Source organism: Nonomuraea sp. NPDC049419, assembly GCF_040676995.1.
Taxonomy (GTDB): domain Bacteria; phylum Actinomycetota; class Actinomycetes; order Streptosporangiales; family Streptosporangiaceae; genus Nonomuraea; species Nonomuraea salmonea.
In genome coordinates this window covers 1-54,858 of sequence record NZ_JBFAQB010000024.1, presented here as the reverse complement: position 1 = coordinate 54,858, position 54,858 = coordinate 1, and the positions used below count along the sequence as shown (strand labels likewise).

54 protein-coding genes (1 of these 54 only partly in view) are annotated in these 54,858 nt (G+C 71.5%); 26 read left to right on the top strand and 28 right to left on the bottom strand.

The genetic code is table 11. From position 1 onward, the window contains the following. Window positions 1-493 carry the 5' portion of a class I SAM-dependent methyltransferase gene (locus AB0K12_RS41930; protein ID WP_364573711.1) on the bottom strand. Its footprint begins 269 nt before the window's first position, so only the first 493 of its 762 coding nucleotides appear in the window; its start codon is at window positions 491-493; its stop codon lies beyond the left edge, outside the window. Window positions 494-568: 75 nt separating this feature from the next. Here AB0K12_RS41930 and AB0K12_RS41925 point away from each other — a divergent pair, with 75 nt between their 5' ends. Both AB0K12_RS41925 and AB0K12_RS41920 read left to right on the top strand, forming a co-directional pair. After that, window positions 569-1,411, top strand: coding sequence for a helix-turn-helix domain-containing protein (locus tag AB0K12_RS41925; protein ID WP_364573709.1), 843 nt, complete (start codon window positions 569-571; stop codon window positions 1,409-1,411). A 72-nt stretch (window positions 1,412-1,483) separates the two neighbouring features. Continuing rightward, window positions 1,484-2,641: an erythromycin esterase family protein gene (locus AB0K12_RS41920; RefSeq protein WP_364573707.1), complete on the top strand. Its 1,158-nt coding sequence runs from the start codon at window positions 1,484-1,486 to the stop codon at window positions 2,639-2,641. A gap of 12 nt (window positions 2,642-2,653) precedes the next feature. Here the strand turns inward: AB0K12_RS41920 and AB0K12_RS41915 are convergent, their stop codons facing one another. The 5 genes from AB0K12_RS41915 to AB0K12_RS41895 all read right to left on the bottom strand — a co-directional run bounded on the left by AB0K12_RS41915 (window position 2,654) and on the right by AB0K12_RS41895 (window position 8,483). Beyond that, window positions 2,654-4,384 (bottom strand): cytochrome c oxidase assembly protein, encoded by a 1,731-nt coding sequence (locus tag AB0K12_RS41915; protein ID WP_364573878.1) that lies wholly within the window; start codon window positions 4,382-4,384, stop codon window positions 2,654-2,656. 89 nt (window positions 4,385-4,473) lie between these two features. Beyond that, on the bottom strand, window positions 4,474-5,433 hold the full coding sequence (locus tag AB0K12_RS41910; protein ID WP_364573705.1) for an LLM class flavin-dependent oxidoreductase: 960 nt from the start codon (window positions 5,431-5,433) through the stop codon (window positions 4,474-4,476). Window positions 5,434-5,521: 88 nt separating this feature from the next. Continuing rightward, the gene (locus AB0K12_RS41905; protein ID WP_364573703.1) at window positions 5,522-6,868 is read right to left on the bottom strand and encodes a fumarylacetoacetate hydrolase family protein; all 1,347 of its coding nucleotides are present in this window, start codon (window positions 6,866-6,868) and stop codon (window positions 5,522-5,524) included. Continuing rightward, window positions 6,865-7,335 (bottom strand): hypothetical protein, encoded by a 471-nt coding sequence (locus AB0K12_RS41900; RefSeq protein WP_364573701.1) that lies wholly within the window; start codon window positions 7,333-7,335, stop codon window positions 6,865-6,867. The genes AB0K12_RS41905 and AB0K12_RS41900 overlap by 4 nt, the downstream gene beginning before the upstream one ends. Next, entirely contained in the window at window positions 7,332-8,483 is a 1,152-nt protein-coding gene (locus tag AB0K12_RS41895) for an epoxide hydrolase family protein (RefSeq protein WP_364573699.1), read from the bottom strand. The genes AB0K12_RS41900 and AB0K12_RS41895 overlap by 4 nt, the downstream gene beginning before the upstream one ends. A 197-nt stretch (window positions 8,484-8,680) precedes the next feature. On the opposite strand from AB0K12_RS41895, the gene AB0K12_RS41890 reads away from it, so the two are divergent. The 3 genes from AB0K12_RS41890 (at window position 8,681) to AB0K12_RS41880 (ending at window position 11,100) form a co-directional block, all read left to right on the top strand. Continuing rightward, window positions 8,681-9,628 carry a LysR family transcriptional regulator gene (locus tag AB0K12_RS41890; RefSeq protein WP_364573697.1) on the top strand — a complete coding sequence of 316 codons (948 nt, stop codon included), beginning with the start codon at window positions 8,681-8,683 and terminating at the stop codon, window positions 9,626-9,628. A 402-nt stretch (window positions 9,629-10,030) separates the two neighbouring features. After that, a complete protein-coding gene (locus AB0K12_RS41885) occupies window positions 10,031-10,363 on the top strand; it encodes a YnfA family protein (protein ID WP_364573695.1) in 333 nt (110 codons plus the stop codon). 77 nt (window positions 10,364-10,440) lie between these two features. Continuing rightward, window positions 10,441-11,100, top strand: a complete 660-nt coding sequence (locus tag AB0K12_RS41880) for a maleylpyruvate isomerase family mycothiol-dependent enzyme (protein ID WP_364573693.1) — start codon at window positions 10,441-10,443, stop codon at window positions 11,098-11,100. Window positions 11,101-11,160: 60 nt separating this feature from the next. On the opposite strand, the gene AB0K12_RS41875 is transcribed toward AB0K12_RS41880, so the two are convergent. Both AB0K12_RS41875 and AB0K12_RS41870 read right to left on the bottom strand, forming a co-directional pair. Then, the gene (locus AB0K12_RS41875; RefSeq protein ID WP_364573691.1) at window positions 11,161-11,634 is read right to left on the bottom strand and encodes a hemerythrin domain-containing protein; all 474 of its coding nucleotides are present in this window, start codon (window positions 11,632-11,634) and stop codon (window positions 11,161-11,163) included. Between the two features lie 110 nt (window positions 11,635-11,744). Continuing rightward, the gene (locus tag AB0K12_RS41870) at window positions 11,745-11,894 is read right to left on the bottom strand and encodes a GPGG-motif small membrane protein (protein ID WP_345405630.1); all 150 of its coding nucleotides are present in this window, start codon (window positions 11,892-11,894) and stop codon (window positions 11,745-11,747) included. Window positions 11,895-12,110: 216 nt separating this feature from the next. Between AB0K12_RS41870 and AB0K12_RS41865 the strand changes: the two genes are divergently transcribed. Continuing rightward, window positions 12,111-12,536 carry a peptidase inhibitor family I36 protein gene (locus AB0K12_RS41865; protein WP_364573689.1) on the top strand — a complete coding sequence of 142 codons (426 nt, stop codon included), beginning with the start codon at window positions 12,111-12,113 and terminating at the stop codon, window positions 12,534-12,536. 47 nt (window positions 12,537-12,583) lie between these two features. Here the strand turns inward: AB0K12_RS41865 and AB0K12_RS41860 are convergent, their stop codons facing one another. Both AB0K12_RS41860 and AB0K12_RS41855 read right to left on the bottom strand, forming a co-directional pair. Further along, window positions 12,584-13,129 (bottom strand): dihydrofolate reductase family protein, encoded by a 546-nt coding sequence (locus AB0K12_RS41860; protein ID WP_364573687.1) that lies wholly within the window; start codon window positions 13,127-13,129, stop codon window positions 12,584-12,586. A 38-nt stretch (window positions 13,130-13,167) separates the two neighbouring features. After that, a complete protein-coding gene (locus AB0K12_RS41855) occupies window positions 13,168-14,064 on the bottom strand; it encodes an SDR family NAD(P)-dependent oxidoreductase (RefSeq protein ID WP_364573685.1) in 897 nt (298 codons plus the stop codon). Window positions 14,065-14,120: 56 nt separating this feature from the next. Here AB0K12_RS41855 and AB0K12_RS41850 point away from each other — a divergent pair, with 56 nt between their 5' ends. Next, on the top strand, window positions 14,121-14,687 hold the full coding sequence (locus tag AB0K12_RS41850) for a TetR family transcriptional regulator (protein WP_364573683.1): 567 nt from the start codon (window positions 14,121-14,123) through the stop codon (window positions 14,685-14,687). A 26-nt stretch (window positions 14,688-14,713) separates the two neighbouring features. On the opposite strand, the gene AB0K12_RS41845 is transcribed toward AB0K12_RS41850, so the two are convergent. Next, window positions 14,714-17,005: a polysaccharide lyase 8 family protein gene (locus AB0K12_RS41845; RefSeq protein WP_364573681.1), complete on the bottom strand. Its 2,292-nt coding sequence runs from the start codon at window positions 17,003-17,005 to the stop codon at window positions 14,714-14,716. A 107-nt stretch (window positions 17,006-17,112) separates the two neighbouring features. Between AB0K12_RS41845 and AB0K12_RS41840 the strand changes: the two genes are divergently transcribed. From AB0K12_RS41840 to AB0K12_RS41815, 6 genes are all read left to right on the top strand, one after another. Next, the gene (locus tag AB0K12_RS41840; RefSeq protein WP_364573679.1) at window positions 17,113-17,898 is read left to right on the top strand and encodes a FadR/GntR family transcriptional regulator; all 786 of its coding nucleotides are present in this window, start codon (window positions 17,113-17,115) and stop codon (window positions 17,896-17,898) included. Window positions 17,899-18,012: 114 nt separating this feature from the next. Next, on the top strand, window positions 18,013-19,326 hold the full coding sequence (locus tag AB0K12_RS41835; protein ID WP_364573677.1) for a sugar ABC transporter substrate-binding protein: 1,314 nt from the start codon (window positions 18,013-18,015) through the stop codon (window positions 19,324-19,326). Then, window positions 19,326-20,279 carry a sugar ABC transporter permease gene (locus AB0K12_RS41830; RefSeq protein ID WP_364573675.1) on the top strand — a complete coding sequence of 318 codons (954 nt, stop codon included), beginning with the start codon at window positions 19,326-19,328 and terminating at the stop codon, window positions 20,277-20,279. Before AB0K12_RS41835 ends, AB0K12_RS41830 begins: the two co-directional genes overlap by 1 nt. Next, a complete protein-coding gene (locus AB0K12_RS41825; protein ID WP_364573673.1) occupies window positions 20,276-21,103 on the top strand; it encodes a carbohydrate ABC transporter permease in 828 nt (275 codons plus the stop codon). Before AB0K12_RS41830 ends, AB0K12_RS41825 begins: the two co-directional genes overlap by 4 nt. Before the next feature lie 28 nt (window positions 21,104-21,131). Continuing rightward, window positions 21,132-22,331 (top strand): D-mannonate dehydratase ManD, encoded by a 1,200-nt coding sequence (gene manD / locus AB0K12_RS41820; protein WP_364573671.1) that lies wholly within the window; start codon window positions 21,132-21,134, stop codon window positions 22,329-22,331. 95 nt (window positions 22,332-22,426) lie between these two features. Further along, window positions 22,427-23,185 (top strand): SDR family oxidoreductase, encoded by a 759-nt coding sequence (locus AB0K12_RS41815; RefSeq protein WP_364573669.1) that lies wholly within the window; start codon window positions 22,427-22,429, stop codon window positions 23,183-23,185. A gap of 134 nt (window positions 23,186-23,319) precedes the next feature. Here AB0K12_RS41815 and AB0K12_RS41810 read toward each other — a convergent pair whose 3' ends face one another. Beyond that, window positions 23,320-24,231 (bottom strand): transcriptional regulator, encoded by a 912-nt coding sequence (locus tag AB0K12_RS41810; protein ID WP_364573876.1) that lies wholly within the window; start codon window positions 24,229-24,231, stop codon window positions 23,320-23,322. A 199-nt stretch (window positions 24,232-24,430) separates the two neighbouring features. Between AB0K12_RS41810 and AB0K12_RS41805 the strand changes: the two genes are divergently transcribed. After that, window positions 24,431-25,609, top strand: coding sequence for an MFS transporter (locus AB0K12_RS41805; RefSeq protein ID WP_364573667.1), 1,179 nt, complete (start codon window positions 24,431-24,433; stop codon window positions 25,607-25,609). Here the strand turns inward: AB0K12_RS41805 and AB0K12_RS41800 are convergent. The 5 genes from AB0K12_RS41800 to AB0K12_RS41780 all read right to left on the bottom strand — a co-directional run bounded on the left by AB0K12_RS41800 (window position 25,551) and on the right by AB0K12_RS41780 (window position 30,381). Beyond that, complete coding sequence (locus tag AB0K12_RS41800) at window positions 25,551-27,020, bottom strand: HAMP domain-containing sensor histidine kinase (protein WP_364573665.1); 1,470 nt, start codon at window positions 27,018-27,020, stop codon at window positions 25,551-25,553. The genes AB0K12_RS41805 and AB0K12_RS41800 overlap by 59 nt on opposite strands. After that, a complete protein-coding gene (locus AB0K12_RS41795) occupies window positions 27,017-27,697 on the bottom strand; it encodes a response regulator transcription factor (RefSeq protein ID WP_364573663.1) in 681 nt (226 codons plus the stop codon). Before AB0K12_RS41795 ends, AB0K12_RS41800 begins: the two co-directional genes overlap by 4 nt. A gap of 43 nt (window positions 27,698-27,740) precedes the next feature. Beyond that, window positions 27,741-28,259: a hypothetical protein gene (locus AB0K12_RS41790; RefSeq protein WP_364573661.1), complete on the bottom strand. Its 519-nt coding sequence runs from the start codon at window positions 28,257-28,259 to the stop codon at window positions 27,741-27,743. A gap of 11 nt (window positions 28,260-28,270) precedes the next feature. Next, complete coding sequence (locus tag AB0K12_RS41785; protein ID WP_364573874.1) at window positions 28,271-29,440, bottom strand: acyltransferase; 1,170 nt, start codon at window positions 29,438-29,440, stop codon at window positions 28,271-28,273. A gap of 167 nt (window positions 29,441-29,607) precedes the next feature. Next, window positions 29,608-30,381 carry an SGNH/GDSL hydrolase family protein gene (locus tag AB0K12_RS41780; RefSeq protein WP_364573659.1) on the bottom strand — a complete coding sequence of 258 codons (774 nt, stop codon included), beginning with the start codon at window positions 30,379-30,381 and terminating at the stop codon, window positions 29,608-29,610. A gap of 99 nt (window positions 30,382-30,480) precedes the next feature. On the opposite strand from AB0K12_RS41780, the gene AB0K12_RS41775 reads away from it, so the two are divergent. Continuing rightward, a complete protein-coding gene (locus AB0K12_RS41775; protein WP_364573657.1) occupies window positions 30,481-31,470 on the top strand; it encodes a pyridoxal-phosphate dependent enzyme in 990 nt (329 codons plus the stop codon). A 25-nt stretch (window positions 31,471-31,495) separates the two neighbouring features. On the opposite strand, the gene AB0K12_RS41770 is transcribed toward AB0K12_RS41775, so the two are convergent. After that, window positions 31,496-32,173, bottom strand: a complete 678-nt coding sequence (locus AB0K12_RS41770; RefSeq protein WP_364573655.1) for a TetR/AcrR family transcriptional regulator — start codon at window positions 32,171-32,173, stop codon at window positions 31,496-31,498. Window positions 32,174-32,271: 98 nt separating this feature from the next. Between AB0K12_RS41770 and AB0K12_RS41765 the strand changes: the two genes are divergently transcribed. The 3 genes from AB0K12_RS41765 to AB0K12_RS41755 all read left to right on the top strand — a co-directional run bounded on the left by AB0K12_RS41765 (window position 32,272) and on the right by AB0K12_RS41755 (window position 34,969). Next, on the top strand, window positions 32,272-33,126 hold the full coding sequence (locus tag AB0K12_RS41765; protein ID WP_364573653.1) for an NAD(P)H-binding protein: 855 nt from the start codon (window positions 32,272-32,274) through the stop codon (window positions 33,124-33,126). A 281-nt stretch (window positions 33,127-33,407) separates the two neighbouring features. Then, complete coding sequence (locus AB0K12_RS41760; RefSeq protein WP_364573651.1) at window positions 33,408-34,160, top strand: helix-turn-helix transcriptional regulator; 753 nt, start codon at window positions 33,408-33,410, stop codon at window positions 34,158-34,160. A gap of 251 nt (window positions 34,161-34,411) precedes the next feature. After that, entirely contained in the window at window positions 34,412-34,969 is a 558-nt protein-coding gene (locus AB0K12_RS41755) for a hypothetical protein (protein ID WP_364573649.1), read from the top strand. 45 nt (window positions 34,970-35,014) lie between these two features. Here the strand turns inward: AB0K12_RS41755 and AB0K12_RS41750 are convergent, their stop codons facing one another. Beyond that, window positions 35,015-35,881: a sigma-70 family RNA polymerase sigma factor gene (locus AB0K12_RS41750; RefSeq protein WP_364573647.1), complete on the bottom strand. Its 867-nt coding sequence runs from the start codon at window positions 35,879-35,881 to the stop codon at window positions 35,015-35,017. Window positions 35,882-35,963: 82 nt separating this feature from the next. On the opposite strand from AB0K12_RS41750, the gene AB0K12_RS41745 reads away from it, so the two are divergent. From AB0K12_RS41745 to AB0K12_RS41720, 6 genes are all read left to right on the top strand, one after another. Further along, window positions 35,964-36,413, top strand: coding sequence for a carboxymuconolactone decarboxylase family protein (locus AB0K12_RS41745; RefSeq protein WP_364573645.1), 450 nt, complete (start codon window positions 35,964-35,966; stop codon window positions 36,411-36,413). Between the two features lie 63 nt (window positions 36,414-36,476). After that, window positions 36,477-36,743, top strand: a complete 267-nt coding sequence (locus tag AB0K12_RS41740) for a YciI family protein (protein WP_364573643.1) — start codon at window positions 36,477-36,479, stop codon at window positions 36,741-36,743. A 119-nt stretch (window positions 36,744-36,862) separates the two neighbouring features. After that, window positions 36,863-37,171: a hypothetical protein gene (locus AB0K12_RS41735; protein ID WP_364573641.1), complete on the top strand. Its 309-nt coding sequence runs from the start codon at window positions 36,863-36,865 to the stop codon at window positions 37,169-37,171. Between the two features lie 196 nt (window positions 37,172-37,367). Next, the gene (locus AB0K12_RS41730) at window positions 37,368-38,303 is read left to right on the top strand and encodes an oxidoreductase (protein ID WP_364573639.1); all 936 of its coding nucleotides are present in this window, start codon (window positions 37,368-37,370) and stop codon (window positions 38,301-38,303) included. A 40-nt stretch (window positions 38,304-38,343) separates the two neighbouring features. After that, on the top strand, window positions 38,344-39,174 hold the full coding sequence (locus AB0K12_RS41725) for a toll/interleukin-1 receptor domain-containing protein (protein WP_364573637.1): 831 nt from the start codon (window positions 38,344-38,346) through the stop codon (window positions 39,172-39,174). Window positions 39,175-39,285: 111 nt separating this feature from the next. Beyond that, window positions 39,286-39,744, top strand: a complete 459-nt coding sequence (locus tag AB0K12_RS41720) for a hypothetical protein (RefSeq protein ID WP_364573635.1) — start codon at window positions 39,286-39,288, stop codon at window positions 39,742-39,744. A gap of 33 nt (window positions 39,745-39,777) precedes the next feature. Here the strand turns inward: AB0K12_RS41720 and AB0K12_RS41715 are convergent, their stop codons facing one another. From AB0K12_RS41715 to AB0K12_RS41705, 3 genes are all read right to left on the bottom strand, one after another. Then, complete coding sequence (locus AB0K12_RS41715) at window positions 39,778-41,118, bottom strand: AI-2E family transporter (protein WP_364573633.1); 1,341 nt, start codon at window positions 41,116-41,118, stop codon at window positions 39,778-39,780. 163 nt (window positions 41,119-41,281) lie between these two features. Then, entirely contained in the window at window positions 41,282-43,108 is a 1,827-nt protein-coding gene (locus AB0K12_RS41710) for a sugar-binding domain-containing protein (protein WP_364573631.1), read from the bottom strand. Window positions 43,109-43,131: 23 nt separating this feature from the next. Next, window positions 43,132-44,169: a LacI family DNA-binding transcriptional regulator gene (locus AB0K12_RS41705; RefSeq protein ID WP_364573629.1), complete on the bottom strand. Its 1,038-nt coding sequence runs from the start codon at window positions 44,167-44,169 to the stop codon at window positions 43,132-43,134. Window positions 44,170-44,352: 183 nt separating this feature from the next. Between AB0K12_RS41705 and AB0K12_RS41700 the strand changes: the two genes are divergently transcribed. Next, the gene (locus AB0K12_RS41700; RefSeq protein WP_364573627.1) at window positions 44,353-45,366 is read left to right on the top strand and encodes a DUF4331 family protein; all 1,014 of its coding nucleotides are present in this window, start codon (window positions 44,353-44,355) and stop codon (window positions 45,364-45,366) included. A gap of 6 nt (window positions 45,367-45,372) precedes the next feature. On the opposite strand, the gene AB0K12_RS41695 is transcribed toward AB0K12_RS41700, so the two are convergent. The 6 genes from AB0K12_RS41695 to AB0K12_RS41670 form a co-directional block, all read right to left on the bottom strand. Then, entirely contained in the window at window positions 45,373-46,254 is an 882-nt protein-coding gene (locus AB0K12_RS41695; protein WP_364573625.1) for a carbohydrate ABC transporter permease, read from the bottom strand. Next, window positions 46,254-47,195, bottom strand: coding sequence for a sugar ABC transporter permease (locus AB0K12_RS41690; RefSeq protein ID WP_364573623.1), 942 nt, complete (start codon window positions 47,193-47,195; stop codon window positions 46,254-46,256). The genes AB0K12_RS41695 and AB0K12_RS41690 overlap by 1 nt, the downstream gene beginning before the upstream one ends. A 75-nt stretch (window positions 47,196-47,270) precedes the next feature. Then, window positions 47,271-48,674: an extracellular solute-binding protein gene (locus AB0K12_RS41685; RefSeq protein ID WP_364573621.1), complete on the bottom strand. Its 1,404-nt coding sequence runs from the start codon at window positions 48,672-48,674 to the stop codon at window positions 47,271-47,273. A 154-nt stretch (window positions 48,675-48,828) separates the two neighbouring features. Continuing rightward, window positions 48,829-50,952 carry an alpha/beta hydrolase-fold protein gene (locus tag AB0K12_RS41680; RefSeq protein WP_364573619.1) on the bottom strand — a complete coding sequence of 708 codons (2,124 nt, stop codon included), beginning with the start codon at window positions 50,950-50,952 and terminating at the stop codon, window positions 48,829-48,831. A gap of 184 nt (window positions 50,953-51,136) precedes the next feature. Next, window positions 51,137-52,126: a LacI family DNA-binding transcriptional regulator gene (locus AB0K12_RS41675; protein ID WP_364573617.1), complete on the bottom strand. Its 990-nt coding sequence runs from the start codon at window positions 52,124-52,126 to the stop codon at window positions 51,137-51,139. Window positions 52,127-52,249: 123 nt separating this feature from the next. Further along, entirely contained in the window at window positions 52,250-53,290 is a 1,041-nt protein-coding gene (locus tag AB0K12_RS41670) for a substrate-binding domain-containing protein (RefSeq protein WP_364573615.1), read from the bottom strand. A 169-nt stretch (window positions 53,291-53,459) separates the two neighbouring features. Between AB0K12_RS41670 and AB0K12_RS41665 the strand changes: the two genes are divergently transcribed. Then, window positions 53,460-54,767: a sugar ABC transporter substrate-binding protein gene (locus AB0K12_RS41665; RefSeq protein WP_364573613.1), complete on the top strand. Its 1,308-nt coding sequence runs from the start codon at window positions 53,460-53,462 to the stop codon at window positions 54,765-54,767. The last annotated feature ends 91 nt before the right edge of the window (window positions 54,768-54,858 follow it).

Here is a 54,858-nt window from a genome sequence, read left to right as displayed (position 1 = left end):
CAGGTGCCGGGATGGTGTCGTCGGCCAGGTACGGCTCCCGCGCCGCCGCCACGGCCGCCGCCACCGCGGGGTCGGCGAGCAGCAGCGGCCCGCCGCACGAGGCGAACACGCCGCCCGGCTCCAGCAGCGCGGCGATGCGCGCCCACCGCTCGCGCCGGTCGGTCCAGTGCAGCGCCGCCGCCGCGAACACCAGCGGGTACGTCGCGCCGGGACGCAGCTCCTCGAACGCGGCCCGCACCGGCGTGACGTTCGCCGGGACGTGTTTGCGCAGCTCGGCGAGCATGGCGGGGTCGGGCTCCGTCGCGGTGACGGCGACGCCGTGCCGGGCCAGGACGCGGGTGGCCTTGCCGGTGCCCGCGCCGATCTCCAGCGCCGTCGTGACCGGCCGGCCGGCGTACTCCAGGACCAGGCGGGCCAGCTCGTCGGGATAGCCGGGACGGTACCGTTCGTAGGCTTCTGCGATCGTGCCGAAGCTCAGGGCGCGTTGCGACATGCCCAGCATCCTGGCACGCCGGCCACGTGCGGGGCAGGCCGCGGACCCGAGGACGGCGCGCCATAGCATGGCTGCGTGCGATCAGCGCAGCCGATTCGCGGACCGCGGTGGGACATCACGGTCCCCGCGCGGCCGGGCCGCCTGGCCGGGGTCACGATGGCGGGGTTCAGCGACCAGGCCAACGAGTACCACGAGCTCGCGCTGGTGCCCCACCCCGCGGTGACGGTGCTCGTCGAGCTGGGCGAGCCGTCGTTCGTCATCGAGGACGACCACGGCGCCCGGCAGAGCGAGCGCGTCGTGGCCGGGCTCGCGCCCAAGGGTGTCAGAGGTCGGGGGCTGACCAGGAAGACGGCCTGCCTCCAGGTGCGGCTTTCGCCGCTGCTCGCCCACGAGCTGCTGGGCGCGTCGTCGGAGCTGGGCGGCACGGTGCTCGCGCTCGACGACCTGTGGGGGCGCGCGGCCGTACACCTCCAGGAGCGCCTCACCGCCGCCGCCACCTGGGAGGAGCGCTTCACGATCGCCGAGGACGCGCTGATCAGACGGCGGGACGACGTCCGCAGGACGGTGGATGCCGAGGTGGCCCACTGCTGGCGGCAGATGGTGGCCCGCCGGGGCCGGGTCCGCGTGGAAGGGCTCGTCACCGAGGTCGGCTGGAGCCGTAAACGCCTGTGGTCGCGCTTCCGCGCGCAGGCGGGCCTCACACCCAAACGGGTCGCCCAGCTGATCCGCTTCGACCACGCCGCCCACCGGCTGGCCGCCGGCCACGCCCCCGCCGCGGTGGCCGCCGACAGCGGCTACGCCGACCAGTCGCACCTGCACCGGGACGTGGTGGCCTTCACCGGCATGACCCCGGCGGCGGTGGCGGCGGCGCCGTTCCTGGCGGTGGACGACGTCGCCTGGCCTGACCTGCACGGTTGAGACTTTCCGCAGCCTTTCCCAGGGGATTCTCCGCTAAGTTCACACCGAAAGTTCAACGATACCGTTGAAGGCATGGACATCAAGGACATAGCGCGTCCTCTCGACGGCGCCGCCCTGTCGGCCTTCCTCGGCTCGCTGCCCGCCCGCCCCCGGCTGCTCGGGCTCGGCGAGGCCACCCACCGCGTCAGGGAGCTGCGCGACCTGCGCAACGAGCTCTTCCCCCACCTGGTCGAGCACGACGGCTACCGCGCGATCGTGCTCGAGATCGACTGCCTCAAGGCCCGCATCGTGGACGACTACGTCACCATCGGCAAGGGCAGTCTCGACGAGGTCATGGAGCACGGCTTCAGTCACGGCTTCGGCAGCCTGCCCGGCAACAGGGAACTGGTGCGGTGGATGCGGGCGTACAACGAGGAGCATGACGAGAAGCTGCGCTTCTTCGGCTTCGACGGCCCGCTCGAATACTGGGCGCACAGCCCGCGCGAGGCGCTCACCGGCCTCTACGACCTCCTGCGCGAGCCGTACCCCTGCACCCGCGAGACCCTCGACGCGCTGCTCGGCGCCGACGAGCACTGGTCGGAGGAGGAGTCGGCGATGAACCCCGCCCGCTCGATCGGCCGCTCCCCCGAGGCCGTCCGGCTGCGGGTGATCGCCGACGACCTGGTCGCCCTGCTGGAGACGCAGAAGCCGCAGCTGAGCGACGAGGACAGGGAGCAGGCCGAGCTGTACGCGCGTACCGCCACCGGCCTGCTGCGCTACCACTATTGGCTGGCCGACGACTCCCCCGCCCGCTGGACCCGGCTGTCGGCCCTGCGCGCGGTGATGATGGCGGACAACCTGTGCGCCATCGCCGAGCGCCACGGCCCCGCCCTGGCCTTCTCCCACAACCTGCACCTGCAGCGCAACGAGTCCACCATGCCGTTCGGCGACGACGTGCTGCGCTGGTCGAGCGCGGGCGCGATCGCACAGACCAGGCTCGGCCCCGGCTACGCCTTCCTCGCCTCTGCCCTCGGCACGGTCGCCGGCGAACCCCCTTCCCCTGACACCGTGGAGGGCCGCATGGCCACCCTCCCGTGGGACCGCTCCCTCCTCGACGCCGGCCGCCTCGCCACCGTCCCCGGCATGAGCACCCGCGTCCCGCCCGACTTCGCGTACTTCCCCCTCGACCCCGCCCACCTCGCCACGGCCGACGCCGTCGTCTTCATCAGGGAGACCACCGAAGAGATGTGAGCTCCTACCCCTTTACCATGCAGATTTACTCGATCCCCGGACGGACTGTGCCTTGAGAAACGTGGCCAGCGTGAGCAGGGGGACGACCAGGAGCAGCGCTCCCGCCAGGTACTGGTCGGTGATGAGGTCGGGGGCGTCGTGGGGTCTGGCCAGGGCGAACCAGCGGGCCGCGACAGGGGAGGCCAGCAGCAGGTACGCCCCCACCCCCGCGTACGTCAGGCCCGCCACCGCCGCCAGCCGTCCCCGCCACCCGGGTGGGAGGGCCGGCCGGTCAGGGCCCACCAGCGCCCACGCCGTCACCAGGCCCACGGCGAGGAACAGCAGCTCGGTGCCCAGGTGCTCGGCGTAACCGGTCATCGACCAGGCCAGCCAGCCCGTTCCGTACAGGAGCAGCGCCATGGCGGGCCAGGCGACGGCCAGGCCCATGGCGACGCGCGGGCCGAGCCGCTTCCTGAGGGCGTCGGAGCGCGCCGCCAGCGTGACCGGCGCCCCCCCGGCCAGCAGCAGCGGCACGACCAGCGCCAGCACCACGTGCTGCAGCACCTGCGCCGACAGCATCGCCCGCGCGTACCCGCTCACCCCGCCGAGCAGCACCAGGGCGGCCAGGGCGAGCCCGGCGTACCAGGCGATCGTGCGGGCCCGCGGCCAGTCCAGGACCCGGCGCAGGCCGGCCAGGTACGCGACGGCGGGCACCGCGAGCAGCAGCACGACCAGCGGGTCCAGCCGTACCTCGGTGATCAGCGCGGCCGGGGAGAAGGGCGCGAGCGCGTACTCCAGCGCCGGATGGGCGTGCGCGCCGGCCTCGCCGCCCGCCGGAGGCGGGGTGCGGGCCAGGCCGACCGCCAGCCCCATCGCCACCGCCATCACGACCAGTTCGCCCGCCGCCAGCCGGACGAACGTCCTGCGCACGCTGCGGCCGGCGACGCCCGCGACCGTGCGCCGCCGATGCGCCCACCCGAACCACCCCAGCACCGCCAGCGTGGCGACCTTCGCGAGGAGCAGCATCCCGTACGGGCTCTGCCACAGGTCGGCCGGCGTGCCCAGCCGTACCCAGCCGCTGACCGCGCCCGAGAAGGCGACGGCGGCGAAACAGCACAGCGCGATCGTGCTGAAGCGCCGCAGCACCACCGGCAGGTCGCCGGAGCGGCGGAAGTGCACCAGCACCGCGCCCAGCCCGCCGACCCACACCGCCATCGCCGCCAGGTGCACCATCAGCCCGGACACCGCGAGGTCGTGGTCGCCGGCGGAGGCGGCGTGGCCGACGTACGCGGGAGGCAGCAGCCCCGCCGCCGCGATCACCAGCGGCACCCAGCGCGGCAGGCGCGGCGCCATGGTCGCGGCCGCCACCACGAACGTGACGGCCACGACCAGCAGCAGCGCCCGCGTCTGCGGCAGCCCCGCGCCGAACCCGAGCATTTCTGGCTGGGCCAGCAGCTCGCCGACCGGCATCGCAATGAAGCTGGACAAGGTGAGCAGATAGGTCACCAAAGAGGAGAACGCCCACGCGAGCGCCCACCACCCGGCCGCCCGCAGACACGACTCCCGCTCGGGCGCCGCGGCCGGCGCCAGCACGGACGCCGCCAGCAACGTCCCCGCACAAGCCGCCGCACACGCCTCGTACACCAGCCGGGCCAGCGGCAACCCCCACTCAGTGACCGGCCCGGCGGAGGGCAGCCCGGCGATCTGCGGCACTCCGGCCCCGCCCCCGAACCGCAACGCCCCTACCAGGACCAGCGCCCCCACACCGGCCAAGGCAACGACGTAAACCCTTGGGTACCACCGCTCGTTCAGCCGCGCCCCCGCCCGAGCATCGAACCGCGCATGAACCGTCATCAGGCACCACTCCCAGCCGCGTACACACGGGTACGCACGAGCGGCGCCCCCGGTTCAAGGGCTGGCGGGGGCGAGCGCCGCACAAGACCGCAAGCCCCCGCCCGACCGTTCAGGTGACGATGTCGGCGAGCCGGGTGACCTCGTCGAGGGCGTCTGTGGCGGGAACGAAGATGATCTCGTCGAGACCGAGGTCGGTGGAGTCCGCGATAGCTTTCTTGATCATTTTTGGGGTGGTGCAGAGCACCACGTTTGGTGGCGATGTCTCTGGGGGCCTGCAGGTAGAAGTCCTGGATGTTCGCCCGGCCGGTCTCGGTGTCGCCCAGCGCGAAGTAGGCGAGCACGACGAGCTTCGGGGCGCCCTGGCGGCCCGCTTCCCGCCAGGCCCGTTTCGCCGCCTCGAAGCTGGGCGCCGTCATGGCGGACGGCAGCGAGCCGCCGATGTAGCCCTCGCCCCAGCGCACCATGCGGTCCAGCGCGCGAGCGGAGTATCCGCCGAACAGCATGGGGACCTGCCGGGTTCCCGATGGCACGGCCGGGTACGGTCCGTTGCCGGCCGGCGCGCCGCCCCAGACCTCGCGGTAGATCGCCAGGTCGGCTTCCAACCGCGCGCCGCGACCGTGCAGGTCGTGCCCGGGCACGGTGAATTCGTCCTCGCGCGATCCGACGCCGACCCCGAGGGTGAGACGGCCGCCGGAGACACCGTCGATGCCGGCGATTTCCTTGGCCAGCAGGGCACCAGGCCATGTCGGGGCCAGCAGAACCGCGCTGAGCAGGCCGATCGTGGTGGTCGCCCCCGCCGCGGCCGCGAGCGCGACGGTGTCGCTCACACCCGGGTACGCGTAACGCCCAGTCGTGGCGAGGGTAGAAAACCCGGCTTCCTCAGCCCGGCCCGCCCAGCGCGGAATGGTCGAGGCGGTGACGTCGCGCACCTGATTCGGAAGTCCGATGCCGATCTGCACAGGGGTTCCTCTCTGCGATTGGGTCAATGTGCCAGTCAGGGCCCGCCAGGAAGGGCGAGCCGGGTGGGTTCAACCTGGCTGGTGGGGTTCAGGCGCCGCGCTCGACCAGCGCTTTCAGCCGCGGCAGGCTCTTCTCGATGGCCTCGGCATCCCGCCTGCTCCAGGCGGATCCCGCTACGCGCTCTCCCCACGGCGAGGTGGTGAAGTCGCAGGTCTCGGTGACCAGGGTGCCGCCCTCGACTTCCTCGAGTTCGTAGCGCCAGCGGTGCCGGCCCGGATGGGCCCAGGCGATGCGGCGGTTCTTCTCGTACTCCAGAACCGTGTTCGTCACCTCGTAGGGCACGTCGAACAGCACCATCGAGACGCTGAACTCCGAGCCCAGGGTCAGGCGGTCGGGGGCGGTGATCGTGTCCGCGACCGTGCCGGACCCGTCGAAGTGGGCGTGCCGGCGGGGATCGGCGATCACATCGAACACGGCCGCTGGGGGAGCGGCGATCAGGATACTCCGTGCGATCATCATCTCGGGTACGAGCTTTTCGCCCTTGTCGACGATCCGCGCCTCTACCGTGCCGAGTCGCTCCACCTCGACCCGGACCGTGTCACCGGGCGTGAGGTAGTCACGGTGCTCGGACAACTCGAAGATGCATCCGGTACCGACGGGCCCGCTGGCGATGATGTCACCGGCCCGCAGCGTGGTGTCCCGCGACGCGTGCGCCAGCATCTCGCCGAAGGACCAGTGGATCTCGCCCCAGCTGCCGCCTCCGTACAGTTCGCCGTTGACGTAGCCGTTCATCGTGAGCGTGTAGCCCTTGCCCGACCGGTGGGGTTCCAGTTCGTCGGGTGTGACCAGGTACGGGCCCAGGCTCGTCGCGGCGTCCTTGCTCTTCGAAGGCCCGAAGACGAAACCCATCTCCCGGGCGGACAGGTCGCGCGCGCTCCAGTCGCAGTAGACGAGGTAGCCGGCGATGTGGCTCTCGGCCGTCGCCGCGTCCAGGTCCGAGCAGTCGTCGGCGATCACGGCCGCGACCTCGACCTCGTAGTCCCATGACTTCGTCCCCGCCGGAACGGGGACGTCGTCGCGCGGGCCCCTGATCGCGGCCGGGTTCGAGAAGTGGAAGACCGGCTCCTTGTACCAGATCGGGCTGACCGTGCCGTCGCCGCCCGCGACGACCGCCGCGTTGCTGACATGCCGCTCGAAGGCCGCGAAGTCCCGGACCGACGGAGGCACAGGAATCGGCGCCAGGACATCCGCCCAGGCCAGATCTACGATCTCGGCCGGGCTCGACGTCACCAGGGCGGCAGCGGCCTCCAGCCCTTCACCGGAGCGCAGCAGGTCCAGCAAGGTGACCCCGGCGGCGTGACCGAGGATCTTAGCTCCCTGCACCAGCCCGCAACGCTCCGATCCGTCGGACGATCGGTAACTGACCCACTTCATCGTTCGGGCACCTCGATGTTCTTTTTCGAGCGCGGCCGCTCGGCCAGCACCTTCTGGGTGTACTCGTACAGACGCCGGGCGTCGGCGGGCGAGGAGGCGCGCGGGTCCAGCGGAACGGTGCGCCCCTCGCTGACGGCCACCAGCCGGCCGTGGGCGCCTGCGTCCAGGAAGGGCAGGATCTCCCGGACCGCGACCTCCACGGGCTTGCCTGTGGCCCGCGACCGGGCGATGTGCGCGGCCTCGGCGGCGTCGAATTCGCCGGCGAAGCTGGTGGAGACGGTGCCGGGACGGCGTTCACGTACCTCAGGCTCGTCGAGCGACAGCGCTCGACGAATTCCACGGCGAAGGCGGCGTTCAGTGGCCGGGTCGATGCCGAGCACCACGACGCGGTCGCCCCGATCGACATGGGTCAGGGCCAGGGCACGGCCGATGCCGTCGGTGCCACCGGTGATGACGACCGTCTTCACTCCGTCACCGTCCGCGCGAACTTGCGTACCTCTTCTGCGAACAGTGCGGGCTGCTCGAACGCCGCGAAGTGGCCGCCGGCGGGGACGTCGTCGTTGAAGTAGCGCAGGTCCCGGTAGGCGCGTTCGGCCCAGATCCGCGGTGTGCGGGTGAGTTCGTCGGGGAAGACGCTCACGCCCACCGGCAGGTCCAGTTCGGTCAGCCCGAGGGGCTCCCGGGCGTACTCCCAGTACAGACGGGAGGAGGAGGCGGCTGTCCCGGTCAGCCAGTACAGGGAGATGTGGTCGAGTATCTCGTCCATGGTGAAGGCGTCGGGGGCGGCCCAGTCCAGGAACTTCTCGTAGATCCAGGCGGCCTGCCCGGCGGGAGAGTCGGTCAGGGCGTAGCCGATGGTCTGCGGCCGGGTGCGCTGCAGCAGGTGGTAACCGGAGTGGGCGTCGATGAACACCTTGCCCTGGGCGAGGGCTGCGGCCTCTTCGGGGGTCGGCTCGTCGCTGACCGGCGGCATGGCGAGGAATTCGGGGAAGTTCACGTGGACGGCACGCAGGCCGGGCGGGCGCTGCCTGCCCATGCGGGTGGCCACCACGCCGCCCCAGTCGCCGCCCTGAGCCAGGTAGGAGTCGTACCCCAGGCGCTGCATCAGCACGGCGTAGGCGGCTGCGATCCGGTCCGGGTTCCAGCCCCCGGTGGTGGGCGCGTCCGAGAATCCGTAGCCGGGCATGGACGGGATGACGACGTGGAAGGCGTCCTGTGCGTCCCCGCCGTACGCGAGCGGATCGGTCAGCGGGCCGGTCACCTTCAGGAACTCCAGGAACGATCCGGGCCATCCGTGCAGCAGCAACAGGGGCGTCGCGTTCTCGTGGGCGGAGCGAACGTGCATGAAGTGGATGGCCAGGCCGTCGATCGTGGTACGGAACTGGCCGATGTCGTTCAGGTGCTGCTCAATCTTGCGCCAGTCGTAGCCGGTGGCCCAGTAGTCCAGCAGTTCCCGCAACCGTCCGAGCTGCACGCCCTGGCTGCCGTCCGGCACGGTCTCCGGGTCGGGCAGGCGTACCCGGCTCAGCCGTTCTCTGAGATCGGCCAGCGCACTGTCCGGGATGTCGATGTCAAAGGGCAGGACACTGTCCTGGCGATCTGTGTCTGATTGCATGATCTTCGGCTTCTCCGTGAGCGGGTGTTGTTGCCTGGCCGGGGAATTCCGGCGTCGCGGCAAGCCGGCCGGCGATGCCCGCCAGGCCCGGCTCCAGCAGGTCCACCATGCGGCTGGGCCACCCGTCCCGTCCAATGAAAGATCCGGAAGTGGTAATACGCTTTGCGTATAACCGCAGGCGGGCTACTCTGACCTGTGTGGCTGACGCATTCCCCGACCCCGTCGACCTCGACCTGAGACTGGTGCAGTGCTTCGTCGTCGTCGCCGGGCACCAGCACTTCGGCCGTGCGGCGGAGGCACTGCACACCACCCAGCCGTCGCTGAGCCGTCAGATCCGGCGTCTCGAGCAGCAGCTCGGCGTCCGGTTGCTCGACCGTACGACGCGGGGCACCCGCCTGTCCGAGGCCGGCGAGGTCTTCCTGCCCTTGGCGGCCGGGCTGCTGCGCTCGGCCGGCCAGGCCATGGCCCGCACCCGGGCCGCCGCCCGGCCGCATGAAATCACCATCGGCTACACCCGCGGCCTGCTCATCACCCCGGCCGTACGCGCCTTGCGGAAGGCGGAACCCGCAGCAGAGGTGAAGACCCGCCTTCTGGCCTGGAACGATTCGCGATCAGCGCTCCTGGAGCACCGCGTCGATGCGGTCGTGACCCGGCTGCCGTTCGTCACCGACCAGCTACGCGTCACGGTCCTGTACGACGAGCCCCGCGTCCTGGTGGTGCCGCTCGATCATCCTCTCGTCGGCCGGGAATCGGTCACGCTCGACGACATAGCCGACGAGCCGATTCCTCACGTCCGGCACTCCGATCCACTGCTGAATGCCTACTGGCGCCTGGACCCTCGCCCTGACGGGCGCCCGGCACCGGACGGTCCGCTCGCCGAGGATCTCGAGGACAAGCACGAGCTCATCGCCGCGGGGCAGGCCGTGGCCATCGGCCCGCCCCTCGACTACGCCACCGGCCTGCATCCCGGTCTGACCACGATCCCGCTGCGCGGCATCGAACCGAGCCAGGTCGTCCTCGCCACACGTTCCAGCGACCGGAGCCGCCTGGTCGCGGCGTTCCGCAAACACGCCGAGACCCAGTTGCGCACGCACCGGAGCCACGCCGCGCCGGTATCCGCCGTCACGCAGACTGAGCGTTCGTGACTATCGGCTTGGATCACATCGAGCGGATCAGAACCACACGCACTTGGCCGTTGACACCGACCAGCCCGCCTGTCCATCCCCTTCGACCAGCCCAACCCGTCCAGGTGGTGCACGAAGGGAACGCTGCGGTGCACGTCCAGGACAACGAGTCCGGCCCGAAGAAGAGCGCGTCCAAGGCTGGCAGCGCGTGTGATGCGAGCTCTTCCGCGTCATCCCGACGGCTTTCGGCCACAAGAGGGAGGCAATCTGGGACGTCCCCGCCCCCGGCACCCCGGTCGTCTGCGACATGAGCATCGCTTCCGGCACACCCCGGCAGCGCCTGGACGAATACCGCGAGCTGTTCGGCCGGCCGCGGATCATCCCGCGGACGAGCACCCCCTGATGTGCGGTGTACTACCTGCCATGACCATCCTGCGCTCGCTGCTGCTGTTCGCCCTGGCCGCCCTCGCCGAGATCGGCGGCGCCTGGCTGGTCTGGCAGGGCGTCCGGGAGCAGCGCGGGCTGCTGTGGATCGCCGCCGGCGTCGTCGCCCTCGGCCTGTACGGCTTCGTCGCCACGTTGCAGCCCGACGCGAACTTCGGCCGCATCCTGGCCGCCTACGGCGGGGTGTTCGTGGCGGGCTCGCTGGCCTGGGGCATGGTGGTGGACGGCTTCCGCCCCGACCGCTGGGACGTCATCGGCGCCCTGGTCTGCCTGGCCGGCGTCCTCGTCATCATGTACGCCCCACGCACCTGACCCGGCGAGCGATGATTTCGGGCCGCCGCGCGAGTCCGTACCTGCTGACTGTTACACCACTCATGAAGAAGGACGATATGAGGGACGCACGACGGCAGGCCGCTCCCCCGGACGGCGGCTGGGCGCTGGTGCACGCCGAGCGGGCGGCACTGGCCGACGACCTGGCGGGGCTGACCGAGGAGCAGTGGGCGACGCCGTCCCTGTGCGAGGGGCTGAGCGTGCGCGAGGTGCTCGCCCACCTCACCTCCGGCGCGAGCCTGAACGGCGTGCGGTGGCTGGCGGGCGTGATCCGGTGCCGGTTCGACTTCGACCGGCAGGTCGCGATGCGGCTGGCCGAGCAGCTGGGCGCGGACGCGGGCGAGACGCTCGGCCGGTTCCGCCGGGTCGTCACCAGCACCACGAAGCCGCCGCTGCCGGTGATCGCGATGCTGGGCGAGACGATCGTGCACGGTGAGGACATCCGCCGGCCGCTCGGCATCCGGCGCGCCTACCCGATCGGCACCCTCACCCGCGTGGCCGAGTACTACCAGGGCACCGACATGGTGCTGCCCGGCAAGAGGCGGATCGCCGGGCTGCGGCTCGCGGCCGAGGACGGCCCGTTCGCGACGGGGTCGGGGCCGCTGGTGTCGGGGTCCACGCTGGCGCTGGTGATGGCGATGACCGGGCGGGCGGCGTACTGCGACGAGCTGACCGGCGACGGCGTGGAGGTCCTGCGCGAGCGGCAGGGCATGCGGTGATCAGAACGGGACCGCGCCGGATGCGGCGCGGTCCCGTTGCGAGGGGTCCTGTTCAGGTGGTCATTGGGTGGCGCTGGGGATCTTCAGGGGGTCCCGGGGCGCGTCGCTCTTGGCCTGGGCCATCCGCTCGCCCAGCTCCTGCAGCCGCTTGCGGCCCAGGGCCTCGCGGACCTGGGGGAACCACTCCTGTTCCTCCTCCTCGACGTGGTGACGGACGTTCTCCATGAGAACGGTCATCTTCGCGTCGTAGTGCTCGTCGGCGGGGTCGAGCTTCTTGAGCTCCGACAGCATCCAGACGACGACGTGGTGTTCCTCGACGCTCTCCAGGACGTGGTCGTCGGTATCGGGCACGTCGGCGCGGACGGCCGGGTAGAAGATCGTCTCTTCGATGTACGTGTGCGCGGTCAGCTCTTCGATGACCTGGGCGACGATCTTCTCTTTTTCCTTGTGGGCCTTCGGCCCGGCCTTCTCGAACTGCTTGAACAGCTTCTCCACGGTTTTGTGGTCGTCTTTGAGCAGCACGATGGCGTCCATGGAGCGCTTTCTCCTCAGGGGTGTGCGGGGGACGTGTTCGTACGGGGGCGGGCCGGCCGCACGCTCGGCGGCCGGACGTGGCCCGCGTGGGGGCCCGGTCGTGCCGGGCGTCAGACGTTGAAGATGCTCACCCCGCCGGGGCCGACCAGCAGTCCGACGACGATGAGGACGATGCCCCAGAGGATGTCGCGGCGGGCCAGCAGCACGTAGACACCGGCGACGACGAGGATGACGGCGAGAATCCAAAGAAGAGTAGCCATGGGACCGCGACTGCCCTGAGGCCGGGCCGGGAAACGGGATCCCGCGCCGGGTGCGGTAACGCTTCGATCACGGCCGAATGCCAAGGTGACCGCTCGGCCAGGTCGGCGTACCGCCATGAACTGCGCGATGTCACTGTGCGTAACTGTTCTCCTTCGCATGGTTACGAGATGGTGAGGTCGTCAGATCCGCAGCACTCTCATGGAGGTAACACCCCGATGCGCCGCATCACCACCACCGCCGCCCGCCTGCTGACCGGCCTGGCCGTCGCCGCCGCGGTCACGGCCACCGCGCTCCCCGCCCAGGCCGCGCCCCGCCTGGCGCTGCCGGAGGGCGTCTTCCGGCTCGCCGACGGCCAGCCCTGTCCGTGGGCGACGCTGTGCCTGTACCGGGACTACAACCGCAGCGGCCCCGCGTACGGCGTCCGCGCGGGCTACGACGTCGACCTGTTCGACCTGCCGATGCCCGGCGGCGTCGGCGGCCCGACGGCGGCGAACAACGTCTCCTCCTGGGTCAACCGCACCGGCTCCACCGCCGTCCTGGTCGATCTCCGGCGGCTCAGGATCAGGCTGCTCCTCCCCGGGCGGTCGCTCGAGGAGCCGCCCGGCGACAACGACACGGTGGACTTCCTGCGCTGGCGCTGAGCCGCCCCGCGAGCCGCCGCCCCGGCACCGGCGGGCGGCGGCACCCCTCACCGCACGCGGTAGCGCATGTGGGCGGCGACGCCGCCGACGGGCGCGCCCAGGGGCTCCAGCTCGGCCCGCACGCCGCCGAACAGCGGCGTCCCCTCGCCCAGCAGGAACGGCATGACGTGCAGGTGCACCTCGTCCAGCAGGCCCGCCACGAGCAGGCTCCTGGCCAGGTCCGCGCCCAGCACCAGAACGTCCTTGCCGTCCGCGGCCTCCTTGGCGCGCCGCGCCGCCGCCTCCAGCCCGTCGAAGGAGAACCTGCCTCCGTTGTCGCCGGTGAAGTCCTCCTCGATCCGGTGGGTGACCACGAAGCCCGGCGCGTACGGCCAGGGCGTGCCGCCCCACGGGCGCAGGCCCAGCTCGAACGTGCGGCGGCCGATGAGCGCGGCCCCGACGGAGGCGTCCACCTCCTGGCGGATCGCCGGCTCGGCCGCCATCCACTCGTGCAGCCGCTCGCCGCCGTCGCCCATGGGCTCGTCCATCCGTACGCCGGGGCCGGCCGAGAAACCGTCGAGGGAGATCGACACGTCCAGCACGATCCTGCTCATGGTGCACCTTCTTCCGCTCCGAGTTGCTCCGTCACCTGTCAGTCGGAGCCGTCCCGGCCGTCTCGACACACCGGCGCGCGATTTCCGGTCAGTTCCTCGCACAGCGCCCAGACGGCGTCCTGAGCCCGGCGGTCGAGCGCGGCGGCCGGCCAGGCCGTACGCCGGCACTTCGCGTCGAAGTACGCCCCGTTCACGCCCTCCACCTCGGGACTCGACGCGAGGTGGATGCTGGAGCGGGCCGGTCTCGCCAGGTCGGCGAGGAGCCGGGGCGCGGCCAGGCGCAGGAGCGGGACGAGCGGGCGGTAGGCGTACGGGAAGCCGGCCATGGTCATCGACCGGTTCATCGGGGTGTGGGCGTGGCCAGGGTAGGCGACGTTCACCGTGACGCCGGTGCCGGCCACCTGCTCGGCGAAGCGCAGGCTCATCGCCATCAGCATCGTCTTGGTGTGGTTGTACTGGCTGAACGTCCAGCCCAGGTAGCGGCGCCCGGCCTGCAGGTCGCCCGGGTCGATCGGGGTGCCGGGGATGCCGCCGGTGAGGTTGACGACCCGGCCGGTGAGCAGGGGCAGCAGCAGGCGGGTCAGCGTGTACGGCGCCAGCACGTGGGCGGCGAACGTGAGCTCCACGCCGTCCTCGGTGAGCGTGCGGCGCGGCGGGTGGGCGCCGACGTTGTTGACCAGGACGTCGAGGCGGTCGCAGCGGGCGGCCACGTCGGCGGCGAGCCTGGTCAGGTCGCGCTGGCGGGTGACGTCGGCGGCGATGGCCTCGGTCCTGCCGCCGATCTCGGCGGCGGCCTGCCGTGCCCGCGAGAGGTCGCGGCCGACCAGGATCACCCGGGCGCCCAGTGCGGCGAGGCCGCGGGCGGTCTCCTTGCCGATCCCGCCGGTGCTGCCGGTGATCAGGACGGTCTTGGGGGTTCCATCGCTTGAGAGCATGAGCCCAAATATGACACCGAGTGCCACACATGGCAACAGGTGTAGGATGTGCGGTCATGGAAGGTCTGCGAGATCGCACCAGGCGTGCCGTACGCGCCGAGCTGGCCGGGCGGGCGCTGGAGCTGTTCACCGAGCGCGGGTTCGACGAGACGACCGTCGACGACATCGCCAGGGCGGCCGGGCTGTCGAAGCGCAGCTTCTTCCGCTACTTCCTGGCCAAGGAGGACGTGCTGTTCGGCGGCGTCGAGGCGCTGGCCGGGCAGGTGGCCGCCGAGATCGCCGCGCGGCCCGCCGGCGAGGGGCCGTGGGAGTGCCTGCACGCGGTGCTGCGCGACTGGGAGGCACGGATCAACACCCAGGTCGAGGTGATGCGGCTGATCGAGGACACGCCGGCGCTGCGTACCAGGCTGCTGCAGAAGCGCGACGAGGCGCGCGGCCGGATCATCGAGGCGCTGACGGGGCGCGGGGTGCCCGAGCTGGAGGCCGACCTGGCGGCGGCCGCGGCCGGGGCCGCGCTCGACACGGTGGCCCGCGAATGGCTGCGCACCGGCGGCTCCGCCGACAGGACCGCCCTGACGGACCGCGTCTTCAGGATGCTCCGCCCGGCCTTCCTCGCCTCCTGAGCTCGCGTTCGCCGCCCGTAAGGCGGTCAGACGTTCAGCACGGCTGTGCGGGTGTGGCCGCGGGTGCCGGCGACCTCGACCTTGAGCGCGCCCTTCGACCGGCGCACGCCCCGGTCGGCCTTCCTGATCGACTTGATCCGCCAGGGCAGGGTGAGCTTGAGGTCGTCGGCGGTCCTGGAGGGATCGGCGACGGCGAGGCGCACCTGGAACTGGTCGCGGCGGAGCACCACCGCGCACGGCCCGTCGGCGCTCAACGGACCCTCGTCGGTCTCGACCGTCCCTGCCCGCCAGAAGACGGCGGCCACCAGGTTGTCGCGGTAGATGGCCTGCACGGTGCCGGAGTTGGCGAGGATCTTGACGCGGCCCTGGTAGGCGGCGGTCTGGTTGGCCGAGGCGTCGGGCAGCACGGCGTAGGCGTAGCGGGCCTTGCGCGGGTCCACGCCGTGATCGAGCAGGATCGTCGTGTAGTGCCGGGTGACGGGCGTCGAGTCGCCGCCGGTGGTGGCGCCCTTGTCGATGTCGCGCCAGCGCCCGGTGCGCTTCTCGCGCAGCACCTTCGGCTTGGCGCCGTCGAGCAGCGCGTACCCGCCGACGCCGGCCAGGTGCACCCAGCCGTCGCCCTTGGACAGCGGCGGGTGGGCGCCGTGCGTGTTGCGGTTCTCGACGACGGTCTCGACGCGGCGGCCGTCGGAGGCGGTGATGCCGGTGCCGAGCGCGATCACGGCGTCGTCGAGCAGGAACCACGCCTTCTTGGCCCGCAGCGACGAGCCGTCGCCGATGAGCTTCATGACGGCCAGGCCGTACTCGCCGTCCAGCGCCACCCCGCCCGCCCACGGGGTCGCCGGGCGGCGGCGGGTGCCGTGGCGCAGGTCGCCGCGCTTGCGGCGGTCGACGGTCGTGCCGGGCAGCCGGTACGGGTCGATCGTCGGCCACAGCTCGTCGTTCCAGTGGGTGAGGTCGGCGGTGTAGAGGTAGGTCATGCCGTCACCGGTGTACCAGCCGTGCAGGTTCTCCCTGTTCATGGCCTCGACGGCGCCGATCCGCCTCGAGCTCATGGCGATCGCGTACGCCCATGTGGGCCGGCGGTGCACGACCCGGTCCATGTCGGCGAAGACGTACGTGCCGGTGGTGCGCGGCCCGACCGGCACCGACGGATCCCGCAGCAGGGCGTCCGCCCGCGCGATGCCGGCCAGGGGTGCGACCGCCTGGTACGGCACGGCCTGGTTACGCGTCAGCCAGCCCTTGACCAGGGGACGCCAGCGTTCGGCGTGCTTCTCGGGCGCCGTGTCCAGCAGGGTCAGGATGGCCTCGATCGTCTTCTGGCCCGAGTGGTGGTCGCGGTGGCCCTGCACGGAGATCTGCCGCCCGCGTACGCAGTCCATCATCAGCCCGTCGAAGACGAACGGCACGAAGGAGCGGTCCACGAGGTCGTACACGGCGTCGATGCGGCCGATCTGCCAGGGCGAGCGGGCGAGCATGGCGATCAGCCTGGCCACGCTCTCCAGATAGTCGACGCCGTAGCTGCCGGTGTAGGGGTAGATGTCGTGCTGGATGAACGACCCGTCGCGGTAGAACCCGTCGCCCGGCCCCCGGGTGAGGCGCAGCAGGTCGGAGACGGCGTCCCGGGCCTTCCTGACGAGCCGGGCGTCGTGGGTGAGCAGGCCGCGCATCGCGACGGCCATGGCCTTGCCGGCCCGGTTGGCGCCGGTCTCGACGACGCCGGGGTGGCTGATGCGCCGCTCGGGGTCGGGGCACCAGCGGCGCAGCGGGCGCAGCCACCGGTCGAGCCGGTCCTTGGGCAGGCCGTCGTAGAGCAGGGCACAGGTGTCGGTCAGGGCGCGGGGGACGCCGATCTCCCACCAGTACCAGTTGCTGCCGCGGCGGCCGATGTGCTCGTTGTAGGCGTGCTCGTACAGGAAGTCGAGCGCTTTGACGGCGGTCTCGGCGACCTGGGCGTCGTGGTGCAGGGCGGTGCCGGGGGTGGCCCAGCCGATCGCGAGCGTGCGCATGCGGTTGTAGGAGCGGTTGAAGTTGCCGCTGTTCGGGTCGCCGAGCGGCAGGTCGGGCCAGAGGCTGGGGCGGCGCGCGTCGGGCTTGAGCTTGCGCAGCACGGCCCTGGCCGAGCCCTCGACGGCCCTGGTCTTGTCGGCGTACGCGGGGTCGTACGACGTGGCCGCCAGCAGGCTCACCCATCGGCGGCGGGCTGTGTCGAAAGCCGCCGCGTCCACCGCCCTCGCCCCGGCTCTGCCCTCGAGAGCCAGGCCGGCCACGGCCGCGGCGCCGAGCAGAGCGGAGCGGCGGCTGAGCGGGTGGGTCATAAGGGCCTTTCCGGGCAGCTTTCGAACGTAGCGATCATATGTCGTCATCAGGTCCGGCCGTTCCGGCTCCGTACGGGGTCAGGACGGCCTCCTGTATCCTCGGGTGCATGCCCGCCGACCCGCCAGCAGCGATGGGCCAGGACATCGCACAGTCCTACCGGGGGCTGCTCACCGAGCGCATCGCACGCCAGCTGGAGCACGGCATCCGCTCCGGCGAGATCCAGGTGGGCTCCAAGCTTCCCTCCGAGCGTGAGCTGGCCGCCCAGTTCGGGGCCAGCCGCAACGTCGTACGCGAGGTGCTGCGCCGGCTGGAGGCCCAGCACCTGATCGAGGTGGCGCCGGGGCGTGGCTCGTTCGTCAGGGAGCAGACCTCCCAGCACGCCCGCCACTACGACGCCCTCTACCGCGCGGGCCGGCCTACGGTCCGCCAGCTCATCGAGGCGCGCATCCCGCTGGAGGTCGAGATCGTCGGGCTGGCGGCCGAGCGGGCCGACGAGGCGCAGCTCGCGGTCATCAAGCGGGCCAACGACGCGCAGCTCAAGGCCACCGACGTCGTCGACAAGGCCCATGCCGACCTCGACTTCCACGACGCGATCGCGCAGGCCAGCGGCAATCCGGTGCTGCGCATCATGCTGTCGTCGATCAGCGGCATGATGTTCGAGATGATGCTGCGCTCCCACTCCGACCCCGACATCGGCGAGCCGGGCGTGCCGCACCACCCCGAGATCTACGCCGCGATCGCCGCCCGCGACGTCGAGCGGGCCCGCGACCACATGCGCGAGCACCTCACGCTGGGGCTGCGCACCTACGGCGCCGACCTCGACGTGAGCGTCGACGTGATGGCCAGGCAGCACATCGAGGCGCTGCTGAGCCAGGCCGCCCACCGCCGCTGACCTCCCCTGTCTCCCGTCACCGGGGGTGGCGATCGGTGACGAGGGACTGCTATGGTCCGACTGGTCCTACCAGTTGGACCACGCAGAGGACGTACCGATGCAGAAAGCCGATCCATGAACGACCACCCCCTCAGCCGCCCTTTGAGCCGGCGGGCGTTCGGCAGGCTCGCCGCGGCGGCCGCCGTCTCCCTGGGCGGCACGGCGCTCGCGGGCTGCTCGTCCGGCGGCGGCAAGCCCTCGGCGAACACGCCGCTGCGCGTCATGGCGATCAACCACGTCTGGTCGCAGGCCGTCGCGAAGCTGCTGCCCGAGTTCGAGGAGCGGATCGGGCGGCGGGTGTCGATGACGCTGCTCACCTCCGACCAGCTCGCCAACAGCTACAACGTCAAGCTCAACGCCTCGGCGACCGACATCGACGTGATGATGGTCCGCGCGCTGCAGGAGCAGCTGCTCTTCGCGCACAACGACTGGCTGGCCGACCTCACCGGCCTGGTGACGGGCGACGCCGCCTTCGCCTGGAACGACTTCCTCCCGGCGACCCGCGAGCGCTCCGTCAGCGCCCGCAAGGTGCTGAGCGTCCCGGTGGTGACCGAGCGGCCCGCCCTCTACTACCGCAAGGACCTCACCTCGCCGCCCGGGACGCTGGACGAGCTGATGGAGCAGGCGCTGCGCTTCGCCGGGCGCGGCGACGGGTTCTTCGGCTTCGTCGGACGCGGCCAGCGCGCCGGCGCGGTCAGCATGTGGTCGAGCTTCCTGTACTCCTTCGGCGGCGACTTCACCATCGACGGCCGCTCCGGCATCGCCACCCCCGAGGCCATCGCCGCGTACGAGTACTACGGCCGCCTGCTGGAGCAGGCCGGGCCGCCGGGAGCCACCAACATGAGCCTCGAACAGGCCATGCCGATCTTCGCCCAGGGCAAGGCGGCCTTCTACGTGGACGCCGACGCCATCTACACCAACTTCCTCGACCCCAAGATCTCGACCGTGCAGGACAAGGTCGGCTTCGCCCCCTTCCCCGCCGGGCCCGCCGGGGCGCGGCCGTTCAACATCCCGTCGTGGAGCCTCGGCGTCAGCCGGTTCTCCCTGCTGCGCGACGAGGCCTGGCAGTTCATCCGCTGGGCGGCAGGCCCCGAGATGGTCAGGCGCATGCAGGCCGACGGCATCCCCGGCGCCCGCCAGTCGGCCTGGTCCGACTCGGCCACGCTCGCCGCGTTCCCCGCCGACCTGGCCAAGGCCATGCAGCGGCAGGCGGAGATCGGGCTCGGCATCGACCGGCCCGACGTGCTGCAGGTGGGCAGGGCCCGCGACATCGTCGGCCGCCCGCTGGTGGCCGGCATCCTCGGCGAGCCGGTGGCGCCGGTCGCCCGGGAGGCGGACGCCGAGTTCGCCGACTTCCTCGTCCGCGACAACCGCCACAGGGAGGGCTGATGTCGGTCACCTCCGCCGCGGCACGCCGCCCCGCGAGCCCCCGCGGCGCTCGCGGCGCACGCCCGCAGCGCTCGTTCGAGCAGGCCAACCGGCGCCTGAAGTGGACGATGCTGACGCCGGCGCTCGCCTTCGTCGGCCTGATGATCGTCTTTCCGCTGATCTTCACGCTCAACCTGGCCTTCACCGACGCGTTCGGCGCGGTGAACGCCGGCAAAGGCTACGTCGGGCTGCGCAACTTCACCGACGCGCTCACCGACGTGCGCCGCTTCTGGCCGGCCGTCGGGCGCACCGCCGCCTTCACGGCCGGCGCGGTGATCATCGAGACCGTGCTCGGGCTCGCCCTGGCCATGCTGATGCGCAGGCCGTTCAGGGGCAGCAGGTGGGTGCGGACGATCCTCATCATCCCGCTGCTGACCACGCCGGTCGCGGTCGGCATCCTGTGGCTGCTCATCCTCGACCCCACCAACGGCATCGCCAACCATCTGCTGACCTCGGTCGGGCTGCCACCGCAGGAGTTCCTCGGCTCGGTCGGCCAGTCGCTGCCGGTGCTCATGCTGATCGACGTCTGGCAGTGGACGCCGATGATGACGCTCCTGCTGCTCGCCGGCCTCACCACGCTGCCGGCCGAGCCGGAGGAGGCCGCGCACGTGGACGGCGCGGGCCGCTGGCAGCGCTTCCGCTTCGTGGTGCTGCCGATGCTCTTCCCCACGCTGGCCACCGCCCTGATCCTGCGCGCCATCGACGCGCTGAAGACCTTCGACATCCTGTACGCCACCAAGGGTCCCGGCGGCGGCTCCGACTTCGAGGTCGAAACCCTCAACGTCTACGCCTACGGCCTGACCTTCGACTACCAGGAGTACGGCCTGGCCTCGGCCGTGCTGGTCCTGTTCACCCTCGCCATCGTCGGAGTGGTGGTCCTGCTCCGCCGCCGTCCGGGAAGGAAGTCCGCATGATCGCCGCCGACTCCGGGCGCCGCGCCCTGCCGTGGCTGCGGGGCGCCCTCATCACGATCGTGTGCCTGATCTTCGTGCTGCCGATCGTGTGGTTGTTCGCCGCCGCGTTCAAGACGAACGTGCAGGTCACCGACCCCACGGTGGGCCTGATCTTCTCCCCCACGCTGGACAACTTCCGCAACGTCCTGGCCGACGGCGAGGTGGTGGCGGCGCTGCGCAACTCGCTGATCGTCGGCGTGGTCTCCACCGTGCTGTCGGCGGTCATCGCGGTGCCCGCCGCGTGGGCGGTCGGCCGGTTCAGGATGCACCGCACCGGCTCGCTGGTGCTGGTGGCGCGGATCGTCCCGGCCATCTCGCTGCTGGTGCCCTGGTACTACCTGTTCGCCCAGGCCGGGCTGGTCGGCAGCTACACCGTGCTGGTGCTCAGCCACATGTTCGTCTCCGTGCCGCTGATCCTGTGGATCATGATCGGGTTCTTCGAGGGCCTGCCGATCGAGCTGGAGGAGGCCGCGCGCACCGACGGGCTGAGCGTCTTCGGCGCGTTCTGGCGCATCGCGCTGCCGCTGGCCGCGCCCGGCACCACCACCGCGTCGGTGCTGGCCTTCATCTTCAGCTGGAACAACTTCATGTTCGCGCTGATCTTCTCCGACGAGGACACCCAGACCGCGCCGGTGACCCTGTTCCACTTCATCTCCTACGCCGGCACCGACTGGGGCGGCCTGATGGCCGCCGCGTCCCTCATGACCGTGCCGGTCGTCATCGTCGCCGTGCTCGGGCAGAAGTACCTCGTCGCCGGGCTGACCGCCGGTGCCACCAAGGGCTGAGACCCCCTCATTCACGAAAGGCAGAGCATTGAAGATCGTCGACGCCAAGGTGGTCCTGACCAGCCCGGGCCGCAACTTCGTCACGCTGAGGATCGAGACCGACGAGGGCGTCACCGGCCTCGGCGACGCCACGCTCAACGGGCGCGAGCTCGCCGTCGTCAGCTACCTGACCGACCACGTCGTGCCGCTGCTGCTGGGCACCGACCCGCACCGCATCGAGGACACCTGGCAGTCGCTCTACCGGGGCGCGTACTGGCGGCGCGGTCCCGTCACGATGGCCGCCATCGCCGCGGTGGACGTCGCCCTGTGGGACATCAAGGCCAAGGTCGCCGGGCTGCCGCTCTACCAGTTGCTGGGCGGCGCGAGCAGGGAGCGGGTCCGCACGTACGGGCACGCCTCCGGCCGCGACCTGCCCGAGCTGTTCGACTCGATCAGGGCCCGCCTCGATCAGGGCTACCAGGCGATCCGGGTGCAGACCGGCGTGCCGGGCCTCAAGCGGGTGTACGGCGTCCGGCACACCGTGGACACCGCCGCAGGACCTCGTCCCGTGGTCGAGGACTGGGACACCCCCGCCTACCTGCGCAGCCTGCCCAAGGTCTTCGACGCCGTGCGCCAGGAGTTCGGCCCCGACCTGCCGCTGCTGCACGACGCCCACCACCGCCTCACCCCGATGCAGGCGGCCCGGCTGGGCAAGGACCTGGAGCCGTACGACCTGTTCTGGCTGGAGGACTGCACGCCCGCCGAGAACCAGGAGGGCCTGCGGCTGGTGCGCTCCCACACCACGACGCCGCTGGCCATCGGCGAGGTCTTCAACACCGTCTACGACTACAAGACGCTGATCGGCGAGCAGCTCATCGACTACGTGCGCTCCGCCGTCACCCACTTCGGCGGCGTGTCACCGCTGCGCAAGCTGTTCGACTACGCCGCCCAGTACCAGATCAAGACCGCCGTTCACGGGCCCGAGGACATCTCCCCCGTCGGCATGGCCGCCGCGATCCACCTGGACCTCGCCGTGCACAACTTCGGCATCCAGGAGTACGCCGGCTACACCGAGGCGACCGAGGCCGTCTTCCCGCACGCCTACACCTTCACCGACGGGCACCTGCATCCGGGCGAGGAGCCGGGGCTCGGCGTCGAGCTGGACGAGGAGCGGGCGGCGGCGCATCCGTACGAGCCCGCGTACCTGCCGATCAACCGGCTCCAGGACGGCACCATCCACGACTGGTGAGAGGATCAGGCAAGAACCGGAGAGGATCGATCTAGGGTTTCCCCTGGTCGCACCACTTGAATGGAGTCATCCAAGCAAGCGGTGAAAGGACCATCATGAAAGTCGCGATCGTCACGGGCGCCAGCTCCGGCATCGGCAGGAGCGCCGCGGTCGAGCTCGCCAGGCGCGGCGCCGGCGTCGTCCTCACCTACGGCGGCAACGCCCAGGGCGGGCTCGACACCGTCGCCGCCATCGAGAAGGAGGGCGGCACCGCCGTCGCGCTGCCGCTCGACCTCGGCGACACGAGCACGTTCCCGGCCTTCCGCGAGAGCGTGGCCGCCGCGCTGCGCGACACGTGGGCGCGCGGCACGTTCGACGCCCTGGTGAACAACGCCGGTCAGGCCGAGGCGGCGCTGTTCGAGGACACCACCGAGGAGATGTTCGACCGGCTGACGCGGGTCCTGCTCAAGGGCCCGTACTTCCTGACCCAGCAGCTGCTGCCCCTGCTCGCCGACGGCGGCGCGATCGTCAACACCGGCAGCAGCTCGACGGCGGCGGCCGGTCTCGAGCCCGGCTACTCGGTCTACGGCTCGATGAAGGGCGGCATCGACGTGCTGACCCGCTACATGGCCAAGGAGTTCAGCGCGCGCGGCATCAGGGTCAACTGCGTCTCCCCCGGCCCGACCCGTACCCGGCTCGGCGGCGACGCCTTCAGCCGCTTCCCCGAGCTGGCCGCGCCGCTCGCCGCGCGTACGGCTCTGGGCCGGATCGGCGAGCCCGGCGATGTCGGCGCCATGATCGCCGCCCTGGCCTCCGAGGAGGGGCGCTGGGTCACCGCGCAGGTCCTCGAGGTGTCGGGCGGCTTCAACCTCTAGGAGATGCGCTACTTCTTGCCGCAGTTGTCGAACCTCCCGGCCCGGCAGGTGAGACCTTGCCCCAGGACGTCCCGGTCGAGGCCCGGGAATCCACACAACGCGTGTGATCGGTGCCACATGCCTTTCTCTGCTGGTCAGTGGCCTTGAGCACGGACGAGGACGTCGCCGGCCTCGGTGCGGTAGTACAGCACCGACCGCCCGGCGCGGCGGCGGCGGACCAGGCGGGCGTCGAGGAGCACTTTGAGGTGGCGGCCCACCGACCCCAGGCCCTGCCCGGTCAGCGCGACGAGCTGGCTGGTGCTCTTCGGGGTGGCGAGCAGCACGAGGACGGCGGCGCGCGCGGGTCCGAGCAGCCGCCCGAGCGCCTCGGGCACCGGCTCGCCGTCGGGCTCGGCGAGGACGCCCGAGCACGGGTAGATGACGGCGTACGTGTGCGGCTCGTCCCACGTCACCCAGGCGCCGCCCGGGGTGACGGGGACGAACAGCAGCCGCGCCCCCGACCGGATCGTCCTGGGCGGCCGGTCGTGGGCGTTGATCCGCAACCGTCCGTCGCCCAGCCACCGCATCCCCGGCCGCAGGTCGGCCAGTGCGGCGGCCCAGCCGCCCTGCCCGAGCTGAGCGGTACGGGCCACGATGTCCGCCTCCATGACCCGGCGCCGCCGCGCCCACTCAGGCTCGACGGCCCGCGCCCACACCCACTGCAGCAGGCCGGCCATGCGCTCGGCCAGATCGGCCCGGTCCAGCGCGGCCGGCAGCATGCCGTTCACCGCCACGGCCACGTCCGCCCTGGCGGCATCGGGCGGGGTCCCACGCACGACCGCCAGCTCCTCGGCGAACGTCCGCGCCTCGGTGCTCGGGGGCGGGGCGCAGAAGTCCGCCATCCACGGCTGCTCGAGCGCACACCGTACGAGCAGCGCCGTGACGGGATCGAGCCGCTCGCGATAGGCGGGCAGGTGCTCGGCCAGCCACCGCCGCGCCGCCGGGTGGGTGGCCCGCCCCGAGGAGAGCAGGCACAGGCTCGCCACGGTCTCAGCCAACGGCGACACCACGAACCTGCCACCCACCAACGTGTCAGCGTCAAGCCGCCACCACCCCACCGCTCCACCTCCCCGGCCGAGCACGCGGCCGCCGCTCGTTTCGCTGACTCGCGAAAACCGTGAGCGGGGCGCACAGGCCGGCGGCCGGCGTTTCGCCGCCCCGCGAAACTGTAACGCTCGCGCGGGCGGGGGCCGCAGGCTGCGCGGCATGCGTACATATGGAGAACTGCTGCGCGCGCCCGAGTTCGCGCCGCTGTTCGCGGCGACGTCCGCGCACGTGGCGGCTTCGACGGTGAGCGGGCTGGCGCTGGGCGTGCTGGTCTACGGGGCGACGCGGTCGCCGCTGCTGGCCGCGCTGAGCATGTTCGGCCCGTCGCTGGCGCAGGTGATCGGCGCGGCTGCGCTGCTGTCGGCCGCCGACCGGCTGCCCCCGAGGGCCGCGCTGAGCGGGATCGCCCTGGTGTTCGGCGTGGGCACGGCGGTGCTGGCCGCCCCAGGGCTGCCGGTGGGGGCGGTGTTCGCGGTCGTGCTGGGGCTCGGGCTGGTCGCGTCGCTGAACGGCGGCGTGCGGTGGGGGCTTTTGAACGAGATCCTGCCGCGCGAGGGCTACCTGCTGGGCCGCTCGACGATGAACATGACCGCCGGTCTCCTGCAGATCTGCGGGTACGCGGCCGGCGGCGTGCTGGTGGCCGCCCTGTCGCCCCGCGGCGCGCTGCTGGCCGGGGCCGCGCTGTACCTGGTGGAGGCGGCCGTCGCCCGGTGGGGGCTCAGTGCCAGGCCGCCACGGGACACGGGCCGTCCGTCGGTGACCGCGACCTGGCGGGCGAACGCGCGGCTGTGGTCGTCGGTGCCCCGCCGGTACGTGTTCCTCGCCCTGTGGGTGCCGAACGGGCTGATCGTCGGCTGCGAGTCGCTGTTCGTCCCTTACGCGCCCGAGCACGCCGGGCTGCTGTTCGCGGTCGCGGCGGCGGGCATGCTGGCGGGCGACGTCCTGGCCGGTCGTTTCGTCCCCGCCCGGTGGCGTGCCAGGCTCGGCGCCCCCATGCGCCTTCTGCTGGCCGCCCCTTATCTGGTCTTCGCGTTCCGTCCGGGCCTCACGGTTGCGGCGATCGCGGTGGGTGTGGCGTCGGTGGGGTTCGCCGCGAGTCTCCTGCTCCAGGAACGCCTGATGGCCCTGACCCCGGAGGAGCTGAGCGGCCACGCCCTCGGCCTGCACTCCTCGGGCACCCTCGCCATGCAGGGCGTAGGCGCCGCGCTGGCGGGCGCGATCGCCCAGGTCACCTCGGCGGCGACGGCCATGGCGGCGATGGCGGTGGTGTCGGTGGCGGTCACCCTGGCCCTGGCCGGCGGCCTCCGTCCGGCCCCTGCGAGCATCGCGGCAGAGTGAGGGTCATGGTCGTGCCGCCCGCCGGTGGGGTGGTGGCGGTGAGGGTGCCGCCGTGGAGGCGGGCGTTCTCGGCGGCGATGGCCAGACCGAGTCCGCTGCCCTCGCTGCGGCTGCGCGCCGAGTCGCCCTTGGTGAAGCGGTCGAAGACATGCGGCAGCAGGTCGGCCGGGATGCCGGGGCCGTCGTCGGCGACGATGACGGCCACCCGGCCGGGAGCCGGCTCGACCCGTACGGTCACCGACACGTCGGGACCGCCGTGCCGCAGCGCGTTGCCGACGAGGTTGGCGAGGACGACGTCCACCCGGCGCGGGTCCAGCCGCACCCGCAGACCGGCCGGCAGGTCGGTGCGGACCCGCCCGTCCCAGTGCCGCAGCGCCAGCGTCTTGCCGATCAGCTCGCCGAGATCCACCTCGTCGAGGTGCAGCACGGCCGCGCCCGCGTCGAAGCGGGAGACCTCGATGAGGTCCTCGATGAGGCGGGTGAGCTTGCGGGTCTCGTCGGAGACCAGGTGCAGCGCCTCGGCGGTGACCGGCGGCAGCCGTCCCGAGGCGGCGTCGGCGTCGAGCACGCCGGTCACCGCCGACATGGCGGCGAGCGGCGTGCGCAGCTCGTGCGAGACGTCGGCGGCGAAGCGGCGGGCCCGCTCCTCCATCGCGCGCAGCGTGGCGGCGTCGGCCTGGAGCGTGGCCGCCATGCCGTTGAACGCCCGCCCCAGGTCGGCCAGCTCGTCGTCGCCGGTGACCGTGACGCGCGTGCCGAGGCCGCCCGCCGCCATCCGTTCCGTCGCGGTACGCAGCCGGCGCACCGGCCGCAGCAACCGGCGGGCGGCGAGCAGCGCGGGGATGATCGAGGCCAGCGCTACAGGCACGGCGGCGGCGCGGGCGGCGGCGGCCAGGCCCTCGACGTCCTGCTGCTGGGAGGCCAGCGACATGGAGGCGTAGACGGTGAGCGGCGGCGGACCCTGGGGCCGGTCCGCCGCGGTGACCGGGACGGCGACGGCCAGCCACGGCGTCTGCCCGTGGTGGAACCGCTGGGCCAGCACGGTCGCCGCCGTCGCCGCCTCGGCCCGCAGCGGCGCGGGCAGCGGCGGCGCCTCCCGTCCTGCGGCGACGAGCGCCCCGCCCCGGTACGACAGCGCCGAACGCCACCCGCGCGCCCCCGCCGCCCGGTCGAGCTGCACCGCCAGCGTCCGCAGATCCGCCACCTTCGGATCGGCCGGCAGGTCGGGCACCCGCGAGGCCAGGTGGGCGCGCAGCTCCTGCACCAGGTCGGCCTGGGCGCGCTCGGCGATCGCGTCGCGGCCCTGCCGGTAGGTCACGGCGGCGGCGGTCACCGCGCTGAGCGCCGAGACCAGCAGGAACGCCAGCACGAGCTGCGCCCGCAGGCCACGGGCGAGAGGCGGGCGGATCACAGCGGCCCGAACCGGTAGCCGAACCCGCGTACCGTCTGGATGTAGCGGGGGCTGCGCGAATCGTCCTCGATCTTGGCCCGCAGCCGCATCACGCACGCGTCCACCAGCCGGTAGTCGCCGTGGAAGGCGTGCTCCCACACCTGTTCGAGCAGCTGCTGGCGGCTGAAGGTCTGCTCGGGCGCGGCCGACAGGAACAGCAGCAGCTTCAGCTCCGTCGGCGCCAGCGCCACCTCGGCACCGCGCTTGAGCACCCGCAGCGCCACCCGGTCGATGAGCAGGTCGCCGTGCTCGGAGCGGGCGTTGCCGGTCGCGGCCTGCGTCGTACGCCGCAGCACCGCCCGCATCCTGGCCTCGATCACCTCGGTGCTGGCCGGCTTGATCACGTAGTCGTCGGCGCCGGCCTCCAGGCCCACCACCACGTCCACGTCGTCGTCGCGGGCCGACAGGATCACGATGGGCACCTGGCTGAACGCCCGGATCCGCCGGCACGTCTCCAGGCCGCTCATGCCGGGCAGCATCAGGTCGAGCAGCACGATGTCGGGCGCGCTCGCGATCAGCTCGGCCAGCCCGTCCTCACCGGTGCCGACCAGCAGCGTCTCGTGCCCCTGGTGCCGCAGCCCGAGCCCCACGCCACGCCGCACGGCCGGGTCGTCCTCGATCACCAGCACCCGCGTCACAACGTTCCTCCCGCCGCGCGGTTCCCGATCGCCAATACGCGTGTCACGACGTCCCCCTCTCGCCGGCCGGGACCGCCGTGCCGTTCTCGTCGCATCGGACCTCCCATGACCGGTCTCCCATGCCGGGTTCGTACACCTCGACGACGGGGTCACCGCCGGCGGCGGCCGTGCAGACGAGCTGGCTCACCGCCAGGTGCGGCAGGTCGCGTACCAGCCACGGCAGCCGCAGCTCGACCCGGCCGCCGGACGTCCTGGCGCGGACCTGCCCGTTCGTGGCGGGCACCTGGGAGGCCAGGCCGCGCGCCCGCTCGTCGGCGGTGGGGCCGGCGAGCAGCGCGTCCATCGCCTCCTGCACGCCACCGCCGGATCCCGCCGGACGCGACACCGGCCAGGTGCCCTCGGTGGTGACGAAGTAGACCCGCAGGAGCTGCCCGCTCTTCCCGGTCAGCCCGCCCTGGACCGGCTCGCCCGCGGGGCGCACGCCGGTGCCGGTGATCCCGCAGCCGGCCGCCAGCGCCGCCGCCGCCACGACGGCCGCGAGGCGGGCGGGCGTTCGCGGCATGTGTTCCCCTTTCATCCTTCGAGTCTGCTCACGTCGACGGTCCCCGCGCCGGGCTCCGGCTGAGGGACGGCCGTCCACACCGCCGTCCACACCGCCGCCCCGGCCGTGACGGCGGCGGCCAGTGCCGCCCAGCCGCGGCGGCCGGTGGTCCAGCGGGCGCGCCGGCGTACCGGATCCTCGACGGCGGCCTTCGACACTACTGCAGCCGCCAGCGACAGCCCGGCGGCGACCGCCGTCCAGACCCAGCCGTCCAGCCGATCTTGACGGGGCAGCAGCAGGTAGATCGGCCAGTGCCACAGGTACAGGCTGTAGGACAGCTCGCCGAGCCGGCGCGGCACGGCGCTGCCGACCGCCCGGCCCGCCAGCCCGTCCGGCGCTCCGGCCAGCAGCACGATCAGCACGGCGCAGGCCAGCGAGTGGGCGAACATGCCGCCCTGGAACAGCCCGGGCGCCTGCTCCCCCGCCGTCACGACCCACGCGACGGCCAGCCCGCCGAGCAGCGGCGCGCATACGAGGTCCACCGCCCTGCGCGGCAGCCGGGCCACGGCCTCCCGGACGGGCGCGGTCGCGGCGGCCGCGCCCAGCAGGAGGGCGAAGGCCCGGGTGTCGGTGCCCTCGTACGCACGCGTGGTGTCCACGGCCGCCCCGAACGTGACCATGAGCAGGAGCGACCCGAGCGCACCGGCGAGCGCGACCACCGCGACCCGCCACCGCCCCTTCCCCGCCGGCACCACGACCAGCGGCCAGACCAGGTAGAACTGCCACTCGACGGCGATGCTCCAGAGGTGCGCGAACGGCCGGGTGTCCGAGGCGTTCCAGTACCCGATCTGCTCGCCGATGTAGTGCCAGTTGACCGCCTGCGCCAGCACCCACGGCGTGTCCTGCTGCACCGCCCTGAGCAGGTCGAGGCGTCCCACCGCCCAGGTGAGCAGCGGAACGACCACCACCAGAACACCCAGCGCGGGCAGCAGCCGGCGAGCCCGCCGCTCCCAGAACGCCCCCAGCCGGGGCCGCCCCGCCTCCTGCAGCAGCAGCCCGGTGATGAGGAATCCGGACAGCACGAAGAACAGATCCACACCGAGAAAGCCGCCACCCAGATGCCCGGCGTGAAACAGCAGCACGGCCACCACCGCGAACCCCCGCAATCCATCCAACGCACCGACGTGCGCCCGGCGCGCGATGTGTGCGGGATGGGAGGTGTCTGCGGCGGTGTGCCGGCGGCCGGGGGCGGGCGCGCCTTCGAAAGCGGGCGCGCCATGAGATGCGAGCGCGCCTTGACATGCGGGCGCGCCTTCAAAGGCGGGCGCGCCTTCAAAGGCGGGCTGGCCATCACGTGCCGCGTCGGGCATCAGCTGCAGCCGAGCTTGGTGAACCGGTCGTCGCCGGTCCACGCCCCGGTGGCCCACTCGGCGGGTGCGGCCGGGGTGAAGCCGGCCAGCTCGCCGAGCTGCTTGGCGAACCAGGTGGCGAACGCGGCCGAGCCCTGCTGGCAGGAGTGGATGCCGTCCTTGGAGCGCTGGGCCTTGGCGGCGGCGTGGTCGGCGCCCCACAGCTCGGACGCGTCCAGGAAGCGGGCGTTGGTCCCGTCGGCGGCCTTGGCGGCCATCCTGGGCGCGCTCTTGATGGACGCGGCGTGCGGCTGGAAGAACTCGTCGATCTTGAACGGCGGCGCCGACACCAGTACCAGCCGGGCCCCCGCGTCCCCGGCCGTCTTGGCGAGCTTCCGGTAGGCGGTCAGCTGCTCGCGGGCGGTGCCCCAGTCGTACGTCGTGATCTGGTACGCGATCACGGTCGGCCGGAACGACGAGATGTGCTCCTTGAGCGCCTTCCAGGTGTCGCGGGCCGCCTTGGTGGTGACCGGATGGTCACCGGCGACGAGGTTGCCGCCGCCGTCGGACGTGGCGTTCTCGACCGTCACACCGGCGGCCTCCAGCGCCGCCCGCACGGCGGGAGCCTGCGCGCCCGCGATGGAGTCGCCCATCCAGAGCACCCGTACGCCGGTCTGGGAGGTGGCGGTGCTCCCGGCCCGATCGTCGGCGGAGGAGGCGCCGCAGCCCCCGAGTGCGGCGCCGGCGACCACGGCGAGGGCCAGACGTGCGAGGGGGTGAGAAGTGAGATCCATGACCCTCAGGCAAACAGACGGATCACCGGCCGGGCCGCGTTGTCATCGTTCCATCACATAACGCGTGATCCGCCGTCACGTATGACAGACTCCGTCACCATGAGCGGTCTCGATCACGTCCGGCTCCGGCTCGACCGCGTCCGCCACGCGGTGAGCGAGATCGACCCGGTGTTCCTGGACACGCCGGCCATGCCCTGCCCGTCGCTCGGCCGGGCGCTGGGCTGCTCGATGACGCTGAAGGTGGAGACGCTCAACCCGGTACGCAGCTTCAAGGGCCGCGGCACCGAGACGGTCGCCGCGGCGGCGGCCAGGGCGGGGGCGTCCCGGATGGTGTGCGCGAGCGCCGGTAACCTCGGCCAGGCCCTCGCCTACAGCGCCGCCCGCCGCGGCCTGGACGTCACCGTCGTCGCCGCCACCACCGCCAACCCGCTCAAACTCGCCCAGATCACGGCGCTCGGCGCCGATCTGCGGCTCACCGGCCAGGACATCGAGGACGCCAGGCTGCTCGCCCGCGAACTCGCCGGGACCGGGGACGCCTACTGGGTCGAGGACAGCCTCGACCTCGCCACCTGCGAGGGCGCCGCCACGATCGGCCTCGAACTCGTCCGCGACGTCCCTGACCTCGACGTCGTCCTCGTGGCGCTCGGCGGCGGCGCGCTGGCCAGCGGCGTGGGCTACACCGTGCACGCCCTCGCCCCCGGCGCCGAGGTGATCGGCGTCCAGCCGTCCGGCGCGCCCGCGATGTCCCTGTCGTGGCGGCGCGGGACGGTCGTCGGGACCGACCGCATCGACACGATCGCCGACGGCGTCGCCGGCCGCTGCCCGATCCCCGAAGTGCTGGACGACCTGCTCGTGGTCATGGACGACGTGCTGCTCGTGAGCGAGGACGCGATCAAGGCGGGCATGCGAGCCCTGTACGAGCACGCCGGCCTCGTCGCCGAACCCTCGGCCGCCCTCGGCGTCGCCGCCCTCCTCGACCACCCGGCCCGCTTCGCCGGCCGCCGCGTCACCACCGTCATCTGCGGCAGCAACACCTCCCCCGCGGACTTCGCCCGCTGGGTCCTCGAACCGGCCGCCGCTCCTCGCTGACCTCGCCGGAAGAGCCGGGGGCAGGTCAGCGGCGCAGCCACTCCTCGAGCAGGGCGGCCTCGGCCTCGGTGAGCGTGGACAGGGTCGGGAGCAGGGTGCGGAAGGTGGCCACCACGCCGGCGGGGTCGTCGGCGGGGGCGGGTTCGTCGGTGAGGATGGCGGCGGCGACGGCGCCGAAGGCGGCGTCGGACAACCGGAGGTCGCTCTGCTCGGGGGGCAGGCTCAGCAACGTGTGCACGGTGCCGACGCCGGCCGCGTGGATGAGGTTGACGGCGCGTTCCTCGCTCACCTTGAGGCGGCCGGCGGCGGCGATCGCGTGCACCCGCTCGGCCAGCACCCGCAGGCCCTCCGCCTGGGCCGGGGTGTCGCGCGGGCGGCTGAGCAGCAGCTTGAAGACGTGGGGGTTGGACAGGCCGAAGCCGATCTGGGTGTCCCATCCGGCGCGCAGGTCGGCCACCGGGTCACCGGTGGGCGCGGCGGCCTGCTTGCCCGCCACGTGCTCGGCGAAGACGTGCTCGGCGGCGGCGTCCAGCAACGCTTCCTTGTCGGGGAAGAAGCGGTAGAGGGCGGGCGGTTGCAGCCCGGCCTCCTGCGCGACGCGGCGGGTGGTCACCGCTCCCGGCCCGTGGTCGCGCAGCAGGCCGGCCGCCGTCGTCACGATGCGGTCGCGGGTGAGGTCTCGCCGCTGCTGGGTCTGCGCCATGCGAGCGATGATATCCGTACCGCTGTTGTTGCCAATGGAAATATCAGTGTTAACGTTATTTCTGTTCCACTGGAAACAGCCAGAATGGGAGTCCCTCCATGCTGATCGTCACGGGAGCCACCGGCCGCCTCGGGTCGAAGATCGTCAACCGCCTGCTGGAGCGCGTACCCGCGGACAGGGTCGGGGTGAGCGTGCGGGACGTGCGCAAGGCCGCCGGCCTGGCCGCGCGGGGCGTACGCGTCCGGGCGGGCGACTTCACCGACCCCGCCACCCTTGAGCACGCCTTCGAGGGCGCCGAGCGCGTCCTGGTGATCTCCGCCGCCATCCGCGGCGACGCCGCCACGGCCGCCAACCTCGCCGCCGTCGACGCCGCCCGCGCCGCGGGCGTGCGGCGCATCCTCTACACCAGCCACCAGGCCGCCTCCCCCGGCTCGCTCTTCCCTCCGCAGAGGGTGCACGCGGCCACCGAGGAGCACCTCAAGCGGCAGGACGTCCCCTTCACCGCCCTGCGCAACGGCTTCTACGCCGCCACCCTCGACCCCTACATCGGAACGGCGCTCGAGACCGGCACGCTCGCCGTGCCGCAGGACGGCCCGGTGTCGTGGACCGCCCACGACGACCTTGCCGAGGCCGCCGCCCTCGCCCTGGCCGAGGAGGGCGCGTTCGACGGCATCACCCCGCCGCTGACCGCCCCGCGCACACTGGACTTCGCCGACGTCGCCGCCATCGTCACCCGCATCACCGGCCGGCGCATCGAGCGCGTCGTCGTGGACGACGAGGAGTGGATGGCGGCGAGCGGGCTGCCCCGGCCCGTGGCGGAGTTCATGCTGACCCTGTTCACGGCGTCCCGCAAGGGCGAGTTCGACGTGACCGGCCCGGCGCTGGAGAGCGCGATCGGGCATCCGGCGACGTCCGTCGAGGAGGCGTTGCGAGCCACCTTGGGCTCCCGCTGATCGGGCGTCCGGACAGGCGGTGCCCGGCAGGCCGCGCCGCCCCTCCTCGCCGAAGTCGCGGCCGATGACGGCACACGCGTCGGAGGCCCATCCCTGCGCGCCGAGCCGGAGCAGGTCGGTGTACCTGCCGCCTCGCCCAGCTCCCTGCCGCGTCCGCCTCGACCGAGAACGACACCCCGATTTCCAGGACCATCTCGTCCGGTGGATGGCATGCTATGACCGCTCTGTCCATCGTGATCGGGCAAACCGGGCGGCTCATGGCTGGAGGGCGAATCGGCGTCATGACGGGGACGGACGACGGACAGGTGCTGGCTGCCCGGTTACGGATGCTCAAGGAGCGCTCCGGCGCGAGTTTCGAGCAGTTGTCCAGGCAGAGCGGGGTCAGCCGCTCCAGCCTGCACCGCTACTGTTCCGGCACCAAGGTGCCGGCGTCGTACGGGCCGGTGCACGCGTTCGCCAGGGCGTGCGGAGCCACGGGCGAGGAACTGCGCGAGCTGCACCGCCTGTGGGCGCTGGCCGACGCCGGCAGGCCCGGCCCGGAGATCCACGAGGACGCGGAAGAGACAACCGAGGCGCCCCGGTCGCGTCGCCGCGTCAAGGTGGCCGTCGTGGCCACGATCGTCGCCGCCGTCGCCGGGGTGTCGGCCTTCGCCCTGATGAGGGCGGATGCAGGCCAGGAGCCGCCCTCCATCGTGGAGAGCCGGCCCGGCACCGTTCCCACCGCCGTCGTCCGGGTCCACAATGTGGAGGGCGATTGCAAGAGCAAGGCCGAGCGGGTGCCCGCCTGCAGCATGGGCCTGGCCCGCGATCCACGACGCGAGTACGCCGCCGGCAACGTCGTCGATCATCGCGTGTGGCACGGCGACGTCCTGCGCACCGACTGCATCCTCTACGACGGCGACCGCGTCGAGGACGAGATGGGCGTGGGCACGACCCGCTGGTTCCGCGTGCTGCTGGACGACGTGCCCGGCGGGCAGGCGTGGTTGCCGGCGGTGCGCACCCAGGATCACCCGAATCTGCCGACGTGCGGATGAGGCCCGCCGCGACTCGGTGAATCCGCCGGCGCAATGCCCTCGCCGTCCCAGGCACGTCCCATGGATCTCGCGTCCCAGCAGGTCAGCAGCCTGTTCCTCGTCTCGTCGTCCCACGGCCACGCCTTTTCTTGTGAGCCGCGAAAACGGAAATCTACGGTGTCCTCGTCCAGCGGCGGCACCGGCCGGAAGAGCAGCGAAATGGTCTGCGAGCCGGATTGCCGCGCCACTTCGGTTCTCCCGTGAGGAGCCTCATGCGTTTCCCGTTTCCCGCTCTCCGGATCGCCCACGCGCGGCCGGCCCGACGTGTCGCGCGATTCTCGACCGCGGTGGCGGCGTTCTCGCTTCTCGCGAGTGCCCTCGCCCCCGCGACCGCCTCCGCCGCCTCCGCCGCCTCGGGCGCCGCCGGCGCCATGGCGTGCACGTCGCCGACCTTCTCCGTTTATCCCGGCTCCGGAAGCAGCAAGCTCCGCTACGGACAGGTGGACTTCCACTTCTACGCCTGCAGCGACCAGTCACCCTCTTCCTGGTCCGCCACGGTCAGCAAGGCCACCGTGAACAGCACGGGCAAGAACCTCGGCTTCTTCCTCGACAGCACGAGCATCACCACCGACTCCACCGGCAGCTATTACCGCTATTACACGGGGCACATCTACGCCAGCACGTGCACGCCGAGAGTCGGCTGGCCGTGCTCCCGGTCCTACAGCTTCTCGGTCCAGTTCCAGGTCACCACCGACAGATTCGGCAACCCTCAGGTGTACATGGGGTCCAGAAGCGCGCCCGTGGGGATGTCGCTCTTCACCACCCCATGACGCATGCCCGGGGGCCAGCTCTCCGGCCCCCGGGTCTCCAGCTCGTCAGGCCGATGCGGGCAGGTCGATGCGGGCGAGTTTCTCCGGGTCGATTTCGACGGAGATGGCGGTGATGCGGCCGTCGGTGACGGAGAAGGCCAACAGCGACAGCGGGGTGCCGTCCTCATGCCAGGCCACCACGCCGGGCAGGCCGTTGACGAGCACCGCCCGGCTCGGGCCGACGCCGGCGGCCAGGCGGAGGCGGGCGCCGTTGGCCACGGCGGTGGCGCCGAGGACGACGACCGGGCCGCCGGGGGTGCCCGCCGTCAGCTTCACGTCGGGGTCGAGGACGCGGAGCAGGCCCTCGAAATCGCCGTCGCGCGCCGCCGCCAGGAAGGCGTCGACCACCACGCGCTGCTCACGTCCCGTGGCAGCGGGCCGCTCGGACGACTGCACCTTCCTGCGGGCGCGGCTGGCGAGCATCTTGGCGGCGGCGGCGGACTTGCCGAGGATGTGCCCGATCTCGTCGAACGGCACCGCGAACAGGTCGTGCAGCACGAACGCCAGCCGTTCGCCCGGCGTGAGCGAGGCCAGCACGACGAGAAGGGCGAGCCCCACCGAGTCGGCGAGCGCCACATCGTCCTCCGGTACGGCGCCGTCGTCCACCACCACGGGCGCCGGGCCGTCGAGGAAGGTCTCGGGGTGGGACTGGCGCGAGCGCAGGACGTCCAGGCTGATGCGCCCCACCACGGTGGTCAGCCAGCCGGCGAGGTTGTGGATGGCCGCCGCGTCCTGGCGGGAGAGCCGCAGCCACGCCTCCTGGACGACGTCCTCGGCGTCGGCGTGCGAGCCCAGCATGCGGTACGCGACCGCGTGCAACCGGTCGCGCTGCGCCTCGAACGTCTCGGCCAGCGCCGGGCTGATGTGGGGCATGTCGTTACCTTCCTCGGTTTCGCTCCGTCATGGGGATGACGAGCCCGGAAGGGCACAGGTAACCGATGAAGGAGCAAGAGCCATGCAAGCACGCATGAACCGGACACCGAACCAGGACGTGACCACCGCCGTCCAGCACCTCTACAAGGCCGTCCACGCGGGCGGCGCCGATGCGCGGGTGCTGGAGCTGGTGCACCTGCGGGCCAGCCAGATCAACGGCTGCAGCCCCTGCGTGTACGCCGGGGTCGCGTCGGCGAAGAAGAGCGGGGAGACCGACGAGCGTCTGCACAGCGTGGTGGCCTGGCGCGAGACGCCGTTCTTCACCGACGCCGAGCGGGCGGCGCTGGCGCTCGCCGAGGCGGCGACCCGCATCCAGGACGGCGCGCCCGGCGTGACCGACGAGATCTGGGACGCCGCCGCCGCGCACTTCGACGAGGACCAGCTGTCGTCGATCATCTTGCACATCGCCCTGACCAACTTCTTCAACCGGATCAACCACACGGTCCGGGAGCAGGCGGGCAAAACCTGGTGAACGGGTAGAAACCCTGCGCCGCCGCCTCCGCCCCGAAGATCGTTCCGTACTAATCTGACGGCCATGGCGAGATTTGTGCTGTACATGGAGTTCAAGAACGAGGATGACCGTTTGAGGGCGCGCCCGGCGCATCGTGAGCATCTGCAGGCGCTGTTCGACCAGGGCCGGTTGATCACTGCGGGGCCGTGGGCCGACGACAAGGGTGCGATGCACGTCTATGAGGTCGCGGACGAGGCGGAACTCCGGCAGATCTTGGACGATGACCCGTACACGGCGGTGGACGCGTACGACATCGCGCTGCTGAAGGAGTGGACCCCGATCCTCCCGTGACGGGCGGCGGACTTCGTGTCAGGGCCGGGCGCCCGGCCCTGACACGCGGACCTTCATGACGAAGGGCGAGACCGGTCAAATGGCGCGGACAGAACACGCGCTTCCAGTACCATTCCGCCATGCGTAAAATGATCATGGCGGTGGTGACGGCCGCGGCCATCACCGCAGTCATCCCGTTGGCCCAGGGCACCGCTCATGCCGAGCCTGTGCCGAGCGACTGCCACAGCGGCATCTACTACCAGAAGTACAAGACCTGGGCCAGCTGCAACAGTGGCTCCGGATACGTGCGGGCGGTGGCCAAGTGTCCCACCGGCACCACGTACGGCAAGTGGGTCGTCGTCTCCTCGGGCATCTCGGGACAGTCCATCGCCACCTGCTCCGGCAACCGCAACGCGACCGGCCACTCCTACCAGATCAAGAAGTACTGACACCCCCCGCCGCAACGATCCCAGCCCGGGTGCAGGCCGTGAGCGCTGTATCCGGGCCCCGCGACGGGACGGATCGCTGATCGGCCGGTACGGCGGCGCGACATCGTGTGGTCGCTGGACGTTCGCGGGTCACTACAAGATCGGAGATCGGGCATGCTCTCTCGTACGTACCGGCATCCCCCGCGAGGTGACGAGCATGGGCATCCCCCGCCCTTGGAGCTTGACCGATATTTCCGACCAATCTGACCGCATCGTGGTCGTGACCGGCGCCAACAGTGGCATCGGGTACGTCACCGCCCGCGAGCTGAGCCGCCGTGGCGCGCACGTCGTGCTGGCCTGCCGCGACTCCGCGCGCGGCACGACCGCGCTCGGGCGGATGCGGGACGAGGTGCCCGATGCGCGGCTTGAGTTGCGCCCGCTCGACCTGGCGAGCCTGGAGTCCGTACGTGCCTTCGCCGCCTCGTGGGATCACGACCGGCTCGACCTGCTGGTCAACAACGCGGGGATCGCGATGGTGCCGTACGCGCGGACCGCCGACGGGTTCGAGTCGCAGTTCGGCGTCAACCATCTGGGTCCGTTCGCGCTGACCGGGCTGCTCCTGCCGCACCTGCTCGCCGCGCCCGCCGCCCGGGTGGTCTCCGTCGGCAGCATGGCGCACCGGTTCGCCCGCTTCGACCTGGGCAACCTCAACGCGGAACGCTCCTACCACTCGGCCTTCCACTACGGGCGCACCAAGCGAGCGGTCCTCTACTTCGCCATGGAGCTCCAGCGCCGGGCCGAGGCCGCCGGGCTGCAGATGCGCAGCATGGCCGTCGAGCCCGGCTTCACCAGGACGAACGTGCTGACCGGCGGCGCCAACAGCGCACGCAACCGGCTCTACCTGGCCGCCATCCGCCTGGCCGAGCGCGCCGCCTTCCGCCCGGCTCCCGACGGGGCCAAGACCTCCCTGTACGCGGCCACCGTCCCCGACCTGCCCGGCGGCTCGTACATCGTGCCCGACGGCCCCCTGCAGATCCGCGGCGAACCCACCCGCCGCACCCGCGAGCGCGCCCTGTACGACACCGCCACGGCCGCCCGCCTGTGGGACCTGTCGGAACGCCTCACCGGCGTCACCTACGACCTCCCCTCCTGAACGGCTTGCCGCTCCCTGCCCGGCACGCTCCAATGAGGAGGTGACACGTGTCTTCGTCAGCTACGCGGCCGGCCCCGACCTCGAACGCGCCCGCAGGCTGGCCGCCGACCTCCGCGCGGCCGGGGTCACCGTGTGGATGGCGCCGGACAGCATCGCCCCCGGTACGCCCTTCGCCGCCGCCATCGATGCCGGGCTGGAGGGCAGCGACTGCTTCCTGGCGCTGCTCTCGCCGGCGTCGCTGACGAAGGAGTGGGTGAAGCTGGAGGTCGCCGCGGCCGTGGACCGGGCCGCACAGGGCAAGATCAGGGTGCTGCCCGTCGTGCTGAGCCCGGTGGCGGTGCCGCCGCTGCTGTCGGTCTTCCAGCAGATCGACCTGACCGACTATGAGCGGGGTCTCGCGGCGCTCGGGGCGGCGATCGGCGTCCCGCTGCAGGTCCTGCCGCTGCCCGGCGATCAGCCTGCCGAGGCCCCAGAGCTGCGCAGGCCGGTCGTGGACGAGTTCTCCGCGACCGTCACCGGCGACCTGGAGAGGGGAGCCCGGCGCTTCGGCTACCTCGTCCAGCGCACGGGTGGCGGGCTCGCGTGCGTGGTGGAGGTCGCGCTGCTGCGCATCGGCGTCGCGGTGTGGCCGGACCCCTCGACGACCGAGGGGCACATCCTGGGCGAGGCCGAACGCGAGCTCCGCGGCAACGAGCAGCGCGTCGCCGTGGTGCTCGCCGTCCACCGGGGCCCGCACACCCGGATGACGCCGTACCAGCTGCTCGACGCGCAGGCGCCGAACACGTTCCTGATGACCTGGAACGAGGCGGACGGCGCGGACGCGCTGGGTGCGTGCGTGGACGTCATCGTGCGGCATCTGGGCGGCGGCTGACGTCCGGCGCTTCGTCCTCGCGATCGGCCGGCTCCCCCGGGAGCGGTCCCCGGCCGGCGCACGGCAGCGGCCCCGCGCATCCTCCGCGCGCCAGCGGGTAACGCTGAGTGCATGGCATACACACCCGATCAGAACCACCGCCGGCCGGACGACGCGGACGACCAGGCGGTACGCGCCGCCGGTCTGGTGTCGGAGGCGCTGGAGACGGTCGAGCGCGCACGGGGGCACCTCTACTCCTTCCACCAGCTCACCGGCTCCGCCCACGCGACCCTGCACGAGGCCGTGGGGCTGCTGCGCGAGGCCGGGCAGGACGAGCTGGCCAGGCTCCTCGCGGCCGAGCTGGTCGGCCGCGACGTGCTGCCCGGGCGCTGGACGTTCCAGATCGTGGAGGCGTACGACGACGACTACTACGCGACGTTCCGCGCGGTCGAGAAGGAGGTGCGGGACCGGCTGACGGGCGGGCGGCGGCACGTGTACGAGGCCGAGCTCAAGCAGCGCTCCCAGGCCGCCGGCGAGGCCGCCGAGCTGGAGGCCCGCTCCCCGGTGGGCGGGGAGGCGAACCTCGCCTAGCGCCGCGCGGCCGGGGCGAAGCTCACCCGACGCTCATGTGGTGCCGCCCGGCGGGCGGGGCGGCGCGGAGCCGACGGCGGGCCGGTCGTCCTTCGCGCCCGCCGTGCCCGCTCCCGTGCCCGCTCCCGTGCCCGCTTCCGTGCCAGCTTCCGGCTGCGAGCCGGGTGGCGGGGGGTCGGCGGGGCCCTCGTCCTCGTCCAGGTACGCCTCCGGCACCTCGGGCAAGACCGGCATCATCTCCTTGCGCGAGACGAACGTGTCGACCAGCGACAGCAGCATGGCCAGCACCGGCACCGCCAGCAGCGCGCCCACCGCCCCGAACAGCTGCGCCCCCAGCAGCACCCCGGCGAACGCGACCCCGGGATGCATGTTCACCGACCGGCCGCTGATACGCGGCTCCAGCGTCAGGTTCTCCACCTGCTGGTACAGGATCCCCCAGGCCAGCGCCGCCACCCCGATCCAGGGGCTCGGCGAGACCAGGCCGACCACCGTGGGCAGGGCGATCGCGATGTACGTGCCGATCGTCGGGACGAACTGCGCCACCACGCCCGTCCACACGCCGAGCGCCAGCCACGACGGCATGCCGATCAGCGAGAACACCAGGGCCGAGGTGCTGGCGTTGATGGTGGCGAGGATGAGCCGGGCGGAGACGTAGCCACCGGTCTTGACCAGCGACACGTCCCACACGGTCAGGAAGACCTGCTGGATGCGGCCCGGCAGGAGCTGGGCGAGCCAGCGCCGCAGCCGGGGGCCGTCGGCGGAGAAGTAGAAGGTGAGCAGCAGCAGGGCGAAGGTGTTGAACACCGCGGCAGTGATCGTGCCGAGCAGGCCCAGCACGCCGCCGACCAGGTCCTGGGCGTAGGTGGCGGCCTGCTGCGGGGTGAGGTTGATGGAGCTGAGGATGTTGGAGATGTCGTAGCGCGTACCGAATCTGCCGTTGACCCAGTCGATCGCGCCGGTCACCACCTCCGGCAGCGCGCGCACGAGCAGCGCGGCCTGCTCGACGAACAGGTTCCCGAACAGGTAGAGGAACAGCCCGGCGAACACCGCGATGCCGATCATCACCAGGACGGCCGCGGCGCCGCGCCGCATGTGCCGCGACAGGCGGCCGACGGCGGGCTCCATCGCCAGCGACAGGAACCAGGCCATCACCACCACGACGACCAGCGATCCGGCGTCGATGAGGATGAAGCGGATCAGGTACACCACGACGACGACCGCGACGACGGCGAACCCGACCCGCCACACGTTGGCGGGCGAGAGCAGCACCTGGACGCGCCGCGGCTCCCCAGAACGCTCTTCTGGGCGGGGTTTCCCCGCGCCGGGACGAGGGTCCCCGGCGCGGGGGCCGCGCGGCTTCGCGGGCTTGGTCATGGCGTTCTCCTGACCGGACCTTGGTTCCACCACCAGTCTCTTCCCAGAACCAAGCTCCCATGCACGATCACCGCCATGGGTTCGCCTCGGGGATCGGTGTGCGGGTGGGGGTCGCGATCGCCGCGGCGGGCTCGGCGGGCGGATGGGTCCCCCGGCCCGGAGGTCAGCCGGCCGCCGGGCGTTCGGCTTGTTCGATCGCGGCCGGGCGCTGCTGGGCGGCGCGGATGCGGGCGACGTCGAGCTTCGAGGTGCGGTCGAAGCGGTAGATGCCGTTCTGCTCCTGGAAGACGTCGGTGAGCTGCGTGTAGCAGTAGCCGAACATGCGGGGGTCGTCCAGCAGCACCCCGGCCAGCCCGGCGAAGCGCCGCTGCAGCTCCTCCTCGGTGGCGGGACGCTCGCCGTACCCCCAGGACGACTCGCCCTGCCGTACGTCGGGGTTCCACCAGATGCCGCCGAACTCGCTGCAGAAGTACGGCTGCCCCTGGTACGGCACCGACCACGGCGTCCCGTCGGCGTCTGCGTTGACGTACGGGCGGCCCTCGGCGAGCCCGTCCATCATCTTGCCGAACAGCTCGGGATCCTGCTCGTAGCAGTGCGAGTCGTAGACGTCGGCGCCGGGCACGCGGTGGGAGTAGCCGGAGGCGTCGAGGACGGGACGGGTGGCGTCGGCCGCCTTGGTGGCGAGGTACATGGCCTGGGTGACGTCGTCCAGCACGGTGATGCGGTCGTGCCGGCGCTGCGCGGTCTCGTTGAGCGGGCACCAGCCGACGATGGACGGGTGGGAGTAGTCGCGCTCGACGGCCTCCAGCCACTGGGTGACGAACGACGCGGTCGGCTGCTGGTTGTCCCCGGGCGGCCCGCCGACGTCGGCGCCCCAGTCGCCGAACTCGCCCCAGACGAGGTAGCCCATCCGGTCGGCGTGGTAGAGATAGCGCTCCTCGAACACCTTCTGGTGCAGCCGGGCGCCGTTGAAGCCGGCGGCCATGCCCAGCTCGATGTCGCGGCGCAGGGCCTCGTCGGAGGGGGCGGTCATCAGGCCGTCGGGGTAGTAGCCCTGGTCGAGCACGAGCCGCTGGAAGACGGAGACGCCGTTGATCAGGATGGCGTGCCCGTCGATGGAGACCGAGCGCAGCCCGGCGTAGCCGGCGGCGGTGTCGGCGACCGCGCCTGAGGCGTCGAGCAGGTCGATGCGCAGGTCGTACAGGTGAGGGTCGTCGGGGGACCACAGGCGTACCCGGTCGGCGGGCAGCGGCAGCCACAGCTCGGCGGCGAGGTCGAGGTCGGCGCGGACCCGCGACTGGACGACCTCGCCCGCCGCGTCGGAGACGGTGACCCGGACCTGGTGTCCCGGCCGGTTCGCCGAGACGGGGACGGTGACGCGGAACGCGGACGCGGCGACGTTCGGGGTGATGCGCGGCCGGCCGAGGTGGACGCCGGGCACCGGCTCGCACCACACCGTCTGCCAGATGCCGGTGGTGCGGCCGTACCACGGGCCGTGCCCCTCGTACGTGCGGACCTGCTTGCCGCGTGCCTGCGGACCGGTGCGCGGGTCCCTGGCCCTGACGACCACCGTGTACGTGTGCCCGGGATCGGCCGCGGCGGCCAGGTCGCAGCTGAACGGCGTGAACCCGCCCCGGTGCCGGCCCGCCTCGACGCCGTCCACCCACACGGTGGCGTCGTGGTCCACGGCCTGGAAGTGCAGCAGCACCCGCCGGCCCGCCCACTCCTCCGGCACCCGCACGGTGCGGCGGTACCACACGGCCGGGTGGAAGTCGGGGTCGCCGATGCCGGACAGCGGCGCCTCGGGGCAGAACGGCACGACGATCTCGCCGGACAGGTCCCGTTCCAGCAGCCCGCGCTCCAGTCCTGAGTCGCCGGCGTCCCGCTCGAACTGCCAGGTTCCGTTCAGGCACTGCCACTCGGTACGGACGAACTGCGGGCGCGGGTACTCCGGGCGGGGCACTTCGGGGCTGTCGGGCACGATGCTCACTTTCTCGTGGAGGGTGATCGACGTCATGCGATTCGGCGGCCCGCGGTGCTGGCGTCGACCGCCAGCCGCCAGGGCGCCTCCAGGTGCACGGGCTCGCCCGCGCCGCCCTCGACCCGCTCCAGCAGCCGGGTCACGGCCAGCTCGGCGATGCGCCGCTTGTCGGGTTCGACGGTGGTCAGGGCAGGGTTGGCGTACCGGCCCTCCTCGATGCCGTCGAAGCCGGCGACGGCGACGTCCTCGGGGACGCGCAGCCCGGCGGCGAGCACGGCGTGCACGGCGCCGATGGCGAGCAGGTCGTTGGCGCAGAAGACGGCGTCCGGCGGCTCCGGCAGGGCGAGCAGGTCTTCCATCGCGCGCCGGCCGTCCTCGCGCTGGTAGTGCCGGACCCGTACGGCCAGCTCGGGCCGGTAGGGCAGCCCCGCGTCGGCGAGCCCCTGCTCGTACCCGGCCGCGCGATGCACCGAGGTCTCCCGCCCGGCCGGCGCGTCGAGGGCGTCGGGCGGCGGCGGGTGCGGCACGCCGATGACGGCGACCCGGGTGCGGCCCAGGGAGGCGAGGTGGGAGGTGACCGCGCGGGCCGCGGCGGTGTCGTCGATGCCGACGTGGTCGACGTCCGGCAGCCGCAGCTCTCCCAGCAGCACGGCAGGGCAGTCGCCGGCCCAGCGGCGCAGCTCGTTCCCGGTCAGGCCGATGGGGCTGAAGATGAACCCGTCGAACAGCGCCGACCGGTCGCGCCGCATGAGGATCTGCCGTTCGCGCTCGGCCATGCCCTCAGTGCCGTCGATGAGCACCGTGTAGCCGCGCTCTTCTGCCTGGTCGACCACGTGGCCGGCCAGCTCGGTGAAGTACGGCACGTCGAGCGGCAGCACGAGGGCGAGCAGCCGGGACCGGCCCAGGTTGAGGCTGCGGGCGGCGACGTTGGGACGGTAGTCGAGCTCGTCCAGCACGCGCTGCACCTGGGCCCGGGTGTGCGGCGAGACGTGCGGGAAGTTGTTGACGACGTTGGACACGGTACGCACGGAGACCCCCGCCAGCTGCGCCACGTCCCGCTGGGTGACCACGACCGCCCACCTCCTCGCAAAACGCTCTTTGCCGCGTGGCAAAGGCCACTTTGCCACGCGGCAACATCACTCCTCAAGACCCGGCAAGCGGACAACTGCGGCTTTCGCCGCCGTTTGCCACCTCTCACCTAGCGTGACAAGGAAGGTCTCGCAACGAACCGGCAGCCGCTGGGAGGATCAGTCATGTCCAACCACTTCACCGGCCTCAGCCTCGGGCCGCCACTCGGCGACCAGCGCCTCGACCTGTGCGACCTGTACGCCTTCCAGGCGCCGGGCGACCCGGGCAGGACGGTGCTCATCCTCAACGCCAACCCCAACGCCGACGCCCTGCACCCGGACGCCGTCTACCGCCTGAACATCGACAACGACGGCGACTATCTGACCGACATCGCGTTCAGCTGGGTGTTCGGCGAGCCGGGACCGGACGGCTCCCAGACCTACAGCGTGTACCTGGCGACCGGCGAGCAGGCCCGCGACCCTGAGCCGGGCGGCACCGAGATCGTGCAGGACGCCGGCGTCTCGTTCGGCCCCGAGGCGAACGTGGTGACGGCCGGGCATCACATCATCGCGGCCGGCAGCCGCAGCGACGCCTTCTTCTTCGACTTCGACGGCATCAAGAACCTGTTCGACACCAGCGGCAAGCGCAACTTCACCGCGCCGCACCTGAGCGGGACGTCACCGTGGACGGGCGTCGACTCCAACGTCACCGCGAACGTCTTCTCCATGGCCGTCGAGCTGCCCACCGACGCGCTGGCGCCCCGGCCCGAGCTGCACCTCTGGGGCCGGTGCAGCGTCCGCCGCGACGGCCGGCTCGTGCACGTGGACCGGGCCGGGCACCCGTCGATGAGCAGCTTCTTCAACACCGACGACACCAAGGAGGAGTACAACGCGAGCGAGCCGGCCGGCGACCGGGAGCGGTGGACCGACCCGTTCGTGCACCTGCTCGGCCACACCGGCGGCTACTCGCGCGAGGAGGCGATCGCCGCGATCGACGAGCACGGCCTGCTGCCGGACGTGCTGCACTTCGACCCGGCGAAGCCGGCCGCCTATCCCAACGGCCGGACGTTCACCGAGGACGTCATCGACATCCGCGTCGCGTTCCTCACGAAGAACGAGGCGCCGCCCACCGGCCTGAGCCCGCACACCGACACGCTCGACCGGTTCCCCTACCTGGGCGATCCGCACCCCGCGTCCTGAGAGCTCCTAGCGCAGGCCGCCGACGGACAGGCCGCCGCGCCAGTGGCGCTGCAGGACGAAGAACGAGATGACGAGCGGGATGATCGACACGAGCGCGCCGAGGATGATGAGGCTCCACAGCGAGGTGGTGCCCGCGTTGTTGGCCGAGGCGATGCCCTGCCAGAGCCCGAGCCCGACGGTGACGGGGAAGAGCCGGTTGTCCGACAGCATGGCGAGCGGCAGGAAGTAGTTGTTCCACGAGGCGACGGCCGACAGCAGCAGCACGGTGACCACGGCGGGCCGCATCAGCGGGAACGCGACCCTGATGAACGTGCGGATCTCGCCGGCCCCGTCGGCGCGGGCCGCGTCCAGGATCTCGTTCGGCACCGCGTCGCGCGCGTAGACGTGCATGAGGTAGACGCCGAACGGGTTGAGCAGCGACGGCAGGATGACCGCCCAGATCGTGTTGGTCAGCCCGAACTCGGAGAACATCATGAACGTCGGGATCACCAGCGCCGTCGCCGGCACCATCAGCGCGCCGAGGACGAGCGAGAAGCTGAAGCGCCGGCCGGCGAAGCGGTACTTGGCGAACCCGTAGCCGGCCATGACGGCCAGGACGGTCGCGCCGATGCCGCCGGCCAGGGCGTACAGGGTGGAGTTGAGTATCCACCTGGCGTAGATGCCGTTGTCGTAGGTGAACAGCTGCTGCAGGTTGCCGAGGTAGTCGACGTTGCCCGAGAACCAGAGGGTGTTGCCGCCGGAGAACAGGCCGGCCGCGTCCTTGGAGCTGTTGACGACGACCCACCAGAACGGCACCAGGAAGTACACGACCAGGAAGGCGAGCAGGAGGTGCAGGGGCAGGTTGCGGTTCGGCCGGCGACGGGTGCCGGCGGGTGAGCGGTCACTCATCACAGGAAGGTCCTCCGCTTGCGGGTGAAGAACAGGAAGGCGTAGACGCCGGCGAAGATGACCCCGCCGAGGGCGAAGGAGATCGCCGATCCGTAGGTGAAGTTCGCCAGGCCGAAGGCCTGCTGGTAGGCGTACATGTTGGGGGTGAAGTCGGGGCCGATGGTGCCGGCCGCGAGCGAGCGCAGGATCTGCGGCTCGTTGAAGAACTGCAGGGTGCCGATGAGCGAGAAGACGAGGATGAGCAGCAGCGCGGGGGCGATCAGCGGGATCTTGATGCGCAGCGCGATCTGCCGGCCGCCGGCGCCGTCCATGCGGGCGGCCTCGTAGAGGGCCGGGTCGATGCCCTGGAGGGCGGCGTACAGGATGATCATGTAGTAGCCGGCCCACTGCCAGGTCACGATGTTGACCAGGCCGTAGAAGATCAGGTTGCTGCTGAGGAAGTCCGGCGCGGTGGTGCCGAACAGGCTGAAGATGTCGGTCAGCGGGCCGAAGCTCTTGCTGTAGAGGAAGCCCCACATGACCGCGCCGATGACCGTCGGGATCGCGTACGGCAGGAAGATCATCAGGCGCGAGAAGCGGGCGAACCGCGAGGTGACCGAGTCCAGGATCAGGGCCATCACGAGCGCGACGATGATCTGCAGCGGGATGGAGACCAGCGAGAAGCGGATGACGAACCAGGTGCCGGACAGAAAACTGGGGTCGGTGAACGCCTTAACGTAATTGTCGAGGAAGACGAAGCTGGTGCCGCCGATCAGCCGCTTCTGCCACAGGCTGAGATAGAAGGCGTAGCACAGCGGCGCGATGAGCAGCGCCAGGAAGACGAGCCCGAACGGCCCGACGAAGAGCCACCCCATCAGATGCTCGCGAAGGCGCACCTTGCCGCGACTGCTCGATTTCCTGTCCTGGGTGCGTGGCGCACTCTTCTCCATCATGATGGTCATTTCTGGCTCCGGGGAAGACTGAGGGTCGGATACGGGCCGGCCGCCGCACGACTGGCGGCGGCCGGACGCGTCACGTCACTGGACGGTGAAGCCTTGTTCCTTGGCGTAGCCGGCCACGTCCTCCTGCAGCCGGTCGGCGGCCTGCGCGGCGGTGACGGAGCCGTCGATGAGCGCGCTGACCTGCTTCGTCATGGCGTCGAAGTAGTACTGGCCGAACGGGCTGTAGGTGACGCCCTGGTAGGCGTTCGCCGCCGGGACGTACACCTCCTTGTTCGCCTGCTGGCCGTCGAAGAACTCGACCTTCAGCTCCTCGAACGCCGGGTCGTTCAGCGCCTTGAGGTTCAGCGGGAAGATGATCTGGTTGGTCCAGCCGTCGGTGAGCGACTCCTTGTCGGCGTAGAGCCCATAGGCCACCTTCGCCGCCAGCTCCGGGTTCTTGGCCTGGGTCGTCACCGAGAACGCCGACCCGCCCCAGTTGACCTGCACCGGGTTGGCGGGGTCCCACTGCGGCAGCGGCGCCACCGCGAACTTGCCGGTGTCCTCGCCCTTGCCGACGCCGGCGCCGGTGAGGTAGCCGGGCGCCCAGGCGGCCGAGATGTAGGTGGCGTACTTGCCGTTGATGACGCCGGAGATGTATTCGGGCGTGAACTGGTCCTGCGTGCCGACCAGGCCCTTGCCGGCCAGCCGCCCCCAGTACTCCAGCACGTCCTTGGAGGCCTGGTCGTTCAGCTTGATGCCGATCGTCTCTTTCTGCGCCGGGTCGTAGGTGAAGGGCTTGGCGCCCTTCTGGATCTGCAGCGCCATGGTGAGCGCCGAGACGTTGGCGGCGAAGTCGCCGAAAGCCGGGCCGCCCGCGTCCTTGACCTTCTGGGCCGCCTCCTCGTACTCGGCCCACGTCTTCGGCGGCTTGATCTTGTACTTGTCGAAGATGTCCTTGCGATAGATCATCGCCAGCGGGCCGCCGTCGACCGGCACGCCGTAGATCGCGTCACCGACCGAGACGTCCTTCCACGCGCCGTCGCCGTAGTCGGCCTTGACGGAGTCGTAGCCGTACTGCTTGATGTCGACCAGCGCGTTCTGGATCTGGAAGGTCGGGATGCGGTCCATCTCGATCATGATGACGTCGGGTGCGCCGGTGCCCGCCGCGATCGCCGTCTGGAACTTCTCGTACTCGTCGCTGCCCTGGCCCACGTTGGTCCAGCAGACCTGGACGTCGCTGCTCTGCTTGTTGAAGTTGTCGACGACGAGCTGCGTGTTCGGATACCAGCCCCACATCGTGACGACCGGCAGGTCCTTCTTGGGGATGGTGTTCGTGCAGTTGCTCGCGCTGTTGCCGTTGTCGTTGGTGGCGCCGTTCGTGGCGGCCTTGGTGGCGTTCGCGTCCGTGCCACCGCCGCCGCCCGGGTCGGGAGCGCAGCCCGCGAGCGCGGTCGCGGCGGCGAGCAGGAGCGCCGCGGTGGAGAGCCGTGTCTTCTTCATGTGGTGTTTTCCTTGCGATCGCGGCGCACGCGGGGATTCGTGCGCCACCGGTGGGGCCGAGTGATCGGCGGACGGGGCACGGATGGCTTCCGTGCCCCGTCGCCGGTCCTCATGTGAGCGCTAACACGGCTCTGCCGGGGCAGAACCGCCTGGCTCAGCGCTTGAACAGGCGGGGTGCCAGGTCGATGAGGTTCTTCTGCCAGACGTCCCAGCCGTGCGGTCCCGGGGTGACGCCGTCGAACTCGTAGCGGATCCCGAGGTCGTCCAGGGTGGCCAGGGTGGAGGCGAGCGACGGGTAGACGAAGTCCGTCTGGTCGCCGATGTAGAGGCGCAGCAGCTTGGTGCCGCTGTTGATCGCCTCGGCGTCGACGCCCGCGCCGCTGCCGAAGCCGGCCGAGAACGCCGCGATGTACGCGAACCGCCCGGGATGCGCCTTGAGCATGCCGAACGTCTGGCCGCCGCCCATCGACAGCCCGGCCAGCGCCTGCTGCGACGGGTCGTCAGAGATGTTGTAGCGAGCCTGGGCCGCCGGGGCGATGTTCTCCAGCAGCTCGCGGTTGAAGTCGGAGACGTTGCCGTTGCCCATCACCACGACCATCGGCACGATCTTCCCGTCGAGGAAGTGATGGTCGAGGATCTGCTTGGCCCGCCCCATCTCGGTCCAGTCGGTGTAGTTCTGGCCACCGCCGTGCTGGAGGAAGAAGACGGGGTACGGTTCCGCGCGGTCAGGGTCGTAGCCCGGCGGGGTCCACACCAGCGCGGTCCGCTCCTGGTTCGCGACCGTGCTCTGGTACGTCAGGCTCTCCACCTTGCCGCCCTGGCCCTCGGGAACGTCCGTGAGCAGGCGGGCCTGCTCGCCGTTGACGAGGAAGGTGCTCCAGGTCGGCTCGGTGGTGACCTTGGTCGGGTTCGACGCGTCCTTGATCGAGGTGCCGTCCACCATCAACCGGTAGTAGTAGAACCACGGGTCGAGCGGGCCGACGGTCCCCCGCCACCGGTCCCCCGCCTTGGTCAGGTGGATGCGCAGCCAGCTGCCGCCGGGCGCCCAGTTCGCCCACACCTTGACCTGCTTGGCGGCGGCGAACTCGGTGGTGGTCTCGAACGTGACGAAGCCGTCGTCGGTCACGAACGGCGTCGGCGTCGTGCCCGGAGGCGGCGGGGCGAACTCGCCCTTCAGCCTTCCGTGCCCGTCGCTCGGGCCGTGATCGCGGACGTTGCGGAACAGGCGCGGCAGGAAGTCGATCAGGTTCTCCTGCCAGGCGTTCCAGTTCGCCCCCGCGTCGGGGTTGACCCCGTCGAACTCGTAGGAGACGCGGGCGCGGTCGAGCGCCTTGGTGAGCCGGACGGTCGCGTTGTACGCCGGGTCCGTCACGTTGCCGGTGTAGAGGCGCAGCAGCTTGAGGTGCGGCTTGGGCTTGCCGGCGGCCTCGGTCAGCAGGCCCGAGAACGAGCCGGCGTAGGCGTACTCGGCGGGGTGGCCGAGGGCTGCGCGCAGCGCGTTCGTGCCGCCCTCGCCCGCGCCGGCGATCGCCTGGTGGGCGGGGCCGCGGTGGACGCGGTAGCGGCCGGCGACCGCCTTGCTCAGCTCCTTGCCGCTCTCGCCGATCACGACCACCATCGGCTCGATGGCCTTACGGGCCGACAGGTTGTCGAGGATCTGCTTGGCGCGGCCGAGGTCCAGCCAGTCGCCGGCGGCGATGCCCGCGGTGTCGAGGTAGAGCACCGGGTACTTCTTGGCGCCCTTGCCGGTGTAGCCGCGCGGCGTCCAGACCAGGGCCGAGCCCTTGGCGTAGGTGAGGGTCTCGACCGTGCCGCCCTGCCCCTCAGGCACGTCCGCCAGCGGGGCGGCCTGCTCGCCGGCCACGAAGAACGTGCTCCACAGCGGCTTGGAGGCCACGGTGGTGGCGTTGGTCGGGTCCTTGACGCCCTTGGTCTCGTCGGCCGTGACCTGGTAGGTGTACAGGCCCGGCTTGAGCGGGCCGAGCACGCCGGAGAAGGCGGCACCTCGGCGGGTCAGCCCGAACTCCGCCCACGCGGCGGAGGGCCCGAAGTTCCCCTCGATGAGGACCGACGACACCGAGCCGCCGACGGCGGCCTCGACGGCGGAGACGGGAACGGTGAACGAGGCGTAGCCGTCCTCCGAGACGGCCAGCCACGGGGTGTCGGCGATCGCCGGTCGCGGGGCGAGCACCGCCACCGCGAGCGCGACGAGGGCCGCGGTGATCGCGGCGGTGAGCCGGAGCAGGCGTGACCTGCCGTGATATTCTAACGAAGGCATGCAAAAACTCCCTTGACGGCCGGCCACGGTTGCAGCCCGGATGGTCGGCCTGATTCATGCGGTGGACTCTGTGTTGTGGGTGTTTCGCACCTCCATTCCGTCGTGGGATCCGCTTGCCCGCCTGACGCCCGTTGCCGCGGGTGTCAGGTGCGGCGTGACGCCACTACATCGCGTGGCTTCACGATCACATGGCGCTCCTCGGCGGCGCGGTCGAGCCGCGCACGATCAGCCGGGTCGGGAGCACGATCTGGCCGGGGCCGTCCCAGCCGCCGCGCACCAGCGCCTTGAGCATGCGCGCGGCCTCGAGGCCGAGCCGGTACACCGACTGGTCCACCGTGGTGAGGCCCGGCTGGGCCAGCGCCGACTCGGGGATGTCGTCGAAGCCGGCGATCGACAGGTCGCCGGGGACGCTGAGCCCCAGCTCCTTGGCGACCTCCAGGGTCTTCAGCGCCATCCCGTCGTTCGCCGCGAAGATCGCGGTCGGCCGGTCGGGCCGCGCCAGCAGCGCCCGCGCGAGCGGCGCCGCGGAGTCGGGGTTGAAGTCGCCCTGCGCGATCAGGGAAGGGTCGGCCGGGACGCCCGCGCGGGCCAGCGCCTTGCGGTAGCCCTCCTCGCGTGACCACGAGGCGGCCAGCTCGGCGCGGCCCGCGATGAACGCGATGCGCCGGTGCCCGAGGCCGAGCAGGTGCTCGACCACCGCGGTGGCGCCCTCGAAGTTGGCGGCCGTGACCGACGGCACCTGCGAGTCCTTCGCCGGGTCGATGGCGACGACCGGGATGCCGCTGCGGATCTCGCCCGAGGGCGTGACCACGATGCAGCCGTCGGTCAGCGTGCCCGCGAGGCGGGCCAGGTGCCGCTGCTCCCATCCCTCGGCGTAGGTTCCGTACAGGTCGCTGTCGGCGTAGATGATCAGGTCGAGGCCCGATCGGCTCAGGGCGTCCATCACGCCCTTGAGCACCTCGGCGGTGTAGGACTGGAAGCTGTGCGTCACCAGGCCGAGCACGTCGGTCCTGCTGCGCCGCAGGCTGGTCGCCACCAGGCTCGACTCGTAGCCGAGCCGCTCGATCGCCGAGCGGACCTGGGCGATGGTGCGCGCGCTGACGCCGTACCGCCCGTTGACCACCCGGGAGACCGTCGTGGTCGAGACGCCCGCGAGCCGGGCGACGTCGCTCATGGTCACGGGCGAGCCGCCCAGGGCCATACCGCCTCACTAGGGGGAATCGTTATCGGTTACGTTTGCAGCAGCAACGTAAGCGATAACGTTCACAGAAAACAAGAGTAACTTTCGGCGATCTGATCAGGCGGGGGCCGGGCCCGTCGAGTCGCGGACGCTGAGGCTGGTCGCGAGCTGCAGGTGCCGGGAGGCGGGCTGGACGCCCTCGGCCATGCCGAGCACGGTCTCCACCGCCATCCGGCCCATGCCCTCCAGGGGCTGGCGGACGGAGGTGAGGCGCGGCGTCGTCCACTGCGTCTGCGGCGTGTCGTCGAAGCCGGTCACCGACAGCTGCCCCGGCACGGAGATGCCCAGGTCACCGGCCGCGGCGAGCACCCCGACCGCTATCTCGTCGTTGCCCGCGACGATCGCGGTGGGCCGGTCGGCGAGCGCGAGCAGGTCGCGGCCGTGGCGCCGCCCCGCCTCGACGGAGAACGCCTCGTGGCGGACCAGCGCGCGGTCAGGGGTGACGCCGGCCGAGTCGAGCGCGGCCTGGTAGCCGTGGAAACGTTCGAGCGAAGGGGCCGAACCCAGCGGGCCGCCGATCCAGCCGATCCTGCGGTGGCCGAGCTTGATGACGTGTTCGGTCGCGGAGCGGCCGCCCGCCCAGTTCGTGGAGCCGATGCTGACCAGGCGCGACTCGGTGGTGTCGATGGGGTCGATCGTGACGATGGGCAGGCCGAGGTCGTCGGCGGCGAGCAGCACCGGGTCGGGCACGGCGACGGCCAGCGCGATCACGCCGACGACACCCGACGCCTGCTGCTCCTCGACCCAGGTACGGGCCGCCGTACGGCTGGTGCTGACCGGCTCGCCGGGCGGCAGGCGCAGCAGCAGCTCGGCCCGCGCGGTGGTCGCGGCCAGCAGGATGCCCTGCAGCACCGTGCCGGCGTAGCGGGACTCGACGATGTCGAGCACGGTGACCAGCGTGTTGTCGCGGGACTGCTCGTGCCGGACCGCCGTCGGCTTGTAGCCGATCTCGGCCATGACGCCCAGCACCAGCTCGCGGGTCTTCGCGCCCACGTCGCTGCGCCCGTTGAGCACCTTCGAGGCCGTCGTCGGCGAGACGCCGGCCAGCCGCGCGACGTCGGCCAAGGTGACGCGCTCAGAACGACCCCGTCGTCCCATCAAGGCTCCTTCCGGGCTTCCACCGAAATTGTTTCGTAAACCTACCACGGCCCCGATCGCGCAGGATCACCCGTTGACACCGGACAGAAACGACACCTATGGTCCTCCGCAACACCGAACATGTTGCGAAAGAATTTCGTAACCGGCTCAGGACGAGAGGCGAGACCCCATGCGGCTCTCCCGGAAGCTCAAACTCCTCTGCGCGGCACTCATGCCGATGCTCGCGCTGACCGCGTGCTCGGGCGGCGGCGGACAGGCAGGCGCGGACGGCGGCGAACAGGTGAAGATCACCGTCTGGAGCTGGGACGGCACCGTCGAGCGCGCCGTGCCCGGTTTCCAGGCCGCGCATCCGAACATCAAGGTCGAGGTCGTCAACGCGGGCTCGTCGCAGGACGAGTACAAGGCGCTCGACAACGCCATCCAGGCCGGCTCCGGCGTGCCGGATCTGGTGATGTTCGAGTATTTCGCGGTGCCGTACTTCGCGGTCCCCGGCAAGCTGGCCGACCTCGGCGAACTCGGCGCGGACAAGCTGAAGGCCGACTACGTGCCGGCCGCGTGGAACGACGTGACGGTCAACGGCAAGGTGTACGCGCTGCCGTCCGACTACGGCCCCTCGGCGATGTTCTACAACGAGGCCACGCTGAAGAAGGCCGGCATCGACGAGCCCCCGGCCACGTGGGAGGCGTACTACGAGGCGGCCAAGAAGATCCGCGAGCTGGGCGACGACTACTACATCGCCCAGGACACCGGCGACATCTTCTTCCTGCTCTCGCTCATCTGGCAGGCCGGCGGCCGCCCCTTCAAGGTGGACGGCACCAAGGTGCACATCGACTTCACCGACCCCGGCACCACCAAGGCCGTGGCCTTCTGGCAGAAGATGCTGGACGAGGGCCTGATCAACACCAAGATCACCGGCTGGTCCGACGACTGGAACCGGACGCTCAACGACGGCACCCTCGCCACCCAGACCATGGGCGGCTGGCTCACCTCAACGCTGCCGGAACGCGCGCCGAAGGCCGCGGGCGACTTCAAGGTGGCCCTGATGCCGCAGTGGCAGGAGGGCGAGAAGGTCGGCGCGGCGAACGGCGGCAGCTCGTTCGGCATCCCCGAGGCGGCCGAGCACAAGGAGGCGGCCTTCGCCTTCCTCGAATACTTCGCGCACGGCGGCGGCCTGCAGACCCGCGTCGACTCGGGCGCGTTCGTGCCGAACCTGTCGGTGCTGGAGAACGAGACCTTCACCGGCAAGGCCAACGAGTATTTCGGCGGCCAGAAGGTCGGCGGCGTGCTCGCCGAGGCCACCGAGATCGTCGCCGACGACTGGCAGTATCCGCCGTTCTTCGAGTGGGCGCGCTCGATCTACGGCGACCTCGCCTCGCCGTTCTACACCACCGGCAAGGGCTCGCTCGCCGAGGTCCTGGAGCAGTGGCGGCAGCGCTGCATCCAGTACGGCAACGAGCAGGGCTTCCAGGTGGACTAGGCCGTGTTTCGAAAGATCACGTGTGAGGCGTGTCGGTGATCGTTGAACGAAGAGGTCTCCGGTAGTTGGTTCAACGACCAAGAAGAACGAA

What these genes read in the sequence shown, in the direction of transcription:
- AB0K12_RS41670 (WP_364573615.1), bottom strand. Translation starts at nt 53,290, where the DNA reads ATGGGACGACGGGGTCGTTCTGAGCGCGTCACCTTGGCCGACGTCGCG.
- AB0K12_RS41880 (WP_364573693.1), top strand. Translation starts at nt 10,441, where the DNA reads ATGAGGGACGCACGACGGCAGGCCGCTCCCCCGGACGGCGGCTGGGCG.
- AB0K12_RS41855 (WP_364573685.1), bottom strand. Translation starts at nt 14,064, where the DNA reads ATGCTCTCAAGCGATGGAACCCCCAAGACCGTCCTGATCACCGGCAGC.
- AB0K12_RS41720 (WP_364573635.1), top strand. Translation starts at nt 39,286, where the DNA reads ATGGCATACACACCCGATCAGAACCACCGCCGGCCGGACGACGCGGAC.
- AB0K12_RS41700 (WP_364573627.1), top strand. Translation starts at nt 44,353, where the DNA reads ATGTCCAACCACTTCACCGGCCTCAGCCTCGGGCCGCCACTCGGCGAC.
- AB0K12_RS41815 (WP_364573669.1), top strand. Translation starts at nt 22,427, where the DNA reads ATGAAAGTCGCGATCGTCACGGGCGCCAGCTCCGGCATCGGCAGGAGC.
- AB0K12_RS41780 (WP_364573659.1), bottom strand. Translation starts at nt 30,381, where the DNA reads ATGGATCTCACTTCTCACCCCCTCGCACGTCTGGCCCTCGCCGTGGTC.
- AB0K12_RS41770 (WP_364573655.1), bottom strand. Translation starts at nt 32,173, where the DNA reads ATGGCGCAGACCCAGCAGCGGCGAGACCTCACCCGCGACCGCATCGTG.
- AB0K12_RS41790 (WP_364573661.1), bottom strand. Translation starts at nt 28,259, where the DNA reads ATGCCGCGAACGCCCGCCCGCCTCGCGGCCGTCGTGGCGGCGGCGGCG.
- AB0K12_RS41740 (WP_364573643.1), top strand. Translation starts at nt 36,477, where the DNA reads ATGGCGAGATTTGTGCTGTACATGGAGTTCAAGAACGAGGATGACCGT.
- AB0K12_RS41875 (WP_364573691.1), bottom strand. Translation starts at nt 11,634, where the DNA reads ATGGACGCCATCGTGCTGCTCAAAGACGACCACAAAACCGTGGAGAAG.
- AB0K12_RS41695 (WP_364573625.1), bottom strand. Translation starts at nt 46,254, where the DNA reads ATGAGTGACCGCTCACCCGCCGGCACCCGTCGCCGGCCGAACCGCAAC.
- AB0K12_RS41675 (WP_364573617.1), bottom strand. Translation starts at nt 52,126, where the DNA reads ATGAGCGACGTCGCCCGGCTCGCGGGCGTCTCGACCACGACGGTCTCC.
- AB0K12_RS41845 (WP_364573681.1), bottom strand. Translation starts at nt 17,005, where the DNA reads ATGACCCACCCGCTCAGCCGCCGCTCCGCTCTGCTCGGCGCCGCGGCC.
- AB0K12_RS41755 (WP_364573649.1), top strand. Translation starts at nt 34,412, where the DNA reads ATGCGTTTCCCGTTTCCCGCTCTCCGGATCGCCCACGCGCGGCCGGCC.
- AB0K12_RS41680 (WP_364573619.1), bottom strand. Translation starts at nt 50,952, where the DNA reads ATGCCTTCGTTAGAATATCACGGCAGGTCACGCCTGCTCCGGCTCACC.
- AB0K12_RS41745 (WP_364573645.1), top strand. Translation starts at nt 35,964, where the DNA reads ATGCAAGCACGCATGAACCGGACACCGAACCAGGACGTGACCACCGCC.
- AB0K12_RS41665 (WP_364573613.1), top strand. Translation starts at nt 53,460, where the DNA reads ATGCGGCTCTCCCGGAAGCTCAAACTCCTCTGCGCGGCACTCATGCCG.
- AB0K12_RS41690 (WP_364573623.1), bottom strand. Translation starts at nt 47,195, where the DNA reads ATGACCATCATGATGGAGAAGAGTGCGCCACGCACCCAGGACAGGAAA.
- AB0K12_RS41920 (WP_364573707.1), top strand. Translation starts at nt 1,484, where the DNA reads ATGGACATCAAGGACATAGCGCGTCCTCTCGACGGCGCCGCCCTGTCG.
- AB0K12_RS41750 (WP_364573647.1), bottom strand. Translation starts at nt 35,881, where the DNA reads ATGCCCCACATCAGCCCGGCGCTGGCCGAGACGTTCGAGGCGCAGCGC.
- AB0K12_RS41715 (WP_364573633.1), bottom strand. Translation starts at nt 41,118, where the DNA reads ATGACCAAGCCCGCGAAGCCGCGCGGCCCCCGCGCCGGGGACCCTCGT.
- AB0K12_RS41805 (WP_364573667.1), top strand. Translation starts at nt 24,431, where the DNA reads ATGCGTACATATGGAGAACTGCTGCGCGCGCCCGAGTTCGCGCCGCTG.
- AB0K12_RS41840 (WP_364573679.1), top strand. Translation starts at nt 17,113, where the DNA reads ATGCCCGCCGACCCGCCAGCAGCGATGGGCCAGGACATCGCACAGTCC.
- AB0K12_RS41870 (WP_345405630.1), bottom strand. Translation starts at nt 11,894, where the DNA reads ATGGCTACTCTTCTTTGGATTCTCGCCGTCATCCTCGTCGTCGCCGGT.
- AB0K12_RS41685 (WP_364573621.1), bottom strand. Translation starts at nt 48,674, where the DNA reads ATGAAGAAGACACGGCTCTCCACCGCGGCGCTCCTGCTCGCCGCCGCG.
- AB0K12_RS41835 (WP_364573677.1), top strand. Translation starts at nt 18,013, where the DNA reads ATGAACGACCACCCCCTCAGCCGCCCTTTGAGCCGGCGGGCGTTCGGC.
- AB0K12_RS41895 (WP_364573699.1), bottom strand. Translation starts at nt 8,483, where the DNA reads ATGCAATCAGACACAGATCGCCAGGACAGTGTCCTGCCCTTTGACATC.
- AB0K12_RS41735 (WP_364573641.1), top strand. Translation starts at nt 36,863, where the DNA reads ATGCGTAAAATGATCATGGCGGTGGTGACGGCCGCGGCCATCACCGCA.
- AB0K12_RS41830 (WP_364573675.1), top strand. Translation starts at nt 19,326, where the DNA reads ATGTCGGTCACCTCCGCCGCGGCACGCCGCCCCGCGAGCCCCCGCGGC.
- AB0K12_RS41730 (WP_364573639.1), top strand. Translation starts at nt 37,368, where the DNA reads ATGGGCATCCCCCGCCCTTGGAGCTTGACCGATATTTCCGACCAATCT.
- AB0K12_RS41860 (WP_364573687.1), bottom strand. Translation starts at nt 13,129, where the DNA reads ATGAGCAGGATCGTGCTGGACGTGTCGATCTCCCTCGACGGTTTCTCG.
- AB0K12_RS41775 (WP_364573657.1), top strand. Translation starts at nt 30,481, where the DNA reads ATGAGCGGTCTCGATCACGTCCGGCTCCGGCTCGACCGCGTCCGCCAC.
- AB0K12_RS41825 (WP_364573673.1), top strand. Translation starts at nt 20,276, where the DNA reads ATGATCGCCGCCGACTCCGGGCGCCGCGCCCTGCCGTGGCTGCGGGGC.
- AB0K12_RS41885 (WP_364573695.1), top strand. Translation starts at nt 10,031, where the DNA reads ATGACCATCCTGCGCTCGCTGCTGCTGTTCGCCCTGGCCGCCCTCGCC.
- AB0K12_RS41905 (WP_364573703.1), bottom strand. Translation starts at nt 6,868, where the DNA reads ATGAAGTGGGTCAGTTACCGATCGTCCGACGGATCGGAGCGTTGCGGG.
- AB0K12_RS41850 (WP_364573683.1), top strand. Translation starts at nt 14,121, where the DNA reads ATGGAAGGTCTGCGAGATCGCACCAGGCGTGCCGTACGCGCCGAGCTG.
- AB0K12_RS41765 (WP_364573653.1), top strand. Translation starts at nt 32,272, where the DNA reads ATGCTGATCGTCACGGGAGCCACCGGCCGCCTCGGGTCGAAGATCGTC.
- AB0K12_RS41760 (WP_364573651.1), top strand. Translation starts at nt 33,408, where the DNA reads ATGACGGGGACGGACGACGGACAGGTGCTGGCTGCCCGGTTACGGATG.
- AB0K12_RS41865 (WP_364573689.1), top strand. Translation starts at nt 12,111, where the DNA reads ATGCGCCGCATCACCACCACCGCCGCCCGCCTGCTGACCGGCCTGGCC.